At 59.8% G+C, this 56,375-nt stretch carries 52 protein-coding genes and 1 tRNA gene (1 of these 53 running past the window's edge); 29 read left to right on the top strand and 24 right to left on the bottom strand.

Translation table 11 applies throughout. The features are described 5' to 3' along the window. The 6 genes from bchD to gatB all read left to right on the top strand — a co-directional run. Positions 1–50, top strand: the 3' end of a protein-coding gene (gene bchD, locus ACVWZG_RS05085) for a magnesium chelatase ATPase subunit D (protein WP_457405232.1). The gene continues 1,969 nt to the left of window position 1, outside the view; the window shows 50 of its 2,019 coding nt (coding positions 1,970–2,019); the start codon falls outside the window, past its left edge; it ends in the stop codon at positions 48–50. Between the two features lie 125 nt (positions 51–175). After that, positions 176–904 carry an LmeA family phospholipid-binding protein gene (locus tag ACVWZG_RS05080; RefSeq protein ID WP_457415274.1) on the top strand — a complete coding sequence of 243 codons (729 nt, stop codon included), beginning with the start codon at positions 176–178 and terminating at the stop codon, positions 902–904. A gap of 586 nt (positions 905–1,490) precedes the next feature. Further along, entirely contained in the window at positions 1,491–2,552 is a 1,062-nt protein-coding gene (locus tag ACVWZG_RS05075) for a sensor histidine kinase (RefSeq protein ID WP_414329262.1), read from the top strand. 939 nt (positions 2,553–3,491) lie between these two features. Further along, positions 3,492–3,674: a hypothetical protein gene (locus ACVWZG_RS05070; protein ID WP_041436250.1), complete on the top strand. Its 183-nt coding sequence runs from the start codon at positions 3,492–3,494 to the stop codon at positions 3,672–3,674. Then, entirely contained in the window at positions 3,671–3,955 is a 285-nt protein-coding gene (locus ACVWZG_RS05065) for an acylphosphatase (RefSeq protein WP_414351467.1), read from the top strand. The genes ACVWZG_RS05070 and ACVWZG_RS05065 overlap by 4 nt, the downstream gene beginning before the upstream one ends. Before the next feature lie 148 nt (positions 3,956–4,103). Further along, positions 4,104–5,576 (top strand): Asp-tRNA(Asn)/Glu-tRNA(Gln) amidotransferase subunit GatB, encoded by a 1,473-nt coding sequence (gatB, locus tag ACVWZG_RS05060; RefSeq protein WP_011432351.1) that lies wholly within the window; start codon positions 4,104–4,106, stop codon positions 5,574–5,576. On the opposite strand, the gene ACVWZG_RS05055 is transcribed toward gatB, so the two are convergent. Beyond that, complete coding sequence (locus ACVWZG_RS05055) at positions 5,573–6,166, bottom strand: Maf family protein (protein WP_414412897.1); 594 nt, start codon at positions 6,164–6,166, stop codon at positions 5,573–5,575. The genes gatB and ACVWZG_RS05055 overlap by 4 nt on opposite strands. 148 nt (positions 6,167–6,314) lie before the next feature. Between ACVWZG_RS05055 and ACVWZG_RS05050 the strand changes: the two genes are divergently transcribed. From ACVWZG_RS05050 to ACVWZG_RS05035, 4 genes are all read left to right on the top strand, one after another. Continuing rightward, positions 6,315–7,130: an ion transporter gene (locus ACVWZG_RS05050; protein ID WP_457405225.1), complete on the top strand. Its 816-nt coding sequence runs from the start codon at positions 6,315–6,317 to the stop codon at positions 7,128–7,130. Positions 7,131–7,192: 62 nt separating this feature from the next. After that, entirely contained in the window at positions 7,193–7,699 is a 507-nt protein-coding gene (locus ACVWZG_RS05045; RefSeq protein ID WP_011432348.1) for a hypothetical protein, read from the top strand. Positions 7,700–7,774: 75 nt separating this feature from the next. Next, on the top strand, positions 7,775–8,188 hold the full coding sequence (locus ACVWZG_RS05040) for a PH domain-containing protein (protein ID WP_011432347.1): 414 nt from the start codon (positions 7,775–7,777) through the stop codon (positions 8,186–8,188). Between the two features lie 29 nt (positions 8,189–8,217). Next, on the top strand, positions 8,218–9,426 hold the full coding sequence (locus ACVWZG_RS05035) for a glycosyltransferase (RefSeq protein WP_414374160.1): 1,209 nt from the start codon (positions 8,218–8,220) through the stop codon (positions 9,424–9,426). On the opposite strand, the gene ACVWZG_RS05030 is transcribed toward ACVWZG_RS05035, so the two are convergent. Beyond that, the gene (locus tag ACVWZG_RS05030; RefSeq protein ID WP_457405222.1) at positions 9,420–11,120 is read right to left on the bottom strand and encodes a hypothetical protein; all 1,701 of its coding nucleotides are present in this window, start codon (positions 11,118–11,120) and stop codon (positions 9,420–9,422) included. The two genes, ACVWZG_RS05035 and ACVWZG_RS05030, sit on opposite strands and share 7 nt — an antisense overlap. 87 nt (positions 11,121–11,207) lie before the next feature. On the opposite strand from ACVWZG_RS05030, the gene ACVWZG_RS05025 reads away from it, so the two are divergent. Next, positions 11,208–11,636, top strand: coding sequence for a hypothetical protein (locus tag ACVWZG_RS05025; RefSeq protein ID WP_457405221.1), 429 nt, complete (start codon positions 11,208–11,210; stop codon positions 11,634–11,636). Positions 11,637–11,773: 137 nt separating this feature from the next. Here ACVWZG_RS05025 and panB read toward each other — a convergent pair whose 3' ends face one another. Beyond that, positions 11,774–12,559 carry a 3-methyl-2-oxobutanoate hydroxymethyltransferase gene (gene panB, locus ACVWZG_RS05020; protein ID WP_457405220.1) on the bottom strand — a complete coding sequence of 262 codons (786 nt, stop codon included), beginning with the start codon at positions 12,557–12,559 and terminating at the stop codon, positions 11,774–11,776. A gap of 151 nt (positions 12,560–12,710) precedes the next feature. Between panB and ACVWZG_RS05015 the strand changes: the two genes are divergently transcribed. After that, positions 12,711–12,797 (top strand) — tRNA-Ser (locus tag ACVWZG_RS05015). A gap of 165 nt (positions 12,798–12,962) precedes the next feature. Continuing rightward, a complete protein-coding gene (locus ACVWZG_RS05010) occupies positions 12,963–13,712 on the top strand; it encodes a phycocyanobilin:ferredoxin oxidoreductase (protein ID WP_414356673.1) in 750 nt (249 codons plus the stop codon). Here the strand turns inward: ACVWZG_RS05010 and ACVWZG_RS05005 are convergent. Beyond that, positions 13,709–14,569 (bottom strand): hypothetical protein, encoded by an 861-nt coding sequence (locus ACVWZG_RS05005; protein ID WP_457405218.1) that lies wholly within the window; start codon positions 14,567–14,569, stop codon positions 13,709–13,711. The genes ACVWZG_RS05010 and ACVWZG_RS05005 overlap by 4 nt on opposite strands. A gap of 433 nt (positions 14,570–15,002) precedes the next feature. On the opposite strand from ACVWZG_RS05005, the gene prmA reads away from it, so the two are divergent. From prmA to ACVWZG_RS04985, 4 genes are all read left to right on the top strand, one after another. Beyond that, the gene (gene prmA / locus ACVWZG_RS05000) at positions 15,003–15,944 is read left to right on the top strand and encodes a 50S ribosomal protein L11 methyltransferase (protein WP_457405216.1); all 942 of its coding nucleotides are present in this window, start codon (positions 15,003–15,005) and stop codon (positions 15,942–15,944) included. After that, on the top strand, positions 15,914–16,750 hold the full coding sequence (locus ACVWZG_RS04995; RefSeq protein ID WP_457405215.1) for a 16S rRNA (uracil(1498)-N(3))-methyltransferase: 837 nt from the start codon (positions 15,914–15,916) through the stop codon (positions 16,748–16,750). Before prmA ends, ACVWZG_RS04995 begins: the two co-directional genes overlap by 31 nt. 94 nt (positions 16,751–16,844) lie before the next feature. Next, positions 16,845–18,128 carry a histidine--tRNA ligase gene (gene hisS / locus ACVWZG_RS04990; RefSeq protein WP_457405213.1) on the top strand — a complete coding sequence of 428 codons (1,284 nt, stop codon included), beginning with the start codon at positions 16,845–16,847 and terminating at the stop codon, positions 18,126–18,128. 7 nt (positions 18,129–18,135) lie between these two features. Then, entirely contained in the window at positions 18,136–19,662 is a 1,527-nt protein-coding gene (locus ACVWZG_RS04985; RefSeq protein ID WP_457405211.1) for a hypothetical protein, read from the top strand. Positions 19,663–19,686: 24 nt separating this feature from the next. Here the strand turns inward: ACVWZG_RS04985 and ACVWZG_RS04980 are convergent, their stop codons facing one another. The 4 genes from ACVWZG_RS04980 to ACVWZG_RS04965 form a co-directional block, all read right to left on the bottom strand. Next, positions 19,687–20,523, bottom strand: coding sequence for a universal stress protein (locus tag ACVWZG_RS04980; RefSeq protein ID WP_414351493.1), 837 nt, complete (start codon positions 20,521–20,523; stop codon positions 19,687–19,689). Between the two features lie 101 nt (positions 20,524–20,624). Further along, positions 20,625–21,437: a hypothetical protein gene (locus ACVWZG_RS04975; protein ID WP_414406626.1), complete on the bottom strand. Its 813-nt coding sequence runs from the start codon at positions 21,435–21,437 to the stop codon at positions 20,625–20,627. 139 nt (positions 21,438–21,576) lie between these two features. Next, a complete protein-coding gene (locus tag ACVWZG_RS04970; RefSeq protein ID WP_414344739.1) occupies positions 21,577–22,707 on the bottom strand; it encodes a hypothetical protein in 1,131 nt (376 codons plus the stop codon). Beyond that, on the bottom strand, positions 22,704–24,344 hold the full coding sequence (locus ACVWZG_RS04965) for a hypothetical protein (RefSeq protein ID WP_457405209.1): 1,641 nt from the start codon (positions 24,342–24,344) through the stop codon (positions 22,704–22,706). Before ACVWZG_RS04965 ends, ACVWZG_RS04970 begins: the two co-directional genes overlap by 4 nt. A gap of 294 nt (positions 24,345–24,638) precedes the next feature. Here ACVWZG_RS04965 and ACVWZG_RS04960 point away from each other — a divergent pair, with 294 nt between their 5' ends. The 3 genes from ACVWZG_RS04960 to ACVWZG_RS04950 all read left to right on the top strand — a co-directional run bounded on the left by ACVWZG_RS04960 (position 24,639) and on the right by ACVWZG_RS04950 (position 29,469). After that, on the top strand, positions 24,639–25,040 hold the full coding sequence (locus ACVWZG_RS04960) for a cupin domain-containing protein (protein WP_148202691.1): 402 nt from the start codon (positions 24,639–24,641) through the stop codon (positions 25,038–25,040). 147 nt (positions 25,041–25,187) lie between these two features. Then, positions 25,188–27,125, top strand: a complete 1,938-nt coding sequence (locus ACVWZG_RS04955) for a cellulose biosynthesis cyclic di-GMP-binding regulatory protein BcsB (protein ID WP_457405207.1) — start codon at positions 25,188–25,190, stop codon at positions 27,123–27,125. Positions 27,126–27,174: 49 nt separating this feature from the next. Continuing rightward, on the top strand, positions 27,175–29,469 hold the full coding sequence (locus ACVWZG_RS04950) for a glycosyltransferase family 2 protein (RefSeq protein ID WP_457405206.1): 2,295 nt from the start codon (positions 27,175–27,177) through the stop codon (positions 29,467–29,469). Positions 29,470–29,524: 55 nt separating this feature from the next. Here ACVWZG_RS04950 and ACVWZG_RS04945 read toward each other — a convergent pair whose 3' ends face one another. Next, complete coding sequence (locus tag ACVWZG_RS04945) at positions 29,525–29,884, bottom strand: hypothetical protein (RefSeq protein ID WP_099812809.1); 360 nt, start codon at positions 29,882–29,884, stop codon at positions 29,525–29,527. Between the two features lie 239 nt (positions 29,885–30,123). After that, positions 30,124–31,851, bottom strand: a complete 1,728-nt coding sequence (locus ACVWZG_RS04940) for an alkaline phosphatase D family protein (protein ID WP_457405204.1) — start codon at positions 31,849–31,851, stop codon at positions 30,124–30,126. A gap of 284 nt (positions 31,852–32,135) precedes the next feature. Here ACVWZG_RS04940 and clpS point away from each other — a divergent pair, with 284 nt between their 5' ends. Next, positions 32,136–32,417, top strand: coding sequence for an ATP-dependent Clp protease adapter ClpS (clpS, locus tag ACVWZG_RS04935; RefSeq protein ID WP_414333897.1), 282 nt, complete (start codon positions 32,136–32,138; stop codon positions 32,415–32,417). Between the two features lie 14 nt (positions 32,418–32,431). Then, positions 32,432–33,256: a CPBP family intramembrane glutamic endopeptidase gene (locus tag ACVWZG_RS04930; protein ID WP_457405203.1), complete on the top strand. Its 825-nt coding sequence runs from the start codon at positions 32,432–32,434 to the stop codon at positions 33,254–33,256. A gap of 24 nt (positions 33,257–33,280) precedes the next feature. Here the strand turns inward: ACVWZG_RS04930 and ACVWZG_RS04925 are convergent, their stop codons facing one another. Continuing rightward, positions 33,281–34,735: a sodium:solute symporter family protein gene (locus ACVWZG_RS04925; protein WP_457405201.1), complete on the bottom strand. Its 1,455-nt coding sequence runs from the start codon at positions 34,733–34,735 to the stop codon at positions 33,281–33,283. Beyond that, positions 34,728–34,913: a hypothetical protein gene (locus ACVWZG_RS04920; protein WP_457384116.1), complete on the bottom strand. Its 186-nt coding sequence runs from the start codon at positions 34,911–34,913 to the stop codon at positions 34,728–34,730. Before ACVWZG_RS04920 ends, ACVWZG_RS04925 begins: the two co-directional genes overlap by 8 nt. A 139-nt stretch (positions 34,914–35,052) precedes the next feature. Between ACVWZG_RS04920 and dprA the strand changes: the two genes are divergently transcribed. Then, on the top strand, positions 35,053–36,210 hold the full coding sequence (gene dprA / locus ACVWZG_RS04915) for a DNA-processing protein DprA (protein ID WP_457393726.1): 1,158 nt from the start codon (positions 35,053–35,055) through the stop codon (positions 36,208–36,210). On the opposite strand, the gene ACVWZG_RS04910 is transcribed toward dprA, so the two are convergent. The 10 genes from ACVWZG_RS04910 to hisB form a co-directional block, all read right to left on the bottom strand. Continuing rightward, positions 36,149–36,907: an SOS response-associated peptidase gene (locus ACVWZG_RS04910; protein ID WP_457405199.1), complete on the bottom strand. Its 759-nt coding sequence runs from the start codon at positions 36,905–36,907 to the stop codon at positions 36,149–36,151. The genes dprA and ACVWZG_RS04910 overlap by 62 nt on opposite strands. A gap of 47 nt (positions 36,908–36,954) precedes the next feature. Continuing rightward, on the bottom strand, positions 36,955–40,392 hold the full coding sequence (gene treS, locus ACVWZG_RS04905; protein ID WP_457405376.1) for a maltose alpha-D-glucosyltransferase: 3,438 nt from the start codon (positions 40,390–40,392) through the stop codon (positions 36,955–36,957). 138 nt (positions 40,393–40,530) lie between these two features. Continuing rightward, entirely contained in the window at positions 40,531–41,847 is a 1,317-nt protein-coding gene (locus ACVWZG_RS04900) for a DNA double-strand break repair nuclease NurA (protein WP_414350687.1), read from the bottom strand. A 10-nt stretch (positions 41,848–41,857) separates the two neighbouring features. Then, complete coding sequence (locus ACVWZG_RS04895) at positions 41,858–42,763, bottom strand: 6-carboxytetrahydropterin synthase (RefSeq protein WP_011432318.1); 906 nt, start codon at positions 42,761–42,763, stop codon at positions 41,858–41,860. Positions 42,764–42,940: 177 nt separating this feature from the next. Further along, positions 42,941–44,041: an NAD(P)/FAD-dependent oxidoreductase gene (locus ACVWZG_RS04890; RefSeq protein ID WP_457405197.1), complete on the bottom strand. Its 1,101-nt coding sequence runs from the start codon at positions 44,039–44,041 to the stop codon at positions 42,941–42,943. Positions 44,042–44,075: 34 nt separating this feature from the next. After that, complete coding sequence (locus ACVWZG_RS04885; RefSeq protein ID WP_457387433.1) at positions 44,076–44,228, bottom strand: photosystem II protein Y; 153 nt, start codon at positions 44,226–44,228, stop codon at positions 44,076–44,078. A 347-nt stretch (positions 44,229–44,575) separates the two neighbouring features. Next, positions 44,576–45,499 carry an ABC transporter permease gene (locus ACVWZG_RS04880; protein WP_457405195.1) on the bottom strand — a complete coding sequence of 308 codons (924 nt, stop codon included), beginning with the start codon at positions 45,497–45,499 and terminating at the stop codon, positions 44,576–44,578. Between the two features lie 36 nt (positions 45,500–45,535). Next, positions 45,536–46,279, bottom strand: coding sequence for a hypothetical protein (locus ACVWZG_RS04875; RefSeq protein WP_457415271.1), 744 nt, complete (start codon positions 46,277–46,279; stop codon positions 45,536–45,538). Between the two features lie 69 nt (positions 46,280–46,348). Next, positions 46,349–46,585 (bottom strand): alpha/beta hydrolase, encoded by a 237-nt coding sequence (locus ACVWZG_RS04870; RefSeq protein ID WP_414407962.1) that lies wholly within the window; start codon positions 46,583–46,585, stop codon positions 46,349–46,351. 135 nt (positions 46,586–46,720) lie between these two features. Further along, the gene (gene hisB / locus ACVWZG_RS04865; protein ID WP_414357444.1) at positions 46,721–47,341 is read right to left on the bottom strand and encodes an imidazoleglycerol-phosphate dehydratase HisB; all 621 of its coding nucleotides are present in this window, start codon (positions 47,339–47,341) and stop codon (positions 46,721–46,723) included. A gap of 195 nt (positions 47,342–47,536) precedes the next feature. On the opposite strand from hisB, the gene ACVWZG_RS04860 reads away from it, so the two are divergent. The 5 genes from ACVWZG_RS04860 to ACVWZG_RS04840 all read left to right on the top strand — a co-directional run bounded on the left by ACVWZG_RS04860 (position 47,537) and on the right by ACVWZG_RS04840 (position 53,553). Then, a complete protein-coding gene (locus tag ACVWZG_RS04860; protein ID WP_457405191.1) occupies positions 47,537–48,952 on the top strand; it encodes a RecQ family ATP-dependent DNA helicase in 1,416 nt (471 codons plus the stop codon). Between the two features lie 105 nt (positions 48,953–49,057). Then, positions 49,058–50,905: a glycoside hydrolase family 3 N-terminal domain-containing protein gene (locus tag ACVWZG_RS04855; protein WP_457405189.1), complete on the top strand. Its 1,848-nt coding sequence runs from the start codon at positions 49,058–49,060 to the stop codon at positions 50,903–50,905. 230 nt (positions 50,906–51,135) lie between these two features. Beyond that, a complete protein-coding gene (locus ACVWZG_RS04850) occupies positions 51,136–51,507 on the top strand; it encodes a c-type cytochrome (protein ID WP_414357447.1) in 372 nt (123 codons plus the stop codon). A gap of 9 nt (positions 51,508–51,516) precedes the next feature. Further along, a complete protein-coding gene (locus ACVWZG_RS04845; protein ID WP_414374204.1) occupies positions 51,517–52,188 on the top strand; it encodes a diacylglycerol/polyprenol kinase family protein in 672 nt (223 codons plus the stop codon). Between the two features lie 72 nt (positions 52,189–52,260). Then, on the top strand, positions 52,261–53,553 hold the full coding sequence (locus ACVWZG_RS04840; protein ID WP_414417620.1) for a Glu/Leu/Phe/Val family dehydrogenase: 1,293 nt from the start codon (positions 52,261–52,263) through the stop codon (positions 53,551–53,553). Positions 53,554–53,646: 93 nt separating this feature from the next. On the opposite strand, the gene ACVWZG_RS04835 is transcribed toward ACVWZG_RS04840, so the two are convergent. Continuing rightward, the gene (locus tag ACVWZG_RS04835; protein ID WP_414374207.1) at positions 53,647–54,012 is read right to left on the bottom strand and encodes a hypothetical protein; all 366 of its coding nucleotides are present in this window, start codon (positions 54,010–54,012) and stop codon (positions 53,647–53,649) included. Between the two features lie 336 nt (positions 54,013–54,348). Next, positions 54,349–54,606, bottom strand: a complete 258-nt coding sequence (locus ACVWZG_RS04830; RefSeq protein ID WP_041436246.1) for a helix-turn-helix domain-containing protein — start codon at positions 54,604–54,606, stop codon at positions 54,349–54,351. Between the two features lie 320 nt (positions 54,607–54,926). Here ACVWZG_RS04830 and ACVWZG_RS04825 point away from each other — a divergent pair, with 320 nt between their 5' ends. After that, positions 54,927–56,036, top strand: coding sequence for an RpoD/SigA family RNA polymerase sigma factor (locus ACVWZG_RS04825; protein WP_414407919.1), 1,110 nt, complete (start codon positions 54,927–54,929; stop codon positions 56,034–56,036). Positions 56,037–56,375: the final 339 nt, after the last annotated feature.

Below are 56,375 nucleotides of genomic sequence, written 5' to 3'. Positions count from 1 at the left end.
TCGCAGCCGTGGCCCGCTCGGCCATGCAGGAAGGACGCACCTACTCCTGAGAGAACAGCCTCTCCGTCGGCAAAGGTTGTAACTTTTCTTAATGGTTGGTTATGATCCCTGTAGGCGCTCTTTACCTTTTCCCATGGCTACAGGACTCCTGCCCCAACTTTCCCTGCAGAATCCCATGGCTGTCGATTGGGTTAGCCGAGGGGTAGGCGCAGCCATTCGTGCCCTCTTTAAGCATGCAGAGCGGCTGGAGGCGCGCGTGCGAGTGGAGCCTGTTGCCAAATTGTTGCAGGGTCGTATCGACAGCTTTGAACTGTTGGGCCAGCATCTGCAGATGTACAACGGCCTGAGGCTTTCGGCTCTGGAGCTATTCTGCAATGCGGTGGCCATCGATTTCAGCCAAATTTGGCAGGGGAAGATCAAGCTGCGCCAGCCAGTACAGGCCACAATGCGCGTGGTGCTGAGCGAAGACGATCTGGCGCAATCGTTTAACACACCTTTTGTGCTGAATAGGCTGGCCTTAGGAAAGCAGGATGATAGCCCCCTATCCTTCCATCACGTCCATATCAGCATCACCCCGGCGCGGCGACTGCAATTCCAGGCAAACGTACAGCAGGGAGAAGCCAGGGCTTTCCGCGTCGGTTTTTCCGCCCAAGTTGAGGTGCTGGAGCGGCGTCGCATCCGCTTTACAGATCCGGTGTTTGCAGGCGGCACAGAAGAGGAGCTGGCCTTGAGCCGGGCCTTGGTAGATTGCCTGAATGGGCTTCTGGATTTGGATCGGCTCGCCTTGCGCGGCACTGAGCTGCGGGTCGATCGGGTGAACTTACAGCCCCAGCAGATGATCCTATACGGCAGCGCCACCCTGGCCCAATTTCCCACACGCCAACCCCAATGGGAAAGTGCTTGACAGCCTTTGGAAGGGCGGCTACGCTCAATAGTGGTGAGGAGTGAAGAGAAGAAGCCTCTGGGGTCGAAACACGGACAGACTCCCAGAGGTTTTTTCATGCCTCAGGAGCTTGAGAGCTCCGCTCTGCCCCTCGATCTTGATCTGTTGAACTTGTAGTCCTTTGACCCAAACTGGGACACTACACCCAAAACGTTGGTCGCGTCGTCGCGTCAGCGTTGCCGAGCAATAATGCATGCGGCCAAAGGCTTTTCTCAATGGCCCAGGCGCCTCACCCTAACCTGAAACGACTATGATTGCTCAACGTTGGTTACGCCTGGGGATCAAGCTGTCTTTCTTTGCTGTGATGTCCGCAGCTTTGCCAACCGGAATACGGCGCGGCTTCTCTAAAGAATGGGGTAGCTGGGTATCCTAAAAGCTGGGGTTACGGCATCCTTCTTTATTCATGGGGATGAAGTGGCTCAAGACATAACGGTCATTCTAAGACCTAGGAAAGAACTCTTCAGCCTTGACCGTGAGGGGATGTTTATTCTTTGCCTACGGTTGGTTCACTATTCAAGCAGGTCTTGTCAAAGCGAGCACACCGAGTTTGAAACAGCAACTACTCCGCCTACTTGAGTTTTGGCGCCGCCGCTTTCCCCACAGCCTGCGCACCCAGGTGGCATTGGTCATTGCCAGCCTTTCGTTCGTCCCCAACTTGGTTTTCATCCTGTCGGTGCAGTGGATCTGGCCCGACACGCAGTTCAGCGCTGAAGGGATCCTTCTGCTGCTGCTGTGGATCCCGTTGCTGGCGGTGCTATCGGCGGTGGTGGGCTATGCTCTGTCCTCCATGATTTTGCGCCCCCTCACCCTGCTGGCCCGCGAGTTGGCCCATTTGGAAACCTTGATCAACCAGCCTGCCCGTTGGAATCTGCTGCTCCGCCCCGGGGATCCCCAGGAAGCCCTGATCTTGCGGCAGGCCTTTGCCCAGTTGCTGCGCCAGATCCAGATCGACCAAATGCGGCGAGAAGCCTTTACCGCCACCCTGGTTCACGACCTGAAAACTCCCCTCATCGCCTTTGGGCACCTGCTGAGCGCCTTTAAACAGGATCAACAGCTCGAGCCGGAGCAACGTCGCGCTCTGCTGGATCGCATCCTGCAGGAAAATCAACACAATCTCTCTCTGGTGCAGAAAATGGTGGAGGCTCACCGCCTGGAGCGGGGAGAGATCGAGTTGCATCCTCGGCCTTGTGATCTGGGATCCCTGGCCAGAAAGGTGGCCGAGCGCATGGGATCCCTGGCCCAGGAGCGGGGGATCGATCTGCGAGTCGAAGGAGAAGGGTGGGGCAACGCCGATGAGGCAGAGCTGGAGCGGGCGCTGGTGAATCTGGTGGACAACGCCTTGCGCTACGCACGCCATGCGGTGGTGTTAATCGTCAGCCCCCACCAGATCCAGGTGCAGGATGATGGCCCCGGCTTGCCGGCTCCTCTAGAAGAGTTGGCCCAACCCTACGTGACCCAGCCCATTCACATTGCCGGCCACCACTACCCAACCGGCTCAGGAGGTCTGGGGCTATATATCGCCAGGCGCATCCTGCAGGCCCACGGGGGGGACTTGCGGTTGGTCGAGACGGGATCCCAAGGGACTGCTCTAGCCCTGGTGTTGCGCTAACCCAATAGATTGGTGCTGAACAAGACTGGTGTAGTCATTTTAAGTGACATACTCCCGCACTCATGTTGATGCAAAGCGCTCCGCGCCGCTAAAGCGAGAGAGTGCGGGCTTCAAGGACTCCGTCCCGCTGACGCGAACAGTGACTCCGGTTAGCGCTCCGCGCCGCTAGCGCGAAAAGGACATTTCCTGGGCTTAAGGACTACGTCCCGCTAACGCGAAAAGGACGGGATGCCCCGCCCCTGTACTTGATGTCTATAGCGGCAGTGTATAAAACCCCGCTACTTTTTATGGCACCAGTAAGGACAAAACATCATGTCCCCGCCTTTCATCCCGACCCTCACCCTGGATAGTGAATAGTGGATAGTGGTTAGTGGATAGTGACTATTCACTATTCACTAGCCACTAACTAATAGAGGGCGGGGCTTCCCGGCGGTGTAGCTAGCGGTAACTAACGGGGGTGCAGGGGCAATCAGTCCTGCACTCTACCCGCAGGGTAAGCACCGGGATACAGGGATCCCCGCCATACCTCTGAGCGAAATCTGTTGAGCGAAATCTGTAGTAAAACCTACTTATGCTGGCGGTAACCTACAAGTACCGGATTGATCCAGATGCCTCTTGCTCTTGTCCGGTGGACAGGGGTTCCTGGATGCAGGAGTCCATCCTGCCTGCCGATGCACCGTTCCCTGTGGATTAGACTTGTTTTGCAAGCTGGCAGTAGCCAGGGAGGCTGGGGAAGGGGAACCACCTGTCCAGTCGTTTTGTCGGGGGTTGTAGACCCAGACAAGTGGCGTGGGGCAGGAATGCCCAGCCGCGAGGTAAGGACTCCGTCCTGCTGACGGGAAGGGTGGCCCGCGCTCTGTCCGTAGGACGAGCGCCGGGAGGATGTCACGGTGCATGAAGGGTGGGATCCTCTGCACAAGCGTTCGTGAGGTTGGGTTCATGTCTTCCGTGCTGTGGCAAGCGATTGGGTATGCCTGTGGGATCTCGCTGGGGCTCCTAGGCTTGGTTGCCCTGGTCAACGTTCTTGTGGGGTGGCTGGATCGGCAGACCTCAGAGACTCCGGAGGAGCCGACCGAGTCGCCAGAACCCTGCAGCACAACGGAGGGATCCCCGTCGGCATGAGTGACAGGGTTCGCGTTCACGTCTGGGTACGGGGGCGGGTTCAGGGGGTGGGGTTTCGCGCCCACACCGAAGCCATGGCCCGCAATGCCGGTGTTGGCGGCTGGGTGCGCAACTTGCGGGATGGTCGCGTCGAGGCCGTTTTTGAAGGATCCCCTGCTGCGGTGGAGGCCATGCTGCGCTGGTGCCAACAGGGCAGCCCCGGTTCGGTTGTGGAGGCCATTGAGCAACGTTCCGAGCCGCCGGAAGGTCTACCCACTTTTGAGATTCGCCCTACCGTTTGAGGAAGTTTCGCTGTTCTGAGGATCTGCTTCAAGCTGGGCTGCTCCGGCCTCGTCCTGGGTTCTGGGCTGCCGTCCCCAGAAACTGTCTGTGAGCTGGGATCCCCCAAGGTCGCACTAGAATGGTTACGCCGCAAGTTTTTCCTATCCCATGACTGTTGCTGCCCCCGCCAAAGTGCAATACGAAGCTGTGATTGGGCTGGAAGTTCACTGCCAGCTCAGCACCCGCTCCAAGATCTTCTCCAGCAGCGCGACAGCCTTTGGCGCTCCCCCCAACACCCAGATTGACCCCATCTGCATGGGCCTGCCCGGCACCCTGCCGGTGTTGAACGAAAAGGTGCTGGAGTACGCGGTCAAAGCGGGTTTGGCCTTGAATTGCACCATTGCCCCCTACAGCAAGTTCGACCGCAAGCAGTACTTTTACCCCGACTTGCCCAAAAACTACCAAATCTCCCAATACGACCTGCCGATTGCCACCCACGGCTGGATCGAGATCCAGCTCAGCGACGGTCGCACCAAGCGCATCGGCATCACCCGTCTGCACATGGAAGAAGACGCGGGCAAACTGGTACATGCTGGCAGCGATCGCCTATCGGGATCCAGCTACTCTTTGGTGGATTTCAACCGGGCGGGGGTTCCCCTCATCGAGATCGTCAGCGAGCCGGACATCCGCAGCGGGGAAGAGGCAGCCGAGTATGTGCAAGAGCTGCGCCGCATCCTGCGCTATGCCGGGCTGTGCGATGGCAACCTGCAGGAGGGATCCCTGCGCTGTGATGTGAACATCTCGGTGCGTCCGCTGGGATCCCAGACCTTTGGCACGAAGGTGGAAATTAAAAACATGAACTCCTTCAACGCCATCCAACGGGCCATCGAGTACGAGTTCAACCGCCAAGTCAAGGCTGTGGAGGCAGGCGAGCGGATCGTGCAAGAGACCCGCCTCTGGGAAGAAAACAGCCAGCGCACCATCAGCATGCGCAAGAAAGAGGGATCCAGCGACTATCGCTATTTCCCGGAGCCGGATCTGCCGCCCATTCGCGTTACCGAAGCGCAGAAAACCCGCTGGCAGGCAGAGCTGCCGGAATTGCCCGGTGTGAAGCGGCGACGTTATCAGGAGGTGTACGGCCTCTCGGTGTACGATGCCCGCTACCTCAGCGATGAGCGCAACACCGCCGAATACTTTGAAGCCGTGATCGCCGCCGGTGCCGACCCGAAAGCAGCCGCCAACTGGATGATGAGCGACATCGCCAGCTACCTCAACACCCACAAGCTGGACTATCCCGACATTGCCCTGAAGCCGGAAACCCTGGCCGAGCTGATTGGCCTCATCGAGCAGGGCACCATCTCCAGCAAAATCGCCAAGGAGATCCTGCCGGAACTGCTGGAAAAAGGCGGGTCGGCCCGCGCCCTGGTGGAAGCCAAAGGCATGACCCAAATCTCGGATAGCGCTCTGCTGGGGCAGATGATCGCCGAGGTGCTGGCAGAAAACCCCGAGCAACTGCAGCAGTATCGGGGGGGCAAAACCAAGCTCTTCGGCTACTTTGTCGGGCAATTGATGAAAAAAACTCAGGGACGGGCAGATCCAAAGCTGGCCAACGACCTGCTCAAGCAACACCTCGACGGCTAGCTCCAAGCATCGGTGAGGGAATAGCCCAACTCCTGCATCATGCGCCGCAGCAGGGGCAAGCTCAGCCCGATAACATTGCCGGGGCACCCCTCGATCCGCTCCACAAACAGGCTGCCGCGGCCATCGATGGCAAAACAGCCAGCACAATTGAGCGGCTCACCGGTGGCCACATAGGCGCGGATTTCCTCGTCGCTGGGCTTGGCAAAAAACACCCGCGTCACCGCATAGTGGGTGAGGCGGCGGTTCTGCTTCGTGTCAATCAAGGCATGGCCTGTGTAGAGCTCTCCCACTTCGCCCCGCATTTGCCGCAGGCGCCGTTCCGCCTCCAGAGCATTGGCCGGCTTGCCCAGGATCTCGCCATCTAGGTAGAGCACGGAGTCGGCCCCCACGACCAAGACGGGCTCCCGTTGCTGGGCCGCCACCACTTCGGCTTTCGCCGAGGCCAGCTTCTGCACCAGCTCCACCGGATTAGAGCTCTGGATTTGGCTTTCGTCGAAGTAGCTGGGTTGAACGCGATGGGGGATCCCGGCAGCCTTTAACAATTGGCGGCGGGCAGGGGATTGCGAGGCCAGTACGATAGGAGGCAACATCGACTCAACACCTAATTAACACCCAAAGCCTGGACGTTTGCTTAGGGGAAGTTCGCTCTGTGAGCTAGTTTCCATTAGCTTAGTTAGTATGCGCCTGATGGGCGTTGAAAGGAAACTCTCTCGATATCTTCCCAGCTGGATCCCGTTTGTGACCACTCTCCCCACCCAAGCTGATCTCGATCTTGCCCATTCTGGGATCCTCCAGCGCTATTGGGGGGATCAAGACACTCCGGAAAGCCGCTGGGTGAATTTGTTGGTGGCGGTGTTGGTTTTCTGTTCATCCACCTTCTTTGTGGTGGAAACCTATCCCATTCCCCCTGAGGTACGTCTTTGGCTGGAGTGGGTGGATCGCCTCATTCTCGGCTTGTTTGTGGTGGAATATCTGCTCCGACTGGCGGCGGCCCCGCAAAAGCTGCGCTACGTCTTCAGCCTCTATTCACTCATCGATTTGCTGGCCATTTTGCCCTTTTTTGCCGGGCTAACCGATATTCGCTTCATCCGCCTCTTGCGCTGGTTTCGCATCCTGCGGCTGCTGCGCTTGGTGGAGGGCAAAACCCTGTTTGGGCAAGTGATCTCCGCCGATAGCCGCATTTTGCTGCGCATTTTCTTCACCCTCTTTGCCATTGTTTTCGTCTACTCTGGGCTGATCTACCAGGTAGAACATCCAGTGAATCCTGGCGCTTTTGCCACCTTTTTGGATGCTTTCTACTTTTCCGTCGTTACCATGACCACGGTGGGGTTTGGGGATCTCACCCCCACTTCTGAGCTGGGCCGGCTGCTGACGGTGCTGATGATCCTGACGGGGATCGCTCTAATTCCCTGGCAAGTGGGGGAGCTGATCAAACAATTGGTGAAAAGCGGCAACTCGGTGCAATGGGCCTGCCCAGGCTGTGGCCTCTCCCAGCACGATGGGGATGCCCAATTCTGCAAGCGCTGCGGCACACTGCTCTATCCAAGGGATTGAGGCTGTTGGCCAATTTGGGGCAAAGACAGGATAGGCTAGGACGGGTTGCAGGAGGATCTGCGATGTTGGCCCACCCCGAGCTAACCATCCCCGGCAAGCTGAACGTGAAGGCGGGCGTGGCGATGCTGGTTGCCGCCATTGTCCTCGGCTGGATCCTCAGCCAAGTTCAGCCGTTGCCGCTCGCCCCCCAGGAGGCTTCGGGGATCCCTGCCGAGCCCCTCCTCTGGCAGGAGGTGCCCAAACAAAAGTACGCCTGGCACATTTGCTACGCCTTTTTGGGCAACATGGGGTTGATCAACATCGGCGGCGGACTGGCCCTGGTGGTGCTGGGATCCCGCTTTACGGCTGGGCAAATGCTCTCGCAAATTCTCCTGTTGGGGGGAATGCTGCACCCGGCTTCTTGGGCTTTGGTGGCCCTGACGGGGCTGGAAGGGTGGGGCTGGCTGGGTAATGCCGGAGCCGCAGCGGTGGCGGTGGTGGTGATGGTGTTGTTTGTTTACCTGGTCTTGGCCACCTGCCGTTCCCTACAAGCCGTCCGAAGGCTGACCCAATCCCGAACCTGCCGTTAGCCCCAGTTGGGGAAAGCTGAGAAATCGTTTAAGATCGTTAACGGCAACACTCTAAACAACCGGACGGTGCTCTGCATGGCGGTGCAAGAGGAGGTTTTTTTTGAGGGCGGCCCCCACAGTGGCGATTTGGTGTTGAACTCCTTCATTGGGGCTACACTTGTCGGCTTGCCTCTGTTTGTGGGGGCACTGGTGCGTAAGCTGTGGGTACACTATCGGATTACCAATCGTCGCATCACCGTGATTGGGGGATGGGGCGGCAAGGAGCGCTCAGATGTAATCTACGGCGAGATTGCCAAGGTGGTTATGGTGCCCCGTGGCTTGGGCGTGTGGGGAGACATGGTGCTCACCCTCAAGGACGGCAGTCGCCTGGAGATGCGGGCCCTGCCTCGCTTCCGCGAGATCTACAACTACATCAATGAGCGGATCGACGAGAAAGCCAAGCAGGTGAGCGGCCCAATTGGCAAAAAGCGCCGCTCTGCCAAGTCCTGACCGTGCCTGAGCCTTGGGGATCCCTTCCTGTGGCTGTCCCCACTCTTCCCAGCCGGGATCCCGCTTGGCCTGAGCGCCTGGCCCTGGTGCACGAGTACCTGATCTGGCCGGGGGGATCGGAAAAGGTTCTGCAGGAGCTGGTGGCTTTTGCCCCACAGGCCCCCCTTTACGTTAGTCTCTTCTCCGCTCACACCCTGCCGCCGAGCTGGCAGGAGCTGACAATTCACACCTCCTTTTTGCAAGGCTGGGCCAAGTGGCTGGGGGTGCTGCGCCCTGACTACCACGCCCGCCTCAAGTATCTGCTGCCCTGGATGCCGTTGGCCTATGAGAGCTTCGACCTCTCCGGCTATGACTGTGTGATCTCCAGCAGCCACGCCTTTGCCAAAGGGATCCTGACGGGAGCCTCTACCCTGCACCTGAGCTACATCCACAGCCCCACCCGTTACCTCTGGGAGAACCGGGAGCTGTATCTGCAGCGAGAAGGGCTGGGGAGAAGCGGGCCTGTTGGCGCAATTGGCCAATGGCTGCTGCACCGCTTGCGCCAATGGGATTTTCTGGCAGCTCAACGTCCAGATCTGTTGATCGCCAACTCCCAGCACATTCGCCGCCGCATTGCCAAGCTCTATCGCCGCGAGGCTGTGGTCATTTATCCGCCCGTTCCGCTGCAGGGGTTGGAGCCGGTGGCGGATCCCAGCGCCGATTATGACCTGGTGGCAGGCCGACTGGTGCCCTACAAACGGGTGGATCTGGCGATTGCCGCCTGTGAACGGCTGGGTCGTCGGCTACTGGTTGTGGGCGAAGGGCCGGAGCTGGCTCGGCTCAAGCGACTGGCGGGGCCGCAGGTGGAGTTTTTGCCCCATCAGCCCCCCGATCGTTTCCGGGAACTGCTAGCCAATTGCCGGCTGCTGCTGTTCCCCTGGGAGGAGGATTTTGGCCTAGTGGCAGTGGAGGCCCAGGCCTGCGGCCGCCCCGTGGTTGCCCTCAACCGGGGAGGTGCCCAAGAGACGGTCATCCACGGCCAAACCGGCATCCTCATTCCCGAGGCCAGTGTGGAAGCGCTGGTGGAAGGGCTGCGGCAGGCGGATCGACAGGAATGGGATCCGCAGCGGATTCGGGCCCATGCTCTGCAATTTGCCCCAGAGCGGTTTCATGCCCAGCTGGGAGCCCTGTTGCGCTGGGCTTGGCCTCGTTTTCAAGCTGGAGAACGGTTGGATCCCCGAGAATGGAGCGCTCAGTAGGGCCGCCGCTGCACAAAAGTCGGCAACTCAATCCGGTTGCGACTGCCCGTTTCCCCTCCTGCCCGTGAAGCGGCCAAAGCGGAGCGTTTCAGGAGCCTTTCTGTCCGTTGGCGCCAGCCGAGCGGGGCACTTTCTTCCCGCTCGTCCAGGGTGAGCGGCGGGATCCCTGGGGTGGGTGTTCTCCAGGTGGTGGCCGGGGAAGGAGCAGACTCGTCAGCCGCGGCAGGAATCCGTTCCTGGTCGCGCCAGCGGTGCGGAGCACTAGCCCGATGATTCGACCTGGGCTCGACAGCCGCTGCTTGGGGGGAAAGCGAGGCTGACTGACGCAGTGTGGCCAGCTGCTCTTCCAGTTCTTGATTGCGCTGCTGCAGCAGAGCTACTTCCTTTTCTTGGGTTTGCGCGTAGGCGTGGGCCTGCACGCACTCGGTTTTCAAAGCCATCACCTGCTGCTGCAACTTCTCGATTTGCTTTTGGCTGACCAGATGATGGGCCTCGGCCAGTTCTCGCCCCCGCCGGGCTGCTTCCAGGCTTTCTCGGGTGTCCTGCACCTGCTGCTGAACTTCCTGCCACTGGGCAAGGGTGGGACGCTGGGCCAACTCTTGCATGAGCTGATCCCGCTCGGCTCGCAAAGCACCAAGCTCGCGGGTCAAAGCCTGCACCTGCTCCTCCAGGGCAAGGATTCGCTGCGCCTGTGAGGACTCTGTTTCCCTGAGGTGGGCGGCCTGGGCTGCTTCCGCTTCCAGCTTGGCAATCTGTTGGGCTTGCTCGGCCTGCTGCCGCTGACTCTGCTGCAGCTCTTCCAGCAAGGTGGCTCGCTCGGCCTTGGCAAAAGAGGCCTGTTGGCGCAGATGATCCAGCTCCGCCTGCAAGCGTGCCCATTGCTCTGGGGTAGGACGCTCTTCCAGTTCGCGAATACGTTGCCGGGCGGTGTTCAGGTCAGCTTCCATGTGTGCCTTTTCGGTTTCCAGATGGGTCTTCAAACGCTGCCATTCGGCTTCCGCTTGGCGGTGGGCAGCCTCTAGCTCCGCCCGTAGGGTTTCCAGTTCTTGTGCAGAAGGTCGAGCAGCCAACTCTTGGATTTGCGCTTGCAATTGTGCTTTTTCCTCCTCTAGCTGCTGTACACGGAGCTGCAGTTGGGCTTGCAAAAGCTGCACCTGCGGCAACTTGACGGCGTATTCTCCCAATTGGTTGGCCTGCTGTTTCAGCTCCAGGAGCTCCTGCTGCAGTTGGTAAAATCGGGCCGGATCGACGCGCCGCTGCAATTCCGCCTTGAGGGTTTCAATTTCCGTCTGACTGGTTTGCAACTGCTGCTGCAGAATGTGGTAGTGCTCCAGCGTTGGACGGCGCTCCATTTCCCACAGGAGATTCTGCAGTTCTTCGATGTGCTGTTGCTGAAGCTGAAAAGCCTCTGGGGTAGGGCGCTGGGCCAGCCGCGCTTTCTCCTCTTGACACGCTTGCAAAGCTTGATCCCGCTCTTGAATCTGGGCCTGTGCTTCCAGCAGTTGATGTTCCAGGCGATGGATGCACTCAATCTGCTGCAATGACAGCGCTTCCGATTCGGCGAGGGATCGCTCTAGGTTGCGCACCCGCGCCCGCAAGGCTTTTAGCTCCTCTTCCCCTTCCATATCCAGGCTGCTCGACAGGTTATGGGCCTTACTGTAGCAGATGGTCTGGATGAAAATCCAGCTCGCCACTATCTGTAGTGTAAATTTTTAGCTTTTCCCAGAACCAACACTAACTCTGTTGCCCCCGCCCTCTATACTGAGAAGGTGAGTTTTCAGATGAACCCTGTGATGAAGCTGGGATCCAAATCCTGGGGATGGGCGCTGGGCCTGCTGGGCGTGGCCTTGGTCGGTTGTGGTGCCGATGCGCTGACGGCCAGTACTCCGCCGCCGCCTTTGATCACCAGCAGCGATATCCCTTCTGTGGTGAATCGGAACGGCTTTTTGGAGCTGGGGGTCTCGGTATCGGTGCCGGGGCGGATCCCGGCGGAGCTGGCGTTTCAGGTGTCGTGGTCAGGGATCGAGGTGCAGACGCTATCGGCAGCGCAGGTGAATTGTGTGTCTGGAGAGGTGTTCTGTACAACCCGCTTCCGCATTCGTCCTCCCCTAAGCTTGGTGCCCGGCTCCTACCTGCTCAGCTTGCGGGTCTTCGACCGGTTGGGCCAAAGCGCTGTGGTGACCGGGACGGTGCTGCTCAGGGATCCCTGAGGTCGCCCTATCCTTGCCCAGCCTTGAGAAAGCGGTGCGGTTCCCGTTCCCATAAGCATTGCGTAGCAGTAGGTAGCAGTATGAGGTGCCGTAGGCATAGCACCTCTGCCCAAGCTTTGAATGGGTAAGGGATCCCTTCAGCGGGGGGGAAATACTTTTTGGCGAACATCGTCGGCGAAAGCTTCCACTGCTTCTCGGATCGCCTGTCTCAAGTTGGTATAGGGCTTGGCAAAAGGGGGGAGCCGCTCGCTCAGCCCCAGCAGGTCGTGGGTGACCAAAATCTGCCCATCGCAGGCCGGCCCGGCTCCAATGCCCAGGGTTGGGATCCCCACTTGGGCCGAGATTTGGGCAGCCAATTCCGCCGGCATGTGCTCCAAAACCAGGGCAAATGCTCCTGCTTGCTCCAGGCTGAGGGCTTCTTGCCGCAGACGCTCCGCCTCCGGAGTGGTTTTTCCCTGCTGGCGATAGCCTCCCAGTTGATGTTTGGCCTGCGGAGTGAGGCCGATATGACCCAAAACCGGGATCCCCCGCTGCACCAGAAAGGCCACCGTTTCCACCATGTCGGGGTAGCCCCCCTCCAGCTTGACCCCGTTGACTCCTGCCTCCTTCATCAACCGCCCTGCTGAGAGGAGAGCTTGTTCTTTGTGGACTTGATAAGTCAAGAAGGGCAAGTCGGCCACCAAAAAGGCCCGTTCTACCCCGCGGCGCACCGCCTGGGCGTGATGGAGCATCTGTTCCAGCGTCAGGGGCAGGGTGCTGGTATACCCCAAGTGGGTCATGGCCAAGCTGTCGCCCACCAGGATCAAGTCGATCCCAGCCTGATCCAAAATCTGAGCGGTGGCGTAGTCGGCAGCCGTGAGGGCCACCAAAGGTTGACCCGCCTGTTTGGCCTGGCGAAAGTGGTGAATGGATAGAGCAGCCATATCCCTATGATCTCATCTGGGCGTTCCCGCCAGCGGTGCGGAGCACTTTCCCATCAACCGCATCCCGTGGGGGAAGCAAGCTTGGCTTTGAGGCTGGGAAGAAGCAGGAGACTCGGTTTGCCGTTAAGATGGTAAAGCCCCACAGCTGACTGGAAGGGTGACAGAGTGGTTGATTGTGACGCTCTCGAAAAGCGTTGTGACTGCAAGGTCACCGTGGGTTCGAATCCCACCCCTTCCGTCTTCAGGCATACAGTTTTAGAACGCCTTGCCCAGCTAGGGCCTCTGGGATTTTTGGGGATCCCACCCAAGCCCTTCGCATCAGCGGTGCGGTTCCCCCATAACACTTTGGCATGGAGCCAAGGTCAAGGTTGGATGGGGTTCTTGGCCTTTCTTCTAGAGTCTTATGTTCACCGCTCCTGCTCTCTCTGCCCAACTGCATCCGCTCATTCAGGGCTTATCTGAGGCAATCCTGAACGTTTGGGGATCTACCCTCACCCTAGCCCCCTATCCTCTGCCTGAAGATCTGGGCTACGTGGAAGGCCGCCTAGAGGGTGAGAAATTGCAAATTGAAAACCGCTGCTACCAAGGGGATCCCTTTCGCAAACTGCACCTGGAGCTGGCCCAGGCCGGGCAGAGCCTGGATATTCTCCATTGCGTTATGTTTCCGCAGCCGCAGTACCCGCTGCCGCTGTTCGGTTGCGACATTGTGGTCGGTCGCGGACAGGTGAGCGCCGCCATTGTCGATCTCTCGCCGGTGACCCCCAGCTTGCCCGATCTCTATATCCAGGAGCTGGAAGCGTTGGGATCCCATCTGGCCCCTTTCCAGCATCGGCGCCGGTTGCCGGAGTGGGGCACGATTTTTTCTCCCTACTGTCTGTTCGTCCGTCCTGCCGACGAAGCAGAGGCCGACCGCTTTTTGCACTTTGCCCGCCGTTACTTGGAAATTCACTGTCGGTTGGCGCAACAGATTCCCCCGCAGACGGATCCCGACCAAATTTTGGCCCACTACCAGGGGCAGCAGCGCTATTGCAGCCAGCAACAGCAGAACGACCGCACCCGCCGCGTTTTGGAAAAAGCTTTTGGCCCCGCCTGGGCAGAGCGCTACATGAACACCGTCCTTTTCGATTTGCCTCCCAGTCCCGTGCAGATCTAGGCGGGATCCCCTTGCAGCCGCTGCTGGATGCTCAAGGCCAATTTTTGCCCCAGGAACTCCGGCATGGCTGGAGTTGAATCCGGCCCCAGCAAGTAGAAAATAAAGCGCGTCTGCTTGCGGCGGAGCATCAAGTTGAGGTTAACAACGGTCAAATCCTCCTGCGCGAGGGCCGTCATCACCCGGTAAAACGCGCCCGGCTGGTTGTCCACATCCACCAAAAGTGTGGGCAAATGAAACACCGGGTCAAAATAAAAAGAAACCTGCACGTCTTTTAGTCCGGCCTTGAGATCAAACTCCAGCGCCAAGGTTTCATGAACGCGAAACACACCCGCCAGGCATTCGTGAATGGCCCGTTCTAGACTGAGCTTGGTTTGGGAAGATAGGCTGTGGCCATCGCGGGAGACGATGGTGCGGATAAACACCAGGTGCGGTGAGTAGATCTGCCCATAGAGATGGATGCCATGCACCGAGAGATTAAAAGCAGTGAACACCCCAAACAGATCGCTGAGCAGAGAAGGTCGGTTGCGGTAGGCCAGACAGACCACCGTCTTGCGACCTTCGTCCTGCACCTGTACCACCGCCTTGCGGGTCTGGTAGAGGGCGTAGGCCAAGCGCAGATTTTGGGCCTGTACCTCGCTGCTGACAAACTGGCTGTAAAAAGGCGGAAAGCTCTGGTTAAAACGCCGCATCAGAGCGGATCGCGTCAGCGGGACGGAGTCCTTGCGGGTGCTGACTTTGAGCGGCTGAAGATCTTCATGGGCAGCCCTCTTCCGCGCTTCCCGATCCCCGGCAACTCCTAGAGAAGCCACCTTGGGCTGGGGAGTGCCCTGCTGTGCTGATTGCTCATCAGTTGACATCGACCTCGCCACCTGCGTTGCTCTTTCTTCATCCTTACATCGTTGCTCAGTACGCCCCAGCCAAACCTCATTTATCCGCAAAATCACTGAGGCTCGAAACGAATGTCGACGCTGCATCCAATTCTTGTTCAATGCTTTTGGACTTAATCTATCTCACAGGGCTGAGCTGGTCATCCAAAGAGCCGCTGAGGGTCATCCCCCAATTGGGGGGGCTCCCCCCCTTTTTTCGCTGCTGAACCGACGGCGTAAGCCTTCAAATCCTAGGATAGCCGGGATAGCTGGAGTAGGCTCTTAAAGCCTAAACTATGGATTGAGTAGAGTGCTGCAATTTTTGATATAAAGTACCGCATTGTGTGTAGCTGGCTTGGCGACTTGGAGCGCCATCTTGTTAGCCATCACTTTGGTTTTCCTTTAGGTTTGTGAAGGGATCCCTGTGAGCAGGACTGTTGCCGATCCCACCCCATTTTCGCCCGCACAAGCGCCGGATCCCGGTGGAGCCTGGTGGGATCTCAGTCTCATCGCCTCCCCTGCCCAAGAAGACCTGATCTTTTGGCGGCTGGAGAATTTTGGCTGTCGGGGCATGACCAGCCAAGCCTATGGCGAAGATCAGATTTGCATTCACGCCTATCTGCCTTGGCCTCACGTCAGCCTCTTGGATTTGGCAGCCCTCTCCCTGCGCCTGCAGCAAGATGCCCTCATTGCCGGTCAGCGGGTTCCGAAGCTGCGCTGGGAACGCATAGAGGCGGAAGATTGGAGCAGCAGTTGGAAGCAGCACTGGCAGCCCCAACCCATCGGGGATAAGTTGCTCATTTGTCCGGCCTGGCTGGATCCGCCCCCTCACCCCGGTCGGCACCTGTTGCGGCTGGATCCCGGTATGGCCTTCGGCACGGGCACTCACCCCACCACGCAGCTCTGTCTGGAGTCGCTGGAAATGCGTCTGGAGAGCTGGGGAGGGGATCCCCCGGCGGCGACGCTGGCGGATGTAGGCTGTGGATCCGGCATTTTGTCGTTGGCGGCGGCCCTGTTGGGGGTGAAGCGGGTGTTTGCGGTGGACATCGACCCCCTGGCGGTGCAAGCCACGATGCACAACCGCGATCTCAACGGCCTGACGGATCGCATTGTGGTCGCTCAGGGCAGCCTGGAGCAGATTCCCGAAATGGTGGATGGGCTGGTGTGCAACATCCTGGCAGATGTGATCCTGGATATGATCCCGGAGTTTCGGCTGGTGGTGAAGGAGGGGGGATGGCTGATCCTCAGCGGCATCCTCATCGAGCAGGCCAAGTTGGTGGCGGAGATGCTGGAGGCCAACGAATGGGTGGTGGCAGCCCTCTGGCGACGGGGGGAATGGTGTTGTCTGAACGCACGCATGACCTGAGCGCTTTGCCCCGATTGGCGATTGACCCAGCGCAGCGGGATCCCAGCGGTGTTCTCCATTTAACCGGCCCGCAACAGCACTACTTGCAGCGGGTACGCCGCCTCAGGCCAGGGGATCTCTTTTTGGTTTTGGACGGCTCAGGCAAGCTGTGGGCGGCCCGTTGGCAAGCCCAGGGATCCCGAGTTGTGGGCGAGGTGGAGGTGCTGCCGCGGGAATTGCCTGTTTCTTTGCATCTGGGCTTGGCGGTGGTCAAAGGGCAGGGGTTTGACGAGGTGCTCCGCCAGGTTACCGAGCTGGGGGCGGCGCGCATTACTCCCCTGCTGACAGAGCGCACCGTGTTGGAACCGGGATCTGGGCGGCAGGAACGCTGGCAAAAAATTGTGCGGGAGGCCGCAGAACAATGTGAGCGGTTGCGCTGGCCTCAGGTTGATCCCCCCACCCCTTGGACAAGTTGGCTGGCGGAGCTACAAGCCGTTCGCGCTACTCGGACGGAGTCCTTCTGGTGGGGTATAGCCGTGGCGCGCGAGAACGCCCCCCCGCTGGTGCAAGCCCTGCCAAAGCTGCAGATCCCGGCCTTGGCCATAGCCATTGGCCCAGAAGGGGGCTGGACCGTTGCCGAACGTCGGCAGGCTGAGGAATATGGGGGGGTGTGCGTCTCCCTTGGCCCTACCATCTTGCGAGCTACCACCGCCGCTGTTGTTGCCACCAGCCAAATTGCCGCCACCTACTCCTGGTTGGACTCGAGCTTGGATCGGGGTCATTTGGCTCCGCTAGCGACGGGGAGTGTTGTCGTCGATAATCAATAACTAGGCCGTTTGCGTCAGCGGGACGGAGTCCTTTGACGAGAACAGCCATTGGCATAGCAGGCGGCCAGGCCCACCCCAGGGAGGGAGAACGAGAATGGAGATGATCCAGGCGGTGCGGGGCACCCGAGATATTCTGCCGCAGGAGGTGCGGCTCTGGCAGCAAGTGGAAGCCAGCGCCCGAGAGATCCTGGGACGGGCCAACTACCAAGAAATTCGCACCCCCATCCTGGAGTTGACGGAGCTCTTTGCCCGCAGCATTGGCAGTGCCACCGACGTGGTGGGCAAGGAGATGTACTCCTTCAGCACCCGTGGCGAGCAAGAGGTGAGCCTGCGCCCAGAGAACACAGCAGGTGTGGTGCGGGCCTACATCCAGCACGGGCTGCAAACGGCTGGAGATGTGCAACGCCTCTGGTATTGTGGGCCGATGTTTCGCTATGAGCGTCCCCAGGCGGGGCGGCAACGCCAGTTCCACCAGTTGGGGGTAGAGCTGCTGGGCAGCCGGGATCCCCGCGCCGATGCGGAAGTCATCGCCTTGGCCTGGGAGCTGTTGCAAGCGGTGGGGGCGGAGAACCTGAGCTTGCGGCTCAATTCCCTGGGGGATCTGCAGGATCGGCGGGCCTATCGCCAGGCCCTGGTGGACTACCTCACTCCCTTGCGGGAGAAGCTGGATCCTGACTCACAAGAGCGTCTCACCCGCAACCCGCTGCGCATTCTAGACAGCAAGGATCCCCGCACCCGCGAGATTGCCGAGGGGGCCCCCAAGCTGCCGGATTACCTCAGCCCAGAATCGCGGGCTTTCTTCGAGCAGGTGCAAGATCACCTGCAGATGTTGGACATTCCCTACCAGTTGGATCCCTACTTGGTGCGGGGCCTGGACTACTACACCGACACCGCCTTTGAGATCGTCTCACCTGACTTGGGATCCCAGAGTACCGTCTGTGGGGGTGGTCGCTACGACGGCTTGGTGGAAGAGCTGGGCGGACCTTCTACCCCAGCGGTGGGCTGGGCCGTCGGCATGGAGCGGCTGGTGCTGCTGTTGCAAAAGAAGCAAGGGGAGATCCCGCCAACATCGGTCGAGGTTTACGTGATCTCCCGTGGGGCGAAGGCTGAGGCCCAATCCCTCCGGATCGCTCAAGCGCTGCGCCAAGCTGGTTTCTGCACCGAGCTGGATCTGAGCGGCAGCGCCTTTGGCAAGCAGTTCAAACGGGCCAGCCGCAGCGGCGCAACTTGGGCTGTTGTGCTAGGGAATGCGGAAGCTGCAGCCGGAGAGGTACAGCTTAAGCACCTGCCTACAGGGCAACAGCAAACCCTTTTGCAAGCCGATCTGATTCAGTATCTGGCATCCCATTCGGGTCAGCAGTGCGGAGCACCAAGGTGATGGAGCTATGTTAAATTTCTGGGTTCGGCGGGACGGCCAGGAAGACTGGCAGCCAGTACCAGCCGAGGGAGCAGTTCTGGAAGAAGATACCTACACCATTGTTGCCCGTTCGCCTCAGCCCCACTTCACCATCACGGTGGAAGTCCGGCAGCGTCCTCTAGGGCCACAGAATCAGGGCCCTGACACCGGCACGACTCCCCCACAGGTCCAAACCCGTTCTGTGCGCACCAACGATGAAGGGATCGGCATTATTTTGCCCGCCAGCCACCTCACCCCTGGGTTTTGGGAATTGCACTGTCGAGATGCCGACTTGATCGCAGAACTGTTCGGCGAAACCGAGTTAAACAATTGTCTCCGTTTTCAGGTTGTGCCTGCCCCCGCGCCTCTGGAGCCGGAACGGGGGATCCCTGCCCCGGTGGCTGAAGAGGCCGGGTTTGAGCCCCCCCAGAAAAAAGAGGTCGCCATCCCGCCAGAGCTGTTTTCCCTAATGCACAGTGAATTGGAGGGATCCCCGGAGGAGGTGCTGGTGTTGACGGGGCGGATCGGCTGCAGCGGCGAGCTGCGGGTACAGGTTTGGCCAGAAGGGGAGGAGAGGCCGCTTTTCCAGGGACAACGGCAAATTCAACTCCCGGCGGGGGCGCGGACGGCGGTGTTCAGCATCCCCATCACCCTGCCCAGCCAAGTGTGGGCCCGTCCTTTACGGGGAGAACTGGCCCTTACTCCCTCCTCCTGGTGGGATCCAGAGCCGTCGCCTCAGACCCTGACCATCCCCTTTTCCATTCGCTGTCGCAGCCAAGAGGCAGGACTTCTTGGCGCAGGGATCCCCCTCCCGCAGCAGCAAGAGGAAGAGAGGCTGGCCGATGCTGCCAGTCCTGCCTCGACCGCAACCCTGCTCTCTCCCGAACGAACCTTGCAAAAGCTGCTGCGCATCTGGCAGCACAGTGCTCCTGCTGGAGGGGATCCCGGCTCGACTCAGCCGGCAGAGCCCTCTGCTAAGGCCGCACCCGAACCTAACCCCCAGCCTGCGGCGCCGATTTCCCCTCTTCCCTCACCCCCCCAAGCTGAGCCAATGGGCGAGGATGCCGCCCTGCCAGCCCCAGCAGGGAGCCCGGCCACCCCACCTCCGCCTGCATTCGCCCTGCCTGCCACCAGCAAGGACACCAAAAACTCGCCCCCGCCGCCAGAAGTGTGCCCGGCGCCACAACTGCTGGTGCCTGAGCAATTGCGAGCGGGCGACAATTTCGATGTGGTGCTGCGTTTGCCGGCCTTGGCCCCTGCCTCCGCCGCCGGCGCCGCCTCCCAGCCACCTTATTGGATCAAGTTTTGGGTCAAGCATGGCCGCACCCGCTCGTTGGTGGATGGCCCCCGCTGGTTGCTGGACTTCTCCCGCGACGATCAGGGGCAGTGGCAAGCTTTAACCCGCATGACCATTCCCCCAGGCGTCCCCGAGCTGATCTTTGAAGCTTGGGCCGTCAGCCCGGATCGCCAGCAGCAGAGCGACCGAGTTACAGAGCACCGCTCTATCTTGCCTTAGGGATCCCTCGCTCTTGAGTCCTGTTTAGTCTTGGACGGAACGCACCATCAGCACGGGGCAGCCGATGTGCACCCGCACATAGTCAGAGATGGAACGCCCCAACAGCCGATCCAAATCGGGAATGCTGCGGGCAATGGTAGGTCGGCGGTCAGGGGATCCCATCACCAGCAGATCGGCCTTGCTTTCTTCAGCCAGGCGGACAATCTCCGTAGCCGGATCCCCGACAGCCGTCAACACCTGGTGGCCGATTTGCCGGTTTTTGAGGATGTCGATTGCCCGATCTAGGGCCTCATCTCTACCTGGGTTGTCGGCATCCAACTGCACAGAGGCCAGGAAGATCTGGGCCCCTTGAATGCCGGAGATCAAGTCAAGGGCCGTGGCAAAGGCGGCCTGGGCAGCGGGGGAGTTGTTGAGGGCCACCATGACATGGCTGGGGTATTTGACGTAGGCGTCGTCTTTGACCAGCAGCATTGGGCAGGAGGCGAGCTGAAACACATATTGGCTCACCGAGTTCTGCAAAATGGCCATGATGCGGTTGCGCCCCCGGGATCCCATCACAATCAGCGGATTGGGCAGGGACTCGGCCACCTGCAGCACCACCACCTTGGGATCCCCTTCCACCAGTTGCGTGCTGATCTTTAGCCCTGGGCGGGGGGGGAAAGTCTGCAGGGTTTGGGCCAGCAGTTCCTGCCCCTTTTGCCAGGCAGCCCGCATCTCCTCGGCAGAGGTCTGGGAAGGCACCGCATGCAGCAATGTCACGTGGCATTGGGCAAAGGCCGGCAGAGACAGAAGGGTATGCACCATTTGCTCAGTGGGGCCGCTGCCATCGATGGCGGCAATGAGGTTCTCAAATCGAGACATGGGATCCGTTCTCCGGGCCGTAGTTTGCCAAGACTCATCCTAGATCTGCCCCTGCGGATCCCTGTTACCGTAGGGGATGTCCTGCAACATTTTGTTGGGTTTTAGTAACTTAGCCACACATAGCCGGTGAAGCCGCCGCCGGCGTTGGTGTTGCGGCCGGTCAAGAATTGAAACCCTCCCAAGCCCAGCGTTAACCCTCCCTCCAACCGCCAGTTGAGCTGGCCCGAAAGCTTGAGGTTGTCGTAGTCGGGATCCTGAACGGCCAAATCCCCGAACAACAAAGGCGCGCCGTTGCCCAACGTAAAATCCCCATCCAGGGCCAGGATGGCCTGCAGCTCAGGAGTCAGGTCTGCCCCGAAGGTCAGGTTGGCCTTGACCCGATCCCCGGGATAGCCCAAGTAATCTCGGAACGTGAGGCAGGAGTCGAAAAAGGCGGGCAGGGATCCCAACTGGGTATTGGCCGCCACCCCAACTTTGAGATCGTAGCCGAAAACACCGTACCCCAAGGGCAGGGGGATGTCTCGGGTGGCGTATCCCGGCGGGATCAAGGCCGTTAGCTGAGCCGAGAAGAAGGGATCCCCGTTTCCCCAAGTATGGCGCAGGCCCAGTTCCAGATCCCGCAGGCCCTGGTTGCGCTGGGTAACGGTGTCAGCCCCGCTGGCAAAGCGATTTTCGATGAAAACGTAGCTGGTGTTGAGGTTGAGAGTGAGCTGATCGCTAAGGCCAGTCTCGGCGAAAAGGTTGAGGCGGGTTTCTCCGTACTCCGAAAGGGCCGGCTGCAGGCGTCCCCCCTGATCAAAGCGGGTGCGAGGCCGATAGACCTCCGGCTGCAGCGAAAAAAAAGTCTTGCCGGCACCGCGGGGAAAACCGCATCCTGCCCAGGCCGGCAGCTCCGGCGGCATTGCACTAACCACCAGACTCGCCAGCAGGCTTGCCCTTAGAAATCTCAGCTTCTCCATGGCAGGGATCCCGGCAGCTTCAGGGGGATTGTATCCCCAGGATCAAGCTCTGGGCCAAGATCCGGGACAAAACCGGCTTTGGAACGACTGCTAACTATGAGGTGGCAGCCGGTAGGCCCACCTGTGCCCGGAATTGGCGAGCGGCGGTCAGCGCTCCGAAGGGATCCCCCTTATACAGGCCGTAGTGCATCAAGGACAGGTGCCGCAGCCCCAGTTGAGACACTTCCCGCAGCCACTCCGGCTGGCTCATGAGCTGAAAGTCTGTATGGACGGTGTCGGCCCGTCCGCCGCTGGGGTGCTTGTCTTTGATGGAGGGCTCGTAGTGGGCCAACATCAGGTTGGAGTGGATGGGGGAAAACAGGCGGCAACAGAGGCGGATTTGCTCTGGGTTGCCGGGATCCGGGCCGTTCAGCTCTGGGTTAAACTCCCCTGGCCGCCGCTGGCGCATCGACTGGAAGGCGATCCCGTCCATCCGGCTCAGGGTCTCGGCAAAGGGCTCCACCATGCTGCGGCCTGCCCCCCGGGAAGGGTCGTCAAAGGTGGCAATCCAGCCCCCCCAGCACAGGGCTACTTCGGCTGCCGGCAGCCGCTCCTTGATGGCTTGGCGGGCTGTGAGGACATTGCGCATTAGGGCTTGGTAGTAGAAAGCAGTGTCGGCGTTGTAGGTATCTGCTGGGATCCGCCAATAGGAAAACTCCGTGGCCAGGCTCCAATAGGTAGGGCGGCCTTGGGGGTTGGCTTGAGCGATATAGCCGGCCAATTCGGCTACATCCTGGACAAACTGCTTGGAGATGTGGTAATCGCCGCAGGGGCGGTGGGTGTCGTCTTCCCAGGTGATGATGTGGAGGGTATAGCCCCGCTCAAACCACTGCCGCAAGAGCCCGGCCTGGTGCCAGTTGCGCCAAAAGGAGAGATCCCCCTGGCGGTGATCAAAGCTGTTGAGCCAACCGCTCAGGAAATGGGGATCCCACCCCTGCGCCACTGCCGCCACCTGCGGATCCGACTCGATTTCCCAGAGGAAGCGACCGGGATCCTCGCCAATGCCCACCTGCCAGCGGGCCAGCAGCTCTGACAAGTTCATGCTTCCCGTCTCGGCATTTTCCGGGCTGCGACTCCCCTGCTGACTCAAAAACTCCTGGCCACAGCCGGCAACCCCATAGGCAGCCAGCAGCGCTCCGCCCGCTTGCAGCACCTGTCGCCGCTGCCAGGATCGTCTCCTTTTCATCTCCTCTCCTCCTGCGGTTCCTCTTGGTGTTGGCGAGCCCACAGCCGCACTTGGGGGGAGCTATAAACCTCCCTGAAGCCCGGCAGCCCCTCAAAATTGAGCTCAGGCCAAAATTGCAGGATGCGATCGGCGCTCCGCAAGGGATCCGCCAGCCCCGCTACCAAGAGGTAGTCCACCCTTTCCTGGGGATGCTGAAGGGCCAGGGCAAACTCGTACTGGTGAGGAGTAAGGAAAGAGCGGGGATCCCTTGCCCAAAAGATAGCCTCAAAGTGGATGTCGTCGTCCACCAGCACTTTTCGCCCGGGCAACAGGTGGCGATAGAGATACTGCCCAACCTGGCGCTTTTCCTGCCGCAGCCTCCGCCAGTCTTCTAGGGCTTGCCCAGCAGAGGTTACTTCATACAGGTTTTGGGCAGCTTCCAACTCGCCACTAAGGGGCACTACCCCTGCCACCAGCCGCTCCCAGAGATCCCGCTCCTCGGCCACCAGGGGCATGAGGAAACCCGGCTCTTGGCTCACCCCATAACCGGCAGTGAGGCAGTTCAACCCCAAGAGGGCAGTGATCAACAGGCGCTTAGCCCAGCCGGGGCCGGCTCCGCGACACAAGTAGGCGCCCATCAGCAAAGGCAGCGGCACCCAGAAAAGGCCAAAGCGGCTCAGCTCCCGCAAAAACAGCCCCTGCCCTAGAGAAGCCAGCAGGATGACCAGCGGCATCCCCCAGACCAGAGCCCATACCCAGCGACCCGGGCCTCGGCCCAGCAGGGATCCCAGCCCCAACAGCAGATAGGCAGGGGCCAGCACCGCCAGCCATTTCCCAGCCTCCAGCACCCCCCGCCAGCCACCCGCCTGCTGCAAGTCTTCCCGCAATTGCGGCAGCCGCAGACCGCTGCCCACCTGGTAGGTGAAAGCCCAGGGATCCCCTGCCGACAGCCAGTTCACGTACAGCCAGCTCAACATCAGGGCCAGGCTGATAAACCCTGCCACCAGCAGCGAAGCCAGCCGAAAACCCCAGGACTGTTTGCGAAAAGCCAACAGCAGCACCCCTGCCACCCAGGGCAGCAGCCACCCACTTTCCCAGCGCAGCACCATCAGGGGCCCCAGCGCCAGCCCAATGAGCAGTAGCCGTAGCGCAACGGGCAGCTCGCCAGAATCCGCCGCAGTCTCTGCCCTGGCCTGCTCCTCTTTACTCAAGGGAAACAGCAGGGCCATGTTCACCCCCACCAACCCTGCTGTGGCTGTCCAAACAGGGCTGCGCAGCAGCATCAAGATCAAAGTCGGCTGCACCACCATCAACAAACCCCACAGCCAGCGCCATCCCACTTCCACCGGCAAGCCGCGCAACTGCCGCCACGTCCAGCCCAGCAGCAAAGAGCCCAAGATGGTCTGCAGCAACAGCGGGGATCGTCCCAGAATGGCCGTAGCCAGCACCAGCGAAGGGGGAAAAGTGGTGCCCACGACGGGCAGGCGGGGATCCGGCCCCAAGGCCGCTACGGATCCCTTATAGCCAAGAAACTGCATCTCCAAGCTCACCCAGCTCCAGCCTTCCTTCAAACCCCACAGAAGGCTAGCCAGCAGCAGAAACAGGATCCCGGTAGACCCGAAGAGCCGCAAGAAAGCCCTGAGCCTGTTGAGAAACATGGGTTACTTCAGTAGCTTCAAGAATTTAGAATTAATTGGAGATTAATTGGAGGGTAACTGGTTAAATCGCCAATCGAGCCTCAAGAGCTATTTAGTGTTAATGAGAACATGTCTCAAGTAGGGCGTGGGGATGGGCTGACGTGTCTAGGCACTGGACACAGGGATAGACTAGCATTCCCTGTCTTGAGAGTCTTTTTCTACGAGTTTTGGCGTAGGCCAATTCAGCCATATTGTCGATGAGGAGGTCTCGGATTCTGAGAGAGGATGGGGACGACTTTGCAAGGACATGATCTTATGTTGCAGGCTGTGCGGGACGTGAATGAAGCAGCAGTTCCAGCGCTTGAGCTAGTGCCCTCTCAAGCAGAGACCCGTCCCTGGGGATCCTTCTGGGTTTTGGATGAAGGCCCGATGTACAAGATCAAGCGCATCGAGGTGAAGCCCGGCCATCGGCTCAGCCTGCAGATGCACTACCACCGCAGCGAGCACTGGATCGTGGTCAGGGGCACAGCGAAGGTTACCCGTGGAGAAGAGGTGATGCTGCTGAGCTCCAACGAGTCCACCTACATTCCCCCCTGCACCAAGCACCGCCTGGAAAACCCCGGCACCCTTCCCTTGGTGTTGATCGAGGTGCAAAACGGGGAATATCTCGGGGAGGACGACATTGTGCGCTTTGAGGATGACTACGCCCGCCAGTAAAGGGATCCCCTGGGCATCCGAATCCACGATTTGTGCGTACAGACCCCGAAAGCTTACAGATTTCTGCATGTCGGGCAAACCTGGGTCAGGTAGGCCAAGGGGCTTGCCTGCACTAGACAAGTGAGGGATAAGCAAGAGGGGGTCAAGGTGACGCAGAAGGCAAGGCAGTGGGCTTTGTGGGTTGCCGGTTTGCTTTGGTGTTGCGGGCCGACGGCTGTCCACGCAGCGGAAGTCATTTCTCTGCAAAGGCTGGGCTACGACCGCTCGGTGCTGCTGCAAGGAGCTAACCCGCGTCTAGATATCGGGATCCCTGCCCCCCTGAACGGTGTTGACCCTGAGGCCAGCTTTGTGCAGTTGCGCCTGGATCCCTCGCCGGTGTTGAAACCTACGTCCACGGTGCGGGTGCTGATCAATGACGAGCTGGCGGGTATCTTCCTGGTGCAAGATCTGCGGCAGGAGCCGGTGGTGCGAGTGCCCATCCCCAGCTTGGCCGCTGGCGAGCGCTTTATCACCTTGTCGGTGCAGCCTTTCCTGAGCATCAGCGACGATATTTGCGCCGACTTGAATACCGGCAATTTGCTGCTGACGGTAGGGCGGGATAGTTTCTTTGAGCTGGTGCCCCGCGCTCCTGATGCCACGGTGGCCGGTTTTCTGGGCCGGCTGTATCCTCAGGTTACTTTGGTAGTGCCGGCCAATCCTTCCTCTGAGACGGCGGAAGCAGCTCTGTGGCTGTACAGCCTCCTTTCTCACCTGTTTCCGCAAACGCCCATCCTGTGGAGCAACCGTCCGAAGCAGGGGGCACAGGTGATCTTAGAGCCGGCCAATTTCACCCCCCACTTGCAGCATCAAATTACCCCAGAGGGATCCCGCCTGCGAGTGGCCGCCCGCCGGGAAGCTATTCTTGCTCTCTATGAAGAATGGAAGCGGGCGGGGCTGGTCAGCCGCGGCATCCAGGTGACAAGGGTGGCGGATCTGGAGAGAGCGCTCAGGGCCAACCGCCTTAGCTTGCGGGAGTTGGGTATTGTGGATCCGCTGCTGCGGGGGTTTGGCAGCCAGTCTTTGGTCTTCAACTTCAACCTGTCCCAATTGGGGGGGCGGCCGCGGGATCTGGCGGCGCAACTAGACGTCATTATGAACCCGGTGGATGGCCGAGTGGGGGATCGCCTCACCGGCTACGTGTTCTTGAATGGCGTTCTGTTGCGCACCTACAACCTGACAGGCCGCACCCAGCTCAACGAAACTGTGACCCTGCCCACCCGCCTGCTGCGCCGCTTTAATCAACTGGAGCTCCGCTTTGACTATGGCGCCAGCCCCGGTAATTGCCAGGGATCCCTGACTCCGCTGACCCTACAAGTGCGCTCGGATAGCTCTGGCTTTATCTGGAGCGGCTACCAAGCCCCCACTGGCGAGCTGCAGGAGATCCCGGCGGTGCTTCGAGGATCCGGCCAAGTGTGGGTAGGGGATCCCCAGTTGCTGCCAGCTACTGCTTATCTCTTGGGTGCCCTTGGTCGTCTGTCGGCACAGCCCTTGTTGCCCACCCTCCAGTTTTTGCCGGAGGGGAAATCCCAACTCCAAGCAGAGAACTTTGCCTGGCAGATAATCGTGGCCGGGCCGGAGCAGGTGGAGCTCAACAGCCCCATCCGGCTGGGATCCCAGTTTGAAATCATCAATCCCCTGAACCAGCAGGTGGCCTTGGCCGCTCAGCCTCAAGAAAACCTCGGCCTTTTGCAGTACTTTCTCCTGAAAGGTAAGCCGAACCTTTGGCTTTCCTGGTGGGGATCTGACCCGGCTTTGGCAGAGCGCCTCAGCCGCGGCCTTGCCGATCCGCGCACCCGCCTGGCCAACCAGCTACAGGGAAACGTGCTCACCGCCTATGCCGCTGCCCCCGATCTCACCCAAGTACAGAGCTGGGATCTCACGCCGGCAGGCTATCGAGTGCGCTACCCCGGTCGCTTCAGTTGGCAGCTTTTGTTGTGGCAATACCGCTTTTGGCTGGTGCTTTTGCTGGCCATCCTGCTGGCTGTGGGGGCATGGGACACCTATCGACGTTTGGCCCGGCAACCTGAGCCGCCAACCCCCTCTTAAGCCAAGCGAGAACCTAAGATTCGCCTAGAATTAATCTGATTTTGAGCTTATGTTAACGCTTATCGAATACTGGTTGGTGCGCACAGGCTGTCTAACCCAGGAGCAGTTGGCAAAGGCTTATCGCTATCAAAAACAAGCTGATTGTTCCCTGCCGCGGGCCCTCTGGAGCTTGAGGGCAATGCACCCCCGTCAGTTTGCTCGCCTCTGCTGTCAGATCTTGGATCGGCCCAAGCTGAGGAGCTGGTTGCTCGAGCATCCCCTCGACCTAGAGCTGCCTTGGCTGATCGAGCCTATCGATCTGGTGCCGGTGCGCTTTCTGCCCTGTGGCTGGCTCGACCCGCGAACCGTAGTGGTTGCTACCGAGGAGCCGGGCCATCCCATTGTCTGGCAAAATGTCAAGCGCCTCTGCCCCGAAGCCGATCGGATTTGGGAGATCCCGGCCACCGAAAAACAGATTCTGACCGTCCTCATTGAACGCAAGCTGACGGCAGAGCTGGTAGGCAGTCGGCTTACTCTGGAACAATGGCAGGATCTTCTGGCCATTCGTCGCCGCACCGGATCCAGCCTAGGTCAGCTTTTGACCCGGCTCAGCTACCTTTCCACGCCGGAGTACCTGAGCATTCTCACTCAGTTGTTAGGGTATCCGACAGTGTCTGAATTGATAGGGACAGGGCTGCTTCATCGAGATCCAGCTTTGAGCAAACAGTTTGATCCTGAGGTGATGATGCGTCACCTGTTCTATCCCTTGGCCTGGACGGATCAGAACACTCTCACGGTGATGGTGAACGACCCCCTGGACTGGGTGGTGGATGAGATCCTCTACGCTTGGCGGCCAGGCTTGCGGATTGAAAAAGTTCTGGGCACCGAGCAGGATATCACGCAGCTTCTCAGCCAGGATCAGGGCTCCCAGTTTAGCCAAGAAGCGGTGTACAAGCTCATGGCCCGCCTGCCAGAAGAATCGGCCTCGCGGGTGTTTACCCCCTCCCAGATTGCGGTGGGCTATGGCCTGCTGCTGCTGTTGCTTTGGGGATTGGCCACTGCTCCCTGGACGACTCTGACCATTTTGGTGCTGCTGATCAATCTTTTTTACGTCGCTTCGATCCTGTTCAAACTGCTGCTCAGCCTAGTGGGATCCGCCGATCGCTTCCACCAGATTACCGATGAGGAAGTGGCCGCCCTCGATGACCGCACCTTGCCCATCTACACCATCCTGGTGCCGGTCTACAAAGAGCCGGAAGTAATGCCGATTTTGATCAAGTCTCTCTCTAAGCTGGATTACCCCCACGAGCGCTTAGATGTGCTTATTCTGTTGGAGGAAAACGACCGAGACACCATTGAGGCAGCTCGAGCTGCCAAGCCCCCCCGCTACGTGCGCCTGCTGCTGGTACCGGATAGCAAGCCCAAGACCAAACCCAAAGCCTGCAACTACGGCCTGGCCTTTGCCCGTGGCGAATATCTCACCATCTACGACGCTGAAGATATTCCTGACCCAGATCAACTCAAAAAAGCGGTCATCGCCTTCCAGAAAGGGGATCCCAGCTTGGTCTGCGTCCAGGCTGCTCTCAACTATTTCAACCGCAACGAGAACTTCCTCACCCGCATGTTCACCTTGGAGTATTCCTATTGGTTTGATTACCTTCTGCCGGGTTTGGAAACTCTCAGAATGCCCATCCCCCTGGGCGGCACCAGCAACCACTTTCGCACTGACCGCCTGCGGGAGCTGCAGGGATGGGATCCGTTCAACGTCACTGAAGACGCCGACTTGGGCATCCGCGCCAGCCAGCACGGCTATACCGTGGGCGTGATCAACTCCACCACCTACGAAGAGGCCAACTGTGCCGTTAAAAACTGGATCCGGCAGCGCTCCCGCTGGATCAAAGGCTACATGCAAACTTGGCTGGTCCACAACCGCAACCCCCTGCGCTCCTTGCGCAAGCTGGGCCTGAAGAACTGGCTGTCTTACCAGTTTTTTATTGGCGGCAGCTTCTTTACCTTTCTCACCAGCCCCATCATGTGGCTGCTGTTTATTTACTGGCTGCTCACCCGCGCCCATTGGCTGCAAAACCTATTTCCCAGTTGGCTGGTTTATCTGGGCTTGTTTAACCTCCTCGTGGGCAACGCCATTGGGATTTACCTGAACCTGGTCGCGGTCTTCCGCCGCGGTTACTACGATCTGGCTTTCTATGCTCTGCTCAACCCCATCTACTGGCAACTGCACTCTATGGCAGCTTACATGGCCCTGTGGCAGCTCTTTACCAAGCCCTTCTACTGGGAAAAGACCATCCACGGGCTGAGCAAGTTTACCCACGCCAAAGTCCAGGAAGCTGCTCACAAAGCAGCCTAGGCTACGGACTGAGTTCCTAAGCAGTAGCAGCGAAGTGAGGACAGCCAGCACCCTTCTAGAAGCTGTAGTCCGAGTCTACGATCACAGCACAACCACTGGGGTGGAGACAGCTAGCCATGATCACCTTGACAGAAAAGTTGCCCTCGTAGGGCGCCTGCACGATGGGGAAATCGTCCAACAGTTCGTCTGCAGCCACCACCTGACCGCTGGCATCGTAAAGCACCAGATCCACATCGAAGCAATCCTGGTCGCACTGCGCCCAGATGTTTTCACCTCGGTAGAAATAGCCTGTAACTACGGTCGATTGTCCATTAAGAAGCCACAAACTACGGCTCTGAGCCCAGGCGGCAGCGCCCCCGATAACTGTGGCCGCTCCTATTAAGCTTGCCACCAACCAGCCCCGCACCGAAGCCATAAGACTGCCCTCCTACTGAAAAACGGAGATAGATTTTCTACAGGGATCCACCTCAACGCCCACACTCTAGCACCCAGATCCGTTTCTCCCGAATGATTCAGATCACGTTAAGGATCTTAAGAATCTCATGCTGAAAATCGCGAAAAAGAGTTACAAAAAAAGGGATCCCGAGTAGAGCAGGGATCCCTTAATTCTGACCAGAAATCCGGCGAAGCTCCCGCATCGGTCTGGCGGACTTCTCATTGCGGCAAATTCAGTTCCCCCCTTCGCCCTAAGGGATCCGTCAAGACATTGCCGGCGGGGCCTTTGATTTGAATGGTGCAGCGGCTGCCGGACACTTCAATAACGTTGTAGTTGGGCACCGCCAGCTCCAAAAAGCGCAAGTTGCCCGTCGTTACCCCTGGGATCCCGCTCACTTGCGGATTGGTCGGGTTCACCGGTGCCAAAAAGCCGTTCACAATCCGGTAATACAGGCGGCTGGCATTGGGGATCCCCAGTTGATTGCCCAGCTCGTCAATGCTCAGGGCCGTAACGCTCCGCCCGGTGGGGCCAGTCCACACTTCCCAGATGGGGTTGCTGCTGCCGGGGTTGACCTGGCCGATGAAGCCGGCGTGGTTGTTGCCCGTCAGGAACACCACGTTGCGGATGTTGTTGCTCTCGATAAAGTCAATGACTTCCTGCCGCTCCAGCCAGTAGCCTTCCCAAACATCGTTGGAGCGGAAATAGGTCACCGTGATGGGAAACTCGCTGACGATGAACTTGTAGGTGGCGGTGGAGTTGCGCAGGCCGTTGAACAGCCACTGCTTCTGCGGATTGCCCAACAGCGTGCGCGGCGTGCGGCGCAGCAGGTTAAACAGGGCTTGCTCGGAGCCGGGTGGGCCGAAGAAAAGGGTTTCCTGTTCGGGCGTAAGACGAATGCCAGCCAGCTCCAAAAAGCGCTGCCGGGTCAGGCCGGGAGGCAAAATGGGCAAAATGGGGGTCACGGCGGCCAAATCCCGGTACTGGCGCAGATCCAGGATGAAGACTTCGGCATTGGCCCCGTAGCGGAAGCTGCGAAACAGCCGATCCCGGCTATCCACACCGGCCACATCTGTCAGGTTGGGGGTAATGGGGTTGTATTCAAAAAAGGCTTGGTAGCCGAGCACCTTGAGATCTTCCACATCGCGGGTTTGCCCGGTGGTGTCGTTGAGCTGAGTGGCCCGGCCACCGCGGGCCTTCTGGCCACTGTAGTTGTCAATCACCTCGTGATCGTCCCAGTTGACAACAAAGGAAGTCCGGCCAAACAGTTGCGCGAACTCCCGCCCGGCATAGTTGGGATCCCGCTGATCCCGATAGAGGCTGCGGTAGAACTCCAGATTGCCGATGGGATCCAGCCCCAGCCAGAAGCGATCGGCGTAGACAGTGTCGCCGTTAAAGGAAATGAAATCGATATCGCCGCGGCTGACTTCTGCCAGCATGGCTGCCCCAATAGGAAAGGGAGGCTCGTTGGCACAACTGATGTGTAAGAAGCGAATGGGTCGTCCATCCCCAGGAGCTGGCAGGGTGCGAAACTGGCCTACAGGGCTGGTAAACCCCTCGCTGACAAACCGGTAGAAGTAGCGCTGCGCTGGCCTCAAGCCGGTGACGACGGCACGAGCAATGTAGTCGCCTGGCTCAGTGCGGTAGTTGCGGCCCGCCACACGGCGAGCAGTAAGCGAAACTTGTTGCGAAATGGGGTTGAACTCGGAATTCTCAGCCACCTGCAACGTCACCGCAACCGTGTCTGTTGCACTGGCCGGGATCACCCGCGTGGAAAGCACCGCCCCTTCCGAGGTGGGATCCCCGGCAAATACCCCTTGGGGAAATCCAGGCTCTCCCAGGGGGGGAATGGAGGAACTGGAGGTGCCTCCACAGGCAGCCAGGGCGGCTGCCCCACCTCCAAACATAAGCAGTTGCAGGAAAAAGCGACGGGAACGCAGGGAACTCATGAGACCCACCTCAGGGACGCAGGCAAATGTAAAGGGATCCGCAACAAAGGCCAATCGCCTTTTTAGTCAAGCACTTTTGCCCCCAAGCTGAGGTTGTGGGCAGGTGAAGGCTGGGTTAGGGTTGGTTTAACGGCTCTGACCCCTGCGCCCAGGTTCCCCACGGCCTTTTCACAGAGCTTGCTGAGAAGGCTAAAATTTCATTACAGTTTTTCCTGCTTTTGCCCCATTTCTGCGGTTTTGCGTTCCTTAGACTTCTTGTTGACCCTGCCGAAGGAGGGATCGTCGTGGCTACGGAGACTCTGGTCAAGCCTTCTGTAACCCCAAAGCACATGCCCATGTACCGGGTGTTGCTGCACAACGACGATGTCAACACCATGGAGTACGTGGTGCAGGTGCTGGTCAAGGTGATCCCATCCATGATGCCGCCGCAAGCCACCGAGATCATGCTAGAGGCCCACAACAACGGTGTTGCTGTGGTGATCGTGGTGCCGCGGGAGCACGCGGAGTTTTACTGTGAGCAGTTGCGTCAGCACGGCCTCACCAGCTCCATTGAGCCGGAACGCTAGGCGGGGCGGGTTGGATGGGCCTGCCGATCTCCAAGCTGAGGGCTTGTCCATTTCTGCTGCGTCTGCTGCTTTTCTTGGCGATCCCGCTCTTGGCCTGGCTGCCGTTGCTCGGGCTGGGGGGGTGGTTTTTTCCGGAAGCGCGAGCCTACCTGTGGCTGCCCCTGTATGCCTTGCTGCTGGTCTGGCTGGGGCTGTGGGGATCTGGATTTGCTGCCTATGGGCTAGATAGCAGTTGGGCCTGTCGGGGCGGGATCCTCTGGGGCCTGGGGATAGGTGTGGGCGGGCTTTTCCTGCTGTTTGGCCTGGAGGGATCCCTGGGTTGGCTGAGTTGGAGGGCGGTAGGAGGGGGATCCCTGCTGGTCTATGGGTTGCTGGGGTTGCTTTTGGGCTTGGGGGTGGCGCTGGCGGAGGAGCTGTTTTTTCGCGGCTGGCTGCTGCAGGAGATGCTGCTGGACTACGGTTGCAGCACTGCGGTGTGGGGATCCAGCTTCCTCTTTGCTGTGGCCCATTTCCTCAAGCCTTGGCCGGAAATTCTGGCCACTTGGCCGCAATTGCCGGGGCTGTGGCTAATGGGACTGCTGCTGGTGCAGGCAAGGACTTGGAACCAAAACAAGCTGGGCTTAAGCCTGGGGCTGCACGCCGGTTGGGTCTGGGGCATGGCCTGGGTCAACAACTTGGCCTGGATAGACTACACCGGCAGGGCGCCAGCGTGGCTAACGGGGATTGGTGGCAACCCCTTGGCGGGCCTGATGGGCTTGCTTTTTCTAGGAGGGACTTTCGCATTTCTCAACGGCCTGGCTCAAGCTGGCTGGCTACCGGCAGACCTGGAAAAGCGTTGATTGAGCTGATCGATAAAGAATAACCTACTCTCCCCAAGGCCCTTCCTCGTAGTAGGCGGTCACCTGCTCCTTGGGCGGCTGGGTAAGCAAGCTTACGCCAATTAACACCCCACTGCCGATCACCACTGCCGGGATTACAGGTAACCAGCCCCCTGTCCAAGCCCGCGGCAACAGACCCGACAGCCAACCTAAAGTCAGGCCACTGGAGACGAGGGCCCCGGCTACAGCCCCAGCGCGGGTAGCCCGCTTCCAGTACAGGCCGGCAATTAAGACAGGGAACAGCATGGCGTTGCCCTGAAAGCTCCAGGTGGCAATCTCCACAATCAGCCCCGGCGGGTTAAGAGCAATCACAAAGGAAGCTAGGCCGATCCCCAGCACCACCCAGCGGCCTAGCAACTCTTCTTGGTGGGGGGAAAGCTGGCGTCTAAAGAGGGTCACTACCAGATCCCGCGTTACCAACGAGCTGGCCGTAAGGAGCTGTGAGTCTGCCGTGGACATGAGGGCGGCCAGAGCTGCTGTAATCACCACCGCTGCCACACCGCCGGGCAGAGTTTGCAACATCAGGGGCATGATCTGGTCCGCTTTCTCCAGGCCGGGAAAAGCCAGGCGGCCCCAAACCCCAAGAAGAGCTGCCGGGAAAAAGACCAGCAGAATCAGCAGCGGCCAGACTACCATCAGGGTCTTGAAGGGATGAGCACTCCTGGCCATGTAAAAGCGCTGGAAAAATTGTGGGAAAAGGGGAGTGGCCATGAAAAACAGCAGTTGATTGCCGAGTAACCCTTGCCAGCTCCAGCGTCCTTGGGGGCCGGGCAAGCTCAGCCAGGGATCCAGTTCGCTACCCGCTTCTCTCCCTAGGGAGAAAGCCACTGCAACAAAGGCCACCCCCATCCCCAGAATCAAGATGATCCCCTGCACCACATCCGTCCAGACCACCGCCTGGGATCCTCCAAAGAGCACATACCCCAGGATCACCAAGGCCACCACCACTGCCAAGGGCCAGTAGGGGATCCCCTCCCCCAAGACAGCCGCTAGGGTTCGGGCCCCGCCAATGATCTGGATGCTGATGTAGGGGGCTGTAAACACCAAAGCGCTCAGGCAATACAACAACGCCAACAGGGGGCTTTGAAAACGATGGCCGAAGAACTCCGAAGGGGTGATGAAGCCAAAGTGTTGGGCTGCTAGCCATACCCGGTAGCCCACCCACAAAAACAGCCCCGAAATGAGGGCGGTGGTCACCCCCACCCCCAGGAAGATTCCCAGGCCGTGGGTATAGGCATCTGCCGGCACCCCAATGAAGGTAAAGGCACTGAGCAGCGTCGCCAGCGTCGTCAAGGTTAGAGCCAGGGATCCCAGACCCCGCCCCGCCAAAAAGTAGCTAACCGGATCCCGACCGCTGTGGCGATAGCTCCAGAAGCCAATGGCCGCCAGCAGCAGCAAGTACACCCCCACCACACCCAAACTTAAAATGCTGTCAGTCATCTCCAGGCCAGCAAACGCGCACAATGTAAAGATTCAAGGGCACCAGCAGCAGCACGGCCAGCCCTGCCCCCCAGTACCAAGCAGGGATCCCCAATACCTGCGGCTGGGCAGAGCGGATCCCTGCCCAGGTCAACAGCCACAGCAGGGGATAGGCCCCCCACACCCAAGCTTGGCGCATCCGCCCAAACCGCAGCTGCCTTGATCCTTGAAGGTTACCGGCGGGATCCAACCCTGACATCTGCCCATCTCCTGCTTTTTTGCCAAGCGTTCCTTTTGCCAATCATTTAAGATACAGCCACTGTTGCGCAGAGCTGAAATTGTCTTTCTCCACTTCCCCTTCAGATCCTGTTGGCAAGAGGGAGCCTTCCCGTGGGCCAAAGCGCGGAGAACCAGAGCGGCCTTATTGGCTGGCTTGGGCGCAAGTCAAGGGGATTGGCCCCCACCGCCTGAAACGGCTGGCGGAGTTTTTCGGATCCCTGGAGCGGGCTTGGCAAGCGGATGCCCCGGCCCTGCGGCAGGTGGAAGGCATTGGCCCCACCCTGGCCCAGGCTATTGTCTCTGCCCGTCCTGGCCTTGATCCCGAGCAGATCCTGGAGGAAACCCTCAAAGCGGGGATCCCCTTTCTCACGCCTGCAGATCCGGACTATCCGCCGCTGCTGTGGGAGGTGCCAGATCCCCCGCCCATTCTCTATGCCCTAGGAGAATGTCCCAATTGGCAACAGCCGGCTATTGCCATCGTCGGCACCCGCGCCCCTACGGCCTACGGTCGACAGTGGACCCAGAAAGTCAGCGCTGCCCTGGCGGAAGCTGGCTGTGTGGTGGTCTCGGGGCTGGCAACGGGGATCGACGGCATTGCCCACCAGGCCTGTCTGGATGCCGGCGGCAAGACGGTGGCCGTGGTGGGAACGGGGGTGGACAAAGTTTACCCAGCTCACCATCAAGCTCTCTACCGGCGCATCCTGGCCCAAGGGGCCATCCTCAGCGAATATCCCCCCGGCACACCGCCGGCCAAGGAGCATTTTCCCCAGCGCAACCGCATCATTGCCGGCCTCTGTCGCGCCACTTTGGTGATGGAGGCTCCGGAAACCTCGGGAGCGCTAATTACTGCTCACCTGGCCAACCACTACGGTCGGGAAGTGTATGCCCTGCCGGGGAACATCGACACGGCAGCAGCCCGCGGCTGCCTGCAGCTCATCCGCGACGGCGCCGGCATGATCCTGGGGATCGAGGAGCTGTTGAAAGACTTGGGCCTCCTCCAGGGATCCCCTGTGCTAAAGCAGCCCTCGTCCACTGGCCCCAGCGATCCCCAACAGCAACTGCTCTGGCAGCTGCTAGGGGAGGGCATCCTCAGCCTCGATGCCCTGGCCCAGGCTAGCCAGATGGATATTGCCACCCTTTCCAGTACCCTGCTGCTTATGGAATTGGAAGGCTGGCTGGTACAACTGCCGGGGATGCGCTACCAGCGGGCTCGCTGAGGCTGGATCCCTGCACTGCTTCTCCGATAGGAGCACGGCAAGCGGGATCCTCGTGGCGGGGGTTGTTCACATAGGTGCTGACCGGATAAGCCGCCATGGCTTCTGCTGGGTAGGGGCGGAGCAAGGGCAAAAGCAGCTTGGGATCCTGCACCTGGGGATCCAGCCAAAGGTCGTAGTCGTTTTCCGTCAAAATCACGGGCATCCGCTCGTGAAAAAGCCGCATCAGGCGGTTGGCAGCGGTGTTGAGGATGGCACAGGTTTCCACCTCCACCCCCTCTGGGCTGCGCCAGCGTTCCCAAATGCCGGCAAAGGCAAATACCGGTCGATCCAGCAGGTGAAACCAGTAGGGTTGTCTGCCCTTCTTGGCCGTACCTGAGTCGGCCCACTCGTAGAAACCATCGGCCGGGATCAGGCAGCGACGACGGCGGAAAGCTTCGCGGAAAGAAGGCTTCTCGGCCACCGTTTCAGAACGAGCATTGATCAACCCGGCCTTGGCGGCTTGGCTCCAAGCGGGGATCAGGCCCCAGCGAAAATGGGTTGCCTTGCGCTGAAGGGATCCCGCCACCACCGCCAGCACCGGCTGAGAAGGGGCGATGTTGTACCGGGAGACAACTGCCCTTTCTTGGGCTGCCACCGGCAAGCCGAAATGCTGCCTCAGCACTTCTGGGGCCACTCCCAGGCTAAACCGTCCACACATGTTTGTCTCCCAGTCGCTCACCCCAAATGGCCTGCCGACAGGATCCCCTAAACCTTGGTGGAAATGCCCAGCAGTTGCAAGATCCCGCGCAGGGGAATCTCCACCCACTCGGGGCGGTGGTTCAACTCATAGCCCAGCTCGTAAATGGCTTTTTCCAGCAGATAGGCGTCCAACAACACCTCTATCTCTTGCAGGCTGCGGGGCAAAAAAGCCGCTTGGGAAGCCACCTGCAGATATTCGGCCAAAAAGCCCGCGCAGACCCAGCGGTGCCAAAACTGGGCCCACCGCATCATGTCGGGGCAGTGGTCGGCGCAGACCAAGCCGCTCTCCAGTTGCTGGCGCAAAGCTGTGTGGACAGCATAGTGGAAGGATCGCAGCATCCCCGCCACATCCCGTAAGGGGCAACGCTTGAGACGCCGTTCGCCCAAAGAGCGGGCCGGCTCCCCTTCAAAGTCGATGATGACAAAGTCTTTGCCGGTAAACAGCACCTGGCCCAGGTGATAATCCCCGTGGCAGCGGGTACGCAGGGCGGTGATCTTCCGCTCCAGGATCAGGCGGAAGCGGCTCATGATTTCCCCTTCTTGGTCGCAAACAGCCCGAGCCAAGTTGGCCTCTGCTTCCGGCAGCTTGGGGAGCTGCTTATAAGGACTCCGTCCCGCTGACGCGAACAGCAGCGGAAACACCTGCCCCACCAAGTTGCGCATGGACTGGTAAACGGAGCGCTGGTACAGGCTGGAGAAAGGCTCTGGGGCAAAGTCTTTGTTCTCCGTATCGGCAGCCAGGGCGATGTGCAGCTCGGCGGTGCGCTTGGCCAAGATCCGCACCGATTCTAGGTAGCTGCCGATGGTGGCGTAGGCCAGCTCCGGCAAGGGCTGTTGGGAAAGCTCCAAGAAGGATCCCTGCGGCACGGGCACGGGATCCACCTCTTGGTAGTGAACCAGCACCGCCTCAAAAAATTGCCCCAGGCTGTCCAGGGTGTAGTGCCAGGCATCTCCCTCGTTGGGGATGTACTCCTGCAAAATGGCCAGGGTAATGGGCTGATCGGCGGGATCAAACCCACGGGCCCCGCGACGACGGCGATACTCCAGGGATCCCAGCAGCCGTGGCACGCGCACCTGGGGATGGTGCTCCAGCAGGTAGCGGCCTATCTCCAGCTCTGGGTTTACCCCCTCGGCCACCCGGTGGTAGAGCTTGAGGAGGTAGTGGTTGCCATAGACAACGGAGGTGTAGCTCTGCTCCGCCTTGAGGAGGCGGGGTTCCAGGTCATGCTCAAGGGCAGCAAAGCTAGTGGCCCAGAGCTCTCCCTGACGGTGACGCAGGCGGCCCTGCTGGGCAATTAGCTGCAGCAGCCGCAGCAAGAAGCTTTTGTCAGCCAGAGCGTTGAAAATTACTCCCGCCGGCCCTCCGGCCACTTGCACAGGGAGGATGACCGCCTGGGGCATCTCTAGGCGCAGGTGTACGGCTGCTTCTTGGGTGGCATAGCCCACAGGGAGAGAGTAGAGCTGCGTATCGCCCTCGATAAACTCGGCCTGGAGAAGCAAGATCTGGCTGCCCAGCAAGGACTCCTCTTCTCGGCGGCAGGGGATAGCCTGCAGGATATGGATCGCCTGGAGCTGGCGGTTTTGGGAGCCAAACCAACGACAGCGGTAGAGGTAGTCCGCCAAGACTGCCTCCAGCTGCTTTTGGCTTTCCCCTTGCAAGAGACTGTCCCAACTACCACTTTGAACAACCAGAGGACTACCACTTTGAACAACCAGAGGGACCAGGCGTTCCTGCTCCTCCGCTTTGCTGGGGCTGAGGTGGATGGTCTCCGTTTTGGGCTCAAGGGAAAACCAGTAAAAGGAATGGGGGCCTAGCGTTAGGAAATAGGGCAGTCGCCCAATATGGGGAAACTCGGTGTGGCCAAAGATCTCCACCGGGATCAATCCTTCCCACGGCGATAGATCCAGCCCCACCCACTGGGCGTAGCGGGAGAGGTTGGCCACCACCAAGATGCGCTCATCGCCAAAGGCTCGCATAAAGGCAAGCACCTTGCGATTTTCCGGGTGGAGCAGCTCAAAGGAGCCGCGGCCAAAAGCTTGGAATCGCTTGCGCACGGCGATGAGCCGCTTCATGGTCCACCACAGGGAATGGGGGTTGTTTCGCTGCGCCTCCACATTGACAGCTTCGTAGTGGTACTCGGCGTCGATGACGATGGGCAGGTAGAGCTTCTGGGGGTTGGCCCGCGAAAAGCCGGCGTTGCGGTCGGCGCTCCACTGCATGGGGGTGCGCACGCTGTTGCGATCCCCCAGGTAGATGTTGTCCCCCATGCCGATCTCGTCCCCGTAGTAGATGACCGGCGTGCCGGGCAGAGAAAACAGCAGGCTGTTCATCAGCTCGATGCGGCGGCGGCTGTTGCCCAGCAGGGGGGCCAAGCGGCGGCGGATCCCCAGGTTCACCCGCGCGTTGGGATCCTTGGCGTACACCTGGTACATGTAGTCCCGCTCCTCGTCAGTGACCATCTCCAGGGTGAGCTCGTCGTGGTTGCGCAGGAAGAGGGCCCACTGGCAGGTTTCAGGAATGGGAGGGGTTTGTTGCAGGATGTCAATGATGGGGAAGCGATCCTCCATCTGGATGGCCATAAACAGCCGTGGCATGAGGGGAAAGTGGAACTCCATGTGGCACTCGTCCCCATCGCCGAAGTAGGCCACAGCATCTTCTGGCCACTGGTTGGCCTCCGCCAGCAGCATGCGGCCAGGATACCTTTGGTCAATGTGTCGGCGCAGAGCCTTGAGAAAGGCATGGGTCTCCGGTAGGCTCTCGCAGGTGGTGCCCTCCCGCTCGTAGAGATAAGGCACCGCGTCCAGCCGCATGCCGTCTACCCCCAAGCTCAGCCAAAAGTCCACCACCTCGAACATGGCTTTTTGTACGGCGGGGTTGTCGTAGTTGAGATCTGGCTGGTGGGAGTAAAAGCGGTGCCAGTAGTAGGCCTTGGCCGCTGAATCCCAGGTCCAGTTGGAGGCTTCAAAGTCTTGAAAGATAATGCGGGCCTCTTTGTACTTTTCGGGGGTATCGCTCCAAACGTAAAAGTCCCGCTCGGGGGTGCCGGGGGCAGCTCGTCTGGCCCGCTGAAACCAGGGGTGCTGATCCGAAGTGTGGTTGAGGATGAGCTCAATGATGACGCGGATCCCCCGCTTATGGGCAGCCTCCAGAAAGATCTTGAAGTCTTCTAGGGTGCCCAAGTCAGGGTGAACACTGGTAAAGTCAGAAACGTCGTAGCCGTCATCTTTTAAAGGCGAGGGGAAAAACGGCAGCAGCCAGACGGCTGTAATCCCCAGTTCTTGCAAGTAGTCCAGCTTTTCGGTCAGGCCCTGGAAGTCGCCCACGCCATCGCCGTCGCTGTCGAAAAAGGCCCGTACCGGCAGCTCGTAGATGATTGCATCTTTGTACCAAAGGGGGTCGTGGGTGAGGGGGGAGATGAGGCTGCGCAGAGGGGCTCGGATCATCATGTCGGTCATGTCGGCAACAGAGACAGGATTGGGACACCTTGGCAACCCTAGCCGTTGAATGGGGATCCCCTCAATAGGCTATAGCCTTCTCTTGGGTGCCAGGGATCCCCAGGGTCAGTGCGGGCTTTCTCGGGCTCAGGCAATGCCACTCCGCTTCTGGGCTTCCTTGCGGGAGACGGCCACGTGGCGCAGGCCGGCCCGGAGCAGCTCCTGCTCGATCAAGGCAAAAAACCGCTGCCGATCCCCGCTTCTCACCACCGCCAAATGATGGGCTTCCGCCAAGGCGATGGGGTAGCCAAAGCCCTTGTGCACTTGGCTCAGCACCCCTGCCAGAGCCCGCTGCAGCAACTCCGCATCCTGGACCACCCAAGCGGGAAACTCCAGGCGAGCAATTTCGGCTTGGCCCAGGGATCCCTCGCCAACATTGAGGTAACAACAGTGGACGTGGTGTTCCCCGAAGGCGTCCAACACGCTGGCGCCGCTGCGCCAAAGGGGGCTGCGCTCTCCCGGCTGCAGCAGGGATCCCCAAAAGACGCGGTCTGCCAGGGGGGCGAAGGGATGGCAGGGAGGAGACTTCTCGCCGGGACAGTAGCGGTAGCAGTCACAGCCCAGGTACGGGCACAGCCCCAAGCGCAGGTAGTTGAGGGTTTCGCTGCTGCGGGAGGCGCTGATGTAGCCCACGAGAGGAATGCGGGCCGCCCGCAACTGCTCCAAGGTCGCCAGAATGGGATCCAACCAGGGGCGCCGGGCCGACTGGGGCAGAGGCTCCAGTCCCCAAGGGATTAGGGATCCATCCAGGAGCGCCAGCGTGGTGCGGCGACGGGGCACCGACAGGGCCAAACGAGCCAGCTCCTCCAGTTCCGCTTGGGAGCGTCGTAAGGCCAGTATCTCTTCCAGCCCCAACGAGGACTCCGTGCCGCTGGTAGGATTGCGTTCACCTGGAGCGCGCTGCGGGCGAGAGTCTCGCCGGTTAAGGGGGGCCCTCGGCAACCCTTCTGCCCGCGGTTCCGAGAGAGGGGAGTCTGAGCGGTTTTGCTGGGCAAGGGGCCCATCTCCATACAGCAGCAGGGGCTGGCTGTCCAGGAGCGGCCACTCCTGGGTGCCGTAGTGGAGAACCACGCGCCCAACATTGATCAGCGAGCAGTAGGCAATCTCGTGGTGACTGGGCAAAATCTGGGATCCATCCGTGGCCACCACCGTGTGTCGCCCCTGCAGAGGCTCGACCTTGGGCAGGGATCCCCAGGCTTCCGGCGGCTCGGCGGGGCTGGCGCAAACAAACGACAGATGGGATCCCCACTCGGCCCAGCGGGACTGCCAAACCTGCGGCTCCTGCTGCCAGCGCTCGAAAACTTGCCAGGCTTGGCGGAGGCGTTCTTGGCTGGCTTTCGACTCCTGTTGCAGGTGCCGGGTGAACGCAGGAATTTGCCCGCTCAGCTTAACCAGATCCAACATGATGGACGCATCAGCCCTGCATGGCAATACGGCTGCCAGAAGCGGAAGAAGCCACATCTTGTCCTTCTGAGGAGTTGAGCAGCTCTTCCAGCGGAAACTCCCCGTAGACCTCGCTGCTGTTGTTGGGACTCTCCTGCAGGCGAACCCGATGCAACTGCACCCCCAGCTCCCGCAGGGGCAGAGTCAGCAGCCGCTGGATGTAGAGGGCGATGTTTTCGGCAGTAGGCACCACCTGGGCAAAGTAGGGAATGTCTTTGTTCAAAAAGGTGTGATCCAGCGGCTTCACCACCTGCTCCTCGATCAGCCGCTGCAGGGCCGCCAAGTCCACGATCATCCCCGTGCGCGGGTCGATGGATCCCTTGACGGTGATCTCCAGGCCGTAGTTGTGGCCGTGGCCGTGGGGACGGGCACAGAGGCCGTAGATGGCGCTGTTTTCTTCAAAACTCAGGTGATCCAGAGCCAAGCGGTGGGCGGCGCTGAAATGGGTGGCAACAGTCAAGTAGGCTTGCATGGCTTCTCCTCGGTATTCGGCCCAAAGCTCAGGATCTTCGTACAGACGGACGCTGGTTAGGGGCAAGGCATCGGCCAGGCGTTGCCAAATCACGTAAGCGATAAACTCGGTAGTGGGCAAGGTTTGGGCAAACTCCGGCCAAGCTTGATTTAGATAAGCAAAGTTGAGATCTTGAATCACCCGCTGCCGGATCACCTGCTTCACCTCCGAGAGGTTGAGCACCATCCCATAGTCATCCACCTCACCACTCATGCCCACCTCCAGCACATAGTTGTGGCCATGGCCGGGAAAACGGGCATTTGGGCCAAAGCGGGCTAAGTTCTCGGCTTCTGAGAGTTCGGGCAACCAGTACCGATGGCTGGCGGCAAATTGCGCACGGCGGTAGATTGTACAGATTCTGGACATGAGTGGAGAGGAGAGCATCTGCCGGGGGATCCACCCTTTAGCTTGACACACTCCCCGGCCCAGAGGGTGGAAATTCTCAGCGGCCCTCAGCCTACCCTCCCAGTGGTCTTGCCGTCATCTCTGTCCTGCGCCAGGTCAGGCACTTGCCCTGCCGACCGGGTCGGCCTGTGCATACCCTCATTTCCCAGAAAGCATTTCGAGCAAGGTTTTGGCGGCATTGTGTCCTGAGAGCCAAGCCCCCTCTACGCGCCCTCCGGCGCACCAATCGCCGGCACAAACCAAAGGCAATCCCTCAGCAGCGGAAACCGGCACACGGGTGCTTAAGCTGGCCAATCCCGTGGTTTCCAAAGGCAAAGCGTAGCGCCAACGGTGCACCTGCATCCATTGTGGCGAAGCCAACCAGGGATCCAGCCGTTGGGCTGCGTGGGCCAGCAATTCTCGACCGGCCTTTTCCAGCTCAGAGGGGCCGGCCTCCAAGTACAGAGATGACCACTCCGCCCCCCCATGCAAGACCACCACAGGCGGGAGCGGCTGCAGGCGCTTGCTGCTGTCCAGTCCCAGCCAGGCCAACATTGGATCTTCCAAGCACTTGATCCCCTTCCAAGGCGGCGTATGCTCAGAGTAGCCCGCCAAAACCGCAAGGCAGGGTTGATACTGGGCGGATTCCAGCAGAGGCAACAGGTTTTCAGCCGAAGGGATCCCTTCCCGGAGCAGGGGCAGCAACTGGGGGGCCGGAATTGTCGCCACCAGGGCAGCAGCCTCGTAGCATTGGCCGTTCTCCGCCCTCAATTGCCAGCTTGTTGCCAAAGGTTTGAGGCTGACCACACGAGTTTGGGTGTGTACCGACAGCGGGGCAGCCAAGTGTTTGGCCAGCATTGTCATGCCCTGGGGGCAAGCGTAGCGTGGTTTCTCGTCGTTGGGATCCTCTGGGCGCAGCCCTTCTCGATCCAGCACATGCAGCGAGCGCGTCCATTCCGCCAGCAGCCCCAGGCCCAGCAGCTCCTTCACCCAGCGATAAAAGCCATCCGAATCGGCAGTCAGGTATTGAGCCCCATGATCCACCGGCACCGTTTGCCCAGCATGTTCAACTCGACGGGTGGCCATGCGCCCGCCCAAGCCCGCCGATTTTTCCAGCACCAGAACCCGCAACCCTGCCCGCAGCAGTTGCCTTGCACACACCAAACCGGCCACTCCCGCCCCGATGACAATCACATCGGCGGATGTTGAGCGGGCTCCCTCGGAAGGGGTTACCGCTGCCTGGGTCTCCTCACCTAGCATACTGAGCCTGCCGGCTGTGAGCGGATCCGCACGTTCAGCTCCCCCCTCTGCCAAAGGGGTTGTTGCCTTTTTCGCCGAAGAGCTTGGCCTCCCCCTTGATGGCAGCCTTGATGATGTTGTAGGCAGCCCAGGCAACCACCAAAACAATGGGCGACAGAACGATCAGCGGACGAAGATCAATGTCCATGGTTTTCATCCCCCCCTAACATAGATTGATTTACCGACTGCTTGGAACAAGAGCCTCCAGGGTTGGCCACCGCCAGAATCCCGATGGGGTGAAACCGTTTTCGACTCTGGATCCCGCATAAGCTGAGGTGCAACTCTGGAAAGATGGCTAAGTCCAGAATAAACCCAAATGGGGATCCCTACCGGCTAGACTTTGCCCCATCTGGACTGCTGAGGCGGGAGCCAACAGGCCCACACCGAGAATCGCGTCCAGAACTAGCGTACCCAGCAGGGGCGTACAATCGACCCCGATCACCTGACTAACTGCTGCCCAAGCCCGCAACTTGGATCTTAATTCTGGGCTCTTTCTCAGTTGCTGTAGATTTTGCCCAAGGCAGCCGGCGGACGAGTGCGGCGGGCGCGGCCCTGCATTCCCGATAGAACCCCCATCGTCAACACAAAGGGCAACGCCTGGATCAACACGGGCGGCATCACATCTCCCCCTTGCAGTTGAATGGCCAGGGCGTCGGTGGCCCCAAACAACAGCGTCGCGCCCAGGATCCCGAAGGGGTGCCACTTGCCGAAGATCATCGCTGCCAAGGCGATAAGGCCCTTTCCTGCTGACATGTTGCGGACAAACTGGTTCAAAAAGCCAATGGAAAGGTAGGCCCCCGCCAGGCCCCCCAACAGGCCGGAGAGCAGCACCGCCGCGTAGCGCATACCCAGGACATCCACCCCCATGGTGGCAGCAGCCTGAGGATGCTCTCCCACCGCTCGCAGCCGCAAGCCCCAGGGTGTTTTGAACAGCAACCACCAGGAGATTGGCACCAACAGAAAGGCCAGATACACCAAGGGGCTAAACCCATGCCACAGCGGCAGCCAATTGACAATTTCTTGAGAGTTGGTGGTGTTGCCGTAGAACGATTGCAGCACCAGCGAAGGCACGCTCATGGCCAACAGGTTGATGGCAGTGCCGCTGACAATTTGATCGGCTCTGTAGCGGATGCACATCAGCGCATGCACAAAGGCAATGGCCACCCCCCCTAAGGCGCCGGCCAACAAACCCACCCAAGGGATCCAACCCACCTGAGCTGCTGGAGTCTGGGCCAGAAGGGAAGCTTCCAGGCGTTGGGTGGTTACCGCCGCCGCCAAAGCCCCAAACAAGATGATCCCCTCCAGGGCAATATTGACCACGCCGCTGCGTTCGGAGTACATGCCCCCCAAGGCCGTGAGCAACAGAGGGGTAGTGGAGCGCAGGGTAGCCGGGATCAAAGCCCAAAACAGAGTTGCCATAGTGCTCCGCAGCGCCAGCGCAAACGAGATCTCCGCTCAGAGGTACTCAAGTTGAGCGTTCATCGCAGTCCATTTCCACCTGGGCTGCCTGCAAGGGATCCGTGAAATAGCCGGGCAACAGGCCGCCTGCAGCAATGAAAAGGTGTAGGTGATCAAGTCCACTTTGGTGCTCAGCTTTACAAAAAAAGGCGAATCGGGCGAGGAGCCTAAGCCGGGCCGCAGCAACCCCACCACCACCGCCCCTGCTGCCACCGCCGCCCCCAAGGCACTCAGGGGTACGATGATCTGCCGCTGCCGCACCAAAAAAGCTTTTCCTCCCGGCAACTGCAGCCGCCCCAGCAGCAACAGCAGCAGGGCATAGGCAAAGCTGGCATAGCCAGCCAAAGAAGGGCTGAACCGCCGCAACGGCAACCGAGCCGGCGGGATCCCCTCCGCCAGGGCCGCCCTGTTCACCGCCCCCACTGCCCCATAAAACCAGAGCAAGCCCAGCCCAAATAGAACCAGACCGACCACTCCCAAGCTGTACAGCCAGCGGGCCCGCACTTGCCGCTCCTTGATCCCCAGAGCCAGACATGACAACAGCGCCAACAGCACCCAGGCCCAGCTCAACCCTGGGATCCAACCCACCGCCAAAGTCTCCGGGATCCCCAACTGCTGCGGGTCGATGAGGCCAAAGGTTCCCGCCAGCACCCCTGCTCCGCCGAACTCCCGCCTCAGCATCCACCAAGGGCAGAGCAAAAACAGCAAAACGGCAATCAGATTGGTCAGCAACAGCAGCATGGGCAGAGATTCAACAAGACCAAGGAGGGCCATCCGACAAAGATAGCAGCCAGCCCTCTTCTCAGCTCCTCAGCTCAAGACACTTCTCACGGGAAAGTGTTCCGCACCTCTGCTGCGGACAAGGCCAGTTGGATCTGTTCTGGCCTCAGGTCTCGAATCAAAGTAGTGCGCAGAGGTGCTGGGATCAAAATCGCGTGTCAGCAAATCCGCCAAAGCTGCCTGCTGCTCTGGCGTAAGCCGCCGCAGATAAAAATCCAACTGCCGGCTCACCGTGCCATTGTGAGCAAACTGGGCCAGATCCTCCACGGGCAAGGAGAACTCAATCAAACAAAGGCGGCAGAAACACCCCCAAGCGCTCTGCGCTCCACGCCCGGCCCGGCCCAGCCAAAACTGTCGCCAGTCCTAGGCCCAAGGCAAACACCCCCTGCAGCCACCGCACGGCTACAGAACCCCCTTGGAGCTAGGGATCCCTTCTTGTCGGCGGGGATCCCGTTCTACGGCCATGCGCAGGGCGCGGGCAAACGCCTTAAAACTGGCCTCGACAATATGGTGGGCATTGAGGCCGGCAGCCTGGCGAATGTGCAAAGTGAGCTGGGCGTGGTTGACCACCGCCTGATAAAACTCCCGCACCAACTGGGTTTCGTAGCGGCCAATGCGCTCCGTGGGCAGCTCCAGGCCATAGCTGAGGTGAGGACGCCCGGAGAAATCCAGCACCACCTGCACCAAAGCTTCATCCAAAGGTGCCCAAAAATGGCCGAAGCGATGAATGCCCCGCCGATCCTGCAGAGCCTGCGCCAGGGCTTGTCCCAGCGTGATGCCCACATCTTCGTTGGTGTGGTGATCGTCGATGTGCAGATCCCCTATGGCCTTGATCTGCAGGTCGATCAGCCCGTGGGTGCTGAGCTGGGCCAGCATGTGATCCAAAAAGGGGATCCCGGTGTCGATCTCGTAGTGGCCGCTGCCATCCAGGTTCAGACGAATTTGAACATCCGTTTCCCCGGTGCGACGGTGAACAAGGGCAGTTCTGGGGTGGAGCAGGCGCGAGGAGTCGATGGCAGTCATGGAAGTGGCCGAGAACGCTGTGGAGCAGCAGGTAGGCTCCAGCTCTAGAATTGCACAAGCCTGCGAGCATCGGCACCACACGGCCTAAGCAGTGAGGAGCGAGAAGAGAGGCTCTTTCCTTTCTCCGCCCTGCTCTTTTTTCCCTTGGAATTGCCGTAGAGTGCTGGAAGAGAGTGTTGAAAAGGGGGTTGCCGTTTGCAAGATTGGCAGCAGATTCAGCGCGCCCTCAAGCAACACTGGGGTTACGAGAGGCTGCGCCCACCCCAGGATCAGGTGATCCGCGCTCTGCTGGACAAGCGCGACGCGCTGGTGGTGTTGCCGACGGGGTTTGGCAAATCCCTGTGCTTTCAGCTAGTAGCCCTGCTGCAAACAGGGGTGACGCTGGTGGTCTCGCCCCTGATCGCCCTGATGGAAGACCAAGTTCAGGATCTCTGGAAACGCAAGCTGCCGGCAGCCTGTCTCCACAGCGAACTGGATCCAGCCCTGCGCAAGCGGGTGTTGAAGGCCCTTGAGGAAAACCGACTGCGCCTGCTCTATCTGGGGCCGGAGACCCTATTCAGCCCCCCCGTTTGGCAACGGCTGCAACAGCCTCAGGTGCACATCAACGGCCTGATCGTGGATGAGGCCCATACGTTGGTGCATTGGGGGGGATCCTTCCGGCCCGACTACCGCCGTCTGGGATTGCTGCGCCCGGCTCTGGCCCCGGTGAAGTCCTCCTTTCCCATTGCCGCTTTTACCGCCACGGCTGACCCCCAAACCTGCAGCCGCCTCAGCCAAATCCTGGGGCTGCGGGATCCGGAGCACATTCGCGCCGATCCCCTGCGGGCCAACCTCTCCCTCAATGTGGCGATAGCCTGGAGCCCGGCGCATCGTCGTCGCCGTCTGCTGCGATTCCTGGGCGAGAATCCCGGCTCGGGTCTGGTGTATGTGCGCACCCGGCGGGATGGGGAAGAGCTGGCCGAGTGGCTGGGCCGACAGAACCTAAAAACCGCCACCTACCATGGGGGACTGGAAGCGGGATCCCGCCGTCGGCTGGAACGGGCCTGGCTGCAGGGGGAACTGCGCTTTCTGGTCTGCACCAACGCCTTCAGCATGGGGATCAACAAGCCGGATGTGCGTTGGGTGCTGCATTTTCATCCCCCGCCCAGCTTGATGGATTATTTGCAAGAGGTGGGGCGAGGTGGTCGGGATGGTGGCCCTTGCCGGGCCCTGATGCTGCTCTCGGAGCCGACGGGCCTGCTGGATCCCAGCGATCGCCAGCGCCAGGCCTATTTCTATTCCCAGCAGGAGCGCCTTCAGGCCCAAGCACGCCACCTGCTGCAAACCTTGCCTCAGCAGGGATCCTACGCCGACCTGCCGCCTGGAGAGGTACGGGTGGCCCTGGGTCTATTGCAGGAGATGGGCTGCCTGCACTGGCCGGATCCCTTTCACTTTCAGGTGTTGCACCGCCGTTGGCAGCCTTTAAGACGAGAGGATCCCTGGCAAGGGATGGAAGCCCTCATCCACGCCCGCGGCTGTCGGTGGCAGGCGATCTTGCCCTATTTTGGCTACCCTGGGGAGCAGCCCGGCCTGCCCTGTGGCACCTGTGACCGTTGTCGGCTTTCTCGTTAGCCCTCAACAGCCCGCTGCGAGCCGCAACCGGCAGGAGTGGCTATCATGATCTGCGTTTCTGCAAAGGGAGCAGTTCCCCTTGCTGACGAACTTTCGGCTGTGCCTATGAGTGTTTCCGGATCTCCGCTTGAGGAACTGGATCGACCCTTATCCCTAGCTCGGCAGGTGGCGCAACTGTTGGTGGTGCCGGTCTCGGCCCGTCTGGGATCCCAGTCTCCTCCCCGAGAGATCCTCAAACGGCTTATCCAGGAGGTGGGGATCGGGGGCATCTGGATCACCGAAGGACACGTAGCAGAAGCCCTGTTGCGGGTGGAAGAGGTGCAGGCATGGGCTGCTCTGCCCCTTTTGGTGGCGGCAGAGGCCGGTCGTGGGCTGGCCCTACAGGGGGCTACCTCTTTTCCCCATCCCCTGGGGTTGAGCCGTCTGGGATCAGAGGCAGAACGCTGGGCGGAACAGTGGGGTCGGATTACGGCGCGGGAGGCGGCAGCCATCGGCATCAATTGGTTGCTCAGCCCGGTGGCAGAGCCGCTGGGGGAAGGGGCGCTGGCGGAGGATCCCCTGTCTGCTTTGCAACTGGCGCGAGCTTTTGTGCGCGGATGTGAGCAAGCCACCCCGGGCAGCACAGGCGGGATCCTAACCACAGCCAGCTCTTTTCCGGGCAAAGGCTGGAGGGATCCGGTTCAGGCCGGACTGAAGCCATCCCCAAAGACAACAGACACCCCCTGGTGCCCCCGATTAACCCTGACCCTAGCCCAGCTCCAAGAGGGACCTTGGCTGCCTTTTCGAGGTTTGGTGGAGCAGGTGGGGGCGATCTTGGTTTCCCACGTGGTGCTGCCGGAGTGGGATGAGCGCTGGCCTATCACCCTGCTGCCGGGGCGGCTGACCCAACTGCTGCGCCAGGAATGGGGGTTTGGTGGGCTTATCGTCGTGGATAGCCTCGATCAAGGCTTTCTGGCAGAGCTGGCCAATGCTAACGGGCCCAACTCATTGGCCGTGCGGGCTTTCCAGGCCGGTGCCGACCTAATTTTGGCCCCCCCCGATCCAACGGCATCCTTGGCAGCCGTTTTGGAAGCGGTGCAACAGGGATCCCTCAGCGCAGCCCAGCTTGCCCAGTCGGTGACGCGGGTGCTGCGGGCCAAACAGCGACTCCTACCCGCCGCCTCAGCTCTCCTCCAACAGGTGTGGCCGGCCCTGGCAGAAACCGACTTCAGCGCCCTTGGCGGATGGATGGGGGCCAGGGATCCCACAGATCCAGCCCTCAACCGTGGCTCTCCAGCCGAGCAACTGAAGCCTTTGCTGTTGGGGGATCCCATCTCCAAGGACAAGGACTCCGTTCCGCGGACGCGAACGGCGTTGGGAAAGTTGTTCAACAGGCGCTCCCACCTGACCTCTGCTCTGCACAGAGCCGCTCAGCTGGGATCCCTCTTGGCCGAGAAGGATATCGCCCCCTGTCAAGCGGCTATGGCCCGCGGTGGCGTGGAAGGAGGCCGGCCCCTCAGCCCGCCCGCAGAGCCCGGATGGTTGAACTGGATCTGGCAGGATCCCCCCTTGGGTGCTGCCGATGTGCAGTTGCAATCTCCCGCCCTGCATGTTCCGGCTGCCTTAGGCATGCTTCCTGTGCTCAGCGATGCTCTTACCCCCCTACCTTGGCTGGAAGCTGCCCTAAACAACGCCCCAGGATTCATCTTCCAAGGTTTCCTTCGGGATCCCTTGCCCAACTATGTGCTGGATTGGCTGCAACAGCATCGGGAGCGGGTGGCAGCGGTCGTCATTTATGGTAATTTATCTCTCTACCGCCGCCTGCAGGCGCACTTTCCATGGGCCAATGCCATCCACAGCCTCAACCGGGATCCCTGGGCCCAAGCGGAGGTGATGGGGCGGCTCTTTCCCAACCGTCCCCCCTCAGAGGGATCAAAGTCTCACGTGGCCCAGCCAACCATTAAGAAAAAGTAAATGCCATTACAGATTATTGGCAGGAAAGGGCTCCTGGGTTATCGTGTTGGTTGAAATGTAAAAAATGTAAAAGATTGAAACGGTTTCTCTCAGCGTTGTCTGTGCCTCCCTCCCTCTCAGACACTCCTCAATCCTGCAGCAGCCAGTCGTCAACTGGCAGTTGGGTTGAGTTTGAGCAAAAGCGACTTCAACCTCCATCCCAACGACGTTTACAACCCTTCCTCAAATCCTTGCAGCAGTTCTTTACAAGTGTCTGGTCTCAAAAAACTCGGCTGGGTCTTGCCCTCCTCAGCCTGGGGCTGGGGATATTCGCTTGGGCTTGGCTGGGTGCCGGGGCTCGTCTGGATCCCTATACCGAAGCCGTCCTCAGCTTACAGGGGCAGGTTAGCCATGGTGCATCCTTGTTTGCCCTCAACTGTGCCGCCTGTCATGGGGAAGAAGCGGATGGCCGGGTAGGGCCCAGTCTGCGGGGGGTGAGCAGCCGCCGCTCGGATCGGTTTATCATTCAGCAAGTGACCGGTGGCAAAACGCCTCCCATGCCCCAGTTCCAGCCGGATCCCCAGGAGATGGCGGATTTGCTCAGCTACTTGAAAACCCTCTGAGGCCGTTTCATGGGCCTGCCTCAGCAGCTTGCTTGCTATGCTCTCTGGCTGGCCTCCGTATTCGCTTTTGCGGAATGGTTGCGCTCCCGCCAGGTGGACGGGGAATGGGTGCGTAAGGTCATCCACATCGGCGTGGGCAATATCATTTTGTTGGCTTGGGCCTTGCAAGTGCCCCGCTGGCTGGGGGTGGGATTCTCTCTGGTGTTCGCCGGCTTGGCGCTGCTCTCCTACCGAGTGGCCATCTTGCCCAGCTTAAATGGGGTCGGTCGCCGCAGCTTTGGCACCTGTTTCTACGCCATCAGCATTGGTCTGTTGCTGTTTTGGTTTTGGCGGCCACAGCGACAGGTTTTCGCGGTGATCGGCATATTGGTGATGACGTGGGCCGACGCCCTGGCGGGCTTGGTGGGCAAAACTTGGGGCAAACACCCCTACCAACTGGGATCCATTCAAAAAAGCTGGGAGGGATCCCTGACCATGTGGGTAGTGAGCAGCTTGGTGATTGCAGCTCTGCTGCTGGGGTACTTTGGCTTCTCTCTCCCTTTGCTCGGAGTGAGCCTTTTGGTGGGAGGGATAGCTATGGGACTGGAGGTGTTCTCTTGGTGGGGGTTGGATAACCTGACCGTGCCCCTGGCCAGTGCCGGCCTCTGTTTCGTCTTGATCCAGATCCTCAATTATTTGTAACGCTTGCTACAAAACGTTCCTCTCCCGTCCCCGGCGGTATAGCGTGGAAACAGCCCTTTCTTCTTCTCCACCATGGCTGCAAGTCCTGCGCTGGCCTCTTCTGCCCCTCCCTCTCCCGCCCATATCTGTCCCCTTGCCCAGGCCTGCAGCTACCTAGATTGGGCAGCTCGCGAGCTGAAACTGGATCCCGGCTGGGTGGCAATCCTCAGCACCCCCCGTAAAGTGGTGACGGTGGCGATCCCCGTGCGGCTGGATAACGGACAAATCCAAGTGCTGGCCGGCCATCGGGTGCAGCATTGCAACGTTCTCGGCCCCTACAAAGGGGGGATCCGCTACCATCCCGCGGTCACCCTTGAAGAGGTATCGGCCTTAGCGATGCTCATGACCTGGAAATGTGCCCTTATGGGCATTCCCTACGGTGGGGCCAAAGGGGGGATCCCCCTCGATCCCAAGCGTTATTCGGTCTCGGAGCTGGAGCGCATCACCCGCCGTTACACCAGCGAGCTGATCAAGGATATCGGCCCTGCAGAGGACATTCCCGCTCCAGACATGGGAACTTCCGCCCGCGAGATGGCCTGGGTGATGGATACCTATTCCATGAATGTTGGGCATGCGGTGCCGGGAGTGGTGACGGGCAAACCTCTCTCGATTGGGGGATCCCGAGGGCGAGAACTGGCCACCGGACGGGGGGTGATGATCACGGTACGGGAAGCCTTGGCCCGACATGGTGGATCCCTGGCAGGGGCAACGGTGTTAATCCAAGGTTTTGGCAATGTGGGTGGAGCAGCGGCCAGCTTGCTGCATGAGGCGGGAGCTAAGATTGTGGCGGTTTCCGGCAGTTCTGGGGGCCTTTACAATCCTAATGGACTGGATATCCCCGCCCTCAAAGCTTACATGAAGGAACGGGGAGGTCGCATGGCGGGCTTTCCACAGGCTGAGCCCATCAGCAACGCCGACCTACTGGTGCAAAAAGCGGACGTGTTGATCCCTGCCGCTCTGGAAAATCAAATTGCCGAAGCCAATGCCCACCAAATTCAAGCCCGGATTGTGGCAGAAGCTGCCAACGGGCCAACCACCCTTGCCGCCGACCGGATTTTGGAATCGCGAGGGATCCAGGTATTGCCGGATATTCTGACCAATGCCGGTGGGGTAGTGGTGAGCTATCTGGAGTGGGTGCAGGGACTCTCTTACGTCTTCTGGGATGAGGAGCGGGTCAATCAAGAGATGGAAGGTCTGATGGTACGTGCCTTTGAACGGGTGGTGCAGGAGGCAGAACGGCGGCAAGTGTCGCTGCGACTGGCTGCCTACACCCTGGGGGTAGGCCGAGTGGCGCAAGCCCTACAGGATCGCGGCCTTTACCCGTAGACGCTCCCCCACCTGGAGACCGGGAACTCTTGGCTCAACAAGCCCACTTGCCAGGGTTCGGCTGCCCAAACTCCGCTGGAGGTAGTCCTTTTCTCAAGCCCGACGGCGTTCTTGCTCCTGCTTTTCCTGCTGCTGCCATTGCTTGAGCAGCTCTTTTGCCGCCTGCGGGGTAAAGTAGTCCAGCTCCATCAGCTTACGGTAGGTCAGAATTTGTCGCATCTCCAGGGGCATATCTGCTTTTTGGTAGAAGTAGCGAATGCGATTGATGTTTTGCTCCATTTCTGTAAACTCTTGCTCCCGCTTGATCTGCCTTTCCTGCTTGAGCACTTCATGGGGAGCGGACAGGCGGCTGTAGTTGGGGATCCGTTGCGTGCCTGTGGTTTTGCTGGCAGCAGGCAGACGGTGGCCTCCGGTTTGTCGGCTGTTGGCCTTGTTGGAATTGAAGAAGAAAGAGAGCATCGGCAAACCTCACACAAACAGATAGACGGCCAGATAGACGGCGGCAGCTTAACGCCAAGTCAACAATATCAAGTTTAGGTGAAGAAGCCTGTGATCCCGATCCTTCTTGGAAAAACCCGTACTTCCGGCGCGGCGCTGTATCTCTCTGCTTTTCCCACCCCCGCGGATGGTCAAGGAAAAGCTGGGGTTTGGCCTCAAGCCAATCTATTCATGAGTCCAGCCTACCGTGTTTACACGGAAAATGACTGAGATCACGTCCGAGAGTACAAGGTATTTAAGTATCTTCACGTCCTTTTGTTCGGGATCCCTGTATCGGATGTACTTTCCCGCAGGCCGCTACAGGTGGGATTCATCTCCGCTCAGCAGCCAAGTGACCGATACCCCCAACGCCTTGGCAAAGGCCACCAGTTCTTTGTCAATGACGCGCCGTTTTCCCTTTTCCACCTGGCCAATTTTGACGTAGTCCAACTGCACACCGTACTTGGCCAAGCGACCCGCCAGTTGATCTTGGGTGAGTTGCAGCTTCTCCCGTACCCAGCGCACCCGTTCCCCAATCAAGTTGGCCGATGGATGGTGCCGGTCGTTAGACTCCATAGGAGCAGAAAGCCGTAAATATTCTTTTCCAGACTGAGGAAGTTGAGGGATCCTCACATGGTAGCCTGAGCTGGCAAGGTTCCCTTTTCCTGGGATCCCACCCGGCAGCCGTTGAGCTGACTGGCTCAGGAACAATCTTATCTCAAGGTCTAGATCGAAAATCGCTTACCGCTTTTTGCCGGGCAACCCCTTGCCTACAAGGACTTGACGGACGGGATCCCTGCTGTTCCCGCATCCAAGCGGAAAAATCTCCGGACAAAAAAGAGGGGCATGATCGATTTTCGCTCGCAGCAGCAGCAGAAACCTTTTTAGACTGGGAGATGAAGTTCTCTCCTCACCTGGCCGTGGTTTTTTCTCGTCCTCATCCTGAACACTCTGCCTCTTCGCCTCAGGAGTTCGACGATCTCTGGTTCGACCCTGAGTCTGCCCCCCAAGATGCTCTTGCAGAAGTTGATCCAGAGCCGGTTGCCGGCGGATCCCGGTTGAATGAAGACGCTGTCGATCACTACCTGAATACCATCGGTCGCGTGCCCCGCATCGATCACGCTGAGGAAATCGAGCTGTCGCGCAAAATTCAGCAAAAGCTCCTCATCGATCAAGCCCGGCAGGAATGGCGGCAACAGCGGGGGGAGGATCCCAGTGACGAGGCTTTGGCCGAGGCCCTGCAGATTTCCGTATCCACCCTTCGCTCCCGCATCCGACAAGGGGAGCAGGCTCAGCGCAAGCTGATCAACGCCAACCTGCGCCTGGTGGTCAGCGTTGCCAAGAAATACCTCAATCGGGGGGTGCCCTTTTTGGATCTGATCCAAGAGGGCAATATCGGGTTAATTCGGGCCACCGAAAAATTCAATGCCGAACGGGGGTTTCGCTTCAGCACCTACGCCCATTGGTGGATTCGCCAAGGCATTACCCGCTGCATTGCCAACCAAGCGCGGACGATTCGCCTGCCGGTACACATGGTCGACAAAGTACGCCTGCTCAAGCGCACCAACCGCGAGCTGATGAAGCTGCAGGGGAGGCGGCCCACCGAAGCGGAGCTGGCAGAAGCCTTGGGCATTAAAGTCAAGAAACTGCGCATGATCCAACAGGCTGCTGCTTTGCCCCTGTCGCTGGATGTGCCGGTCGGCCAAGAAGGAGAAAGCCGCCTTGGAGATTTGCTGCAAGATGAGCGGCAAGAGCAGCCCTTTCAAGGGATCCTCGTGCAATCGATGCAGCAGGATGTGCGTTCTGCCATGCAAACCCTGAAGCCGATTGAGAGGCAAGTGCTGGAGTTGCGCTATGGGTTAGACGGGCAACAGGCGAGAACCCTGCGGGAGGTGGGGGATCACTTCAACCTAACGCGGGAACGGATTCGTCAGATCGAGCGGGATGCCCTGCGCAAGTTGCGGGTGGGATATTCTTCGCGGGCTTTGGCTCAGTACATTCGCTAGTGGCTACAGGCCTGGCAGACCGATTTCCGGGCCAGCTTCTGCCCAGGGATAGCCTTTTTTCAATCTTCTTGGGTTGAACACCATAGCCCCTTGCAGCGGCGATGATAAGGATCCCTTATCCCCTGAGCCTATTGGGGCTGATGACCCCCCGGCTACCTCATCTTCACGACCAGAGCCAGTGGGAAGGACTTTGGCAGCTAACCTCTTTGGTCGTTGAGGAGTTGGCTGATCGGTTTCCTCTGGCGCTCAGCTAGAAATCGCAGGAGCCCCGCACTGTACCCGTAGGGTCAGTGCCGGGAGGAATGCGCTTTGATGAAGTACAATGAACTTATGAGCCAA

This window comes from Thermostichus sp. OS-CIW-33 (assembly GCF_054059615.1).
This window is presented reverse-complemented; position numbering and strand designations above follow the sequence as displayed.

Excerpts from the sequence above, each read along its gene's own strand:
- ACVWZG_RS04895 (WP_011432318.1), bottom strand. The coding sequence starts at position 42,763 with ATGTCCAGAATCTGTACAATCTACCGCCGTGCGCAATTTGCCGCCAGC.
- ACVWZG_RS04925 (WP_457405201.1), bottom strand. The coding sequence starts at position 34,735 with ATGACTGACAGCATTTTAAGTTTGGGTGTGGTGGGGGTGTACTTGCTG.
- ACVWZG_RS04930 (WP_457405203.1), top strand. The coding sequence starts at position 32,432 with ATGGGCCTGCCGATCTCCAAGCTGAGGGCTTGTCCATTTCTGCTGCGT.
- ACVWZG_RS04970 (WP_414344739.1), bottom strand. The coding sequence starts at position 22,707 with ATGAAAAGGAGACGATCCTGGCAGCGGCGACAGGTGCTGCAAGCGGGC.
- panB (WP_457405220.1), bottom strand. The coding sequence starts at position 12,559 with ATGGCTGCTCTATCCATTCACCACTTTCGCCAGGCCAAACAGGCGGGT.
- ACVWZG_RS04940 (WP_457405204.1), bottom strand. The coding sequence starts at position 31,851 with ATGAGTTCCCTGCGTTCCCGTCGCTTTTTCCTGCAACTGCTTATGTTT.
- ACVWZG_RS05045 (WP_011432348.1), top strand. The coding sequence starts at position 7,193 with ATGTTGGCCCACCCCGAGCTAACCATCCCCGGCAAGCTGAACGTGAAG.
- treS (WP_457405376.1), bottom strand. The coding sequence starts at position 40,392 with ATGATCCGAGCCCCTCTGCGCAGCCTCATCTCCCCCCTCACCCACGAC.
- ACVWZG_RS04825 (WP_414407919.1), top strand. The coding sequence starts at position 54,927 with ATGAAGTTCTCTCCTCACCTGGCCGTGGTTTTTTCTCGTCCTCATCCT.
- ACVWZG_RS04900 (WP_414350687.1), bottom strand. The coding sequence starts at position 41,847 with ATGTTGGATCTGGTTAAGCTGAGCGGGCAAATTCCTGCGTTCACCCGG.
- ACVWZG_RS04960 (WP_148202691.1), top strand. The coding sequence starts at position 24,639 with ATGTTGCAGGCTGTGCGGGACGTGAATGAAGCAGCAGTTCCAGCGCTT.
- ACVWZG_RS04880 (WP_457405195.1), bottom strand. The coding sequence starts at position 45,499 with ATGGCAACTCTGTTTTGGGCTTTGATCCCGGCTACCCTGCGCTCCACT.
- ACVWZG_RS04980 (WP_414351493.1), bottom strand. The coding sequence starts at position 20,523 with ATGTCTCGATTTGAGAACCTCATTGCCGCCATCGATGGCAGCGGCCCC.
- ACVWZG_RS04950 (WP_457405206.1), top strand. The coding sequence starts at position 27,175 with ATGTTAACGCTTATCGAATACTGGTTGGTGCGCACAGGCTGTCTAACC.
- ACVWZG_RS05005 (WP_457405218.1), bottom strand. The coding sequence starts at position 14,569 with ATGTCAACTGATGAGCAATCAGCACAGCAGGGCACTCCCCAGCCCAAG.
- ACVWZG_RS04890 (WP_457405197.1), bottom strand. The coding sequence starts at position 44,041 with ATGCTAGGTGAGGAGACCCAGGCAGCGGTAACCCCTTCCGAGGGAGCC.
- ACVWZG_RS04855 (WP_457405189.1), top strand. The coding sequence starts at position 49,058 with ATGAGTGTTTCCGGATCTCCGCTTGAGGAACTGGATCGACCCTTATCC.
- ACVWZG_RS04920 (WP_457384116.1), bottom strand. The coding sequence starts at position 34,913 with ATGCGCCAAGCTTGGGTGTGGGGGGCCTATCCCCTGCTGTGGCTGTTG.
- ACVWZG_RS04985 (WP_457405211.1), top strand. The coding sequence starts at position 18,136 with ATGTTAAATTTCTGGGTTCGGCGGGACGGCCAGGAAGACTGGCAGCCA.
- ACVWZG_RS04845 (WP_414374204.1), top strand. The coding sequence starts at position 51,517 with ATGGGCCTGCCTCAGCAGCTTGCTTGCTATGCTCTCTGGCTGGCCTCC.
- ACVWZG_RS04995 (WP_457405215.1), top strand. The coding sequence starts at position 15,914 with ATGGTGTTGTCTGAACGCACGCATGACCTGAGCGCTTTGCCCCGATTG.
- ACVWZG_RS05025 (WP_457405221.1), top strand. The coding sequence starts at position 11,208 with ATGAACCCTGTGATGAAGCTGGGATCCAAATCCTGGGGATGGGCGCTG.
- ACVWZG_RS05010 (WP_414356673.1), top strand. The coding sequence starts at position 12,963 with ATGTTCACCGCTCCTGCTCTCTCTGCCCAACTGCATCCGCTCATTCAG.
- ACVWZG_RS04840 (WP_414417620.1), top strand. The coding sequence starts at position 52,261 with ATGGCTGCAAGTCCTGCGCTGGCCTCTTCTGCCCCTCCCTCTCCCGCC.
- hisS (WP_457405213.1), top strand. The coding sequence starts at position 16,845 with ATGGAGATGATCCAGGCGGTGCGGGGCACCCGAGATATTCTGCCGCAG.
- ACVWZG_RS04965 (WP_457405209.1), bottom strand. The coding sequence starts at position 24,344 with ATGTTTCTCAACAGGCTCAGGGCTTTCTTGCGGCTCTTCGGGTCTACC.
- ACVWZG_RS05055 (WP_414412897.1), bottom strand. The coding sequence starts at position 6,166 with ATGTTGCCTCCTATCGTACTGGCCTCGCAATCCCCTGCCCGCCGCCAA.
- ACVWZG_RS05070 (WP_041436250.1), top strand. The coding sequence starts at position 3,492 with ATGTCTTCCGTGCTGTGGCAAGCGATTGGGTATGCCTGTGGGATCTCG.
- hisB (WP_414357444.1), bottom strand. The coding sequence starts at position 47,341 with ATGACTGCCATCGACTCCTCGCGCCTGCTCCACCCCAGAACTGCCCTT.
- ACVWZG_RS04830 (WP_041436246.1), bottom strand. The coding sequence starts at position 54,606 with ATGGAGTCTAACGACCGGCACCATCCATCGGCCAACTTGATTGGGGAA.
- ACVWZG_RS05065 (WP_414351467.1), top strand. The coding sequence starts at position 3,671 with ATGAGTGACAGGGTTCGCGTTCACGTCTGGGTACGGGGGCGGGTTCAG.
- ACVWZG_RS04945 (WP_099812809.1), bottom strand. The coding sequence starts at position 29,884 with ATGGCTTCGGTGCGGGGCTGGTTGGTGGCAAGCTTAATAGGAGCGGCC.
- ACVWZG_RS04875 (WP_457415271.1), bottom strand. The coding sequence starts at position 46,279 with ATGCTGCTGTTGCTGACCAATCTGATTGCCGTTTTGCTGTTTTTGCTC.
- ACVWZG_RS04885 (WP_457387433.1), bottom strand. The coding sequence starts at position 44,228 with ATGGACATTGATCTTCGTCCGCTGATCGTTCTGTCGCCCATTGTTTTG.
- ACVWZG_RS04835 (WP_414374207.1), bottom strand. The coding sequence starts at position 54,012 with ATGCTCTCTTTCTTCTTCAATTCCAACAAGGCCAACAGCCGACAAACC.
- gatB (WP_011432351.1), top strand. The coding sequence starts at position 4,104 with ATGACTGTTGCTGCCCCCGCCAAAGTGCAATACGAAGCTGTGATTGGG.
- ACVWZG_RS05080 (WP_457415274.1), top strand. The coding sequence starts at position 176 with ATGGCTGTCGATTGGGTTAGCCGAGGGGTAGGCGCAGCCATTCGTGCC.
- ACVWZG_RS04910 (WP_457405199.1), bottom strand. The coding sequence starts at position 36,907 with ATGTGTGGACGGTTTAGCCTGGGAGTGGCCCCAGAAGTGCTGAGGCAG.
- ACVWZG_RS05040 (WP_011432347.1), top strand. The coding sequence starts at position 7,775 with ATGGCGGTGCAAGAGGAGGTTTTTTTTGAGGGCGGCCCCCACAGTGGC.